The organism is Rhizobium sp. RU20A (genome assembly GCF_900155885.1).
In the GTDB taxonomy this organism is placed as follows: Bacteria; Pseudomonadota; Alphaproteobacteria; order Rhizobiales; family Rhizobiaceae; genus RU20A.
Genome location: NZ_FTMB01000009.1, coordinates 1 through 56,934 on the forward strand (window position 1 = coordinate 1; position 56,934 = coordinate 56,934).

At 65.1% G+C, this 56,934-nt stretch carries 52 protein-coding genes (1 of these 52 only partly in view); 24 read left to right on the forward strand and 28 right to left on the reverse strand.

Annotation, left to right across the window (positions count from 1 at the left end):
• Positions 1-192: 192 nt before the first annotated feature.
• On the forward strand, positions 193-1,389 hold the full coding sequence (gene repA / locus F3H41_RS17595; protein ID WP_149739994.1) for a plasmid partitioning protein RepA: 1,197 nt from the start codon (positions 193-195) through the stop codon (positions 1,387-1,389).
• Between the two features lie 80 nt (positions 1,390-1,469).
• Positions 1,470-2,447, forward strand: a complete 978-nt coding sequence (gene repB, locus F3H41_RS17600) for a plasmid partitioning protein RepB (RefSeq protein WP_149739995.1) — start codon at positions 1,470-1,472, stop codon at positions 2,445-2,447.
• Between the two features lie 359 nt (positions 2,448-2,806).
• On the opposite strand, the gene F3H41_RS17605 is transcribed toward repB (F3H41_RS17600), so the two are convergent.
• The 4 genes from F3H41_RS17605 to F3H41_RS17620 form a co-directional block, all read right to left on the reverse strand.
• Positions 2,807-3,313: a MarR family transcriptional regulator gene (locus F3H41_RS17605; protein WP_244616258.1), complete on the reverse strand. Its 507-nt coding sequence runs from the start codon at positions 3,311-3,313 to the stop codon at positions 2,807-2,809.
• A gap of 231 nt (positions 3,314-3,544) precedes the next feature.
• Positions 3,545-5,047 (reverse strand): NAD(P)(+) transhydrogenase (Re/Si-specific) subunit beta, encoded by a 1,503-nt coding sequence (locus F3H41_RS17610; RefSeq protein WP_149739997.1) that lies wholly within the window; start codon positions 5,045-5,047, stop codon positions 3,545-3,547.
• 17 nt (positions 5,048-5,064) lie between these two features.
• Positions 5,065-6,639, reverse strand: coding sequence for a Re/Si-specific NAD(P)(+) transhydrogenase subunit alpha (locus F3H41_RS17615; protein WP_149739998.1), 1,575 nt, complete (start codon positions 6,637-6,639; stop codon positions 5,065-5,067).
• Between the two features lie 458 nt (positions 6,640-7,097).
• Positions 7,098-8,135, reverse strand: coding sequence for a LacI family DNA-binding transcriptional regulator (locus F3H41_RS17620; protein WP_149740109.1), 1,038 nt, complete (start codon positions 8,133-8,135; stop codon positions 7,098-7,100).
• A gap of 170 nt (positions 8,136-8,305) precedes the next feature.
• On the opposite strand from F3H41_RS17620, the gene F3H41_RS17625 reads away from it, so the two are divergent.
• Positions 8,306-9,253: a dihydrodipicolinate synthase family protein gene (locus tag F3H41_RS17625; protein ID WP_188129518.1), complete on the forward strand. Its 948-nt coding sequence runs from the start codon at positions 8,306-8,308 to the stop codon at positions 9,251-9,253.
• Positions 9,254-9,412: 159 nt separating this feature from the next.
• Positions 9,413-10,696, forward strand: coding sequence for an Nramp family divalent metal transporter (locus tag F3H41_RS17630; protein WP_210246673.1), 1,284 nt, complete (start codon positions 9,413-9,415; stop codon positions 10,694-10,696).
• A gap of 665 nt (positions 10,697-11,361) precedes the next feature.
• Here the strand turns inward: F3H41_RS17630 and F3H41_RS17635 are convergent.
• From F3H41_RS17635 to F3H41_RS17670, 8 genes are all read right to left on the reverse strand, one after another.
• Positions 11,362-12,867 carry a tripartite tricarboxylate transporter permease gene (locus F3H41_RS17635; protein WP_149739999.1) on the reverse strand — a complete coding sequence of 502 codons (1,506 nt, stop codon included), beginning with the start codon at positions 12,865-12,867 and terminating at the stop codon, positions 11,362-11,364.
• Positions 12,868-12,877: 10 nt separating this feature from the next.
• The gene (locus F3H41_RS17640) at positions 12,878-13,339 is read right to left on the reverse strand and encodes a tripartite tricarboxylate transporter TctB family protein (RefSeq protein ID WP_149740000.1); all 462 of its coding nucleotides are present in this window, start codon (positions 13,337-13,339) and stop codon (positions 12,878-12,880) included.
• Positions 13,340-13,584: 245 nt separating this feature from the next.
• A complete protein-coding gene (locus F3H41_RS17645; protein WP_149740001.1) occupies positions 13,585-14,562 on the reverse strand; it encodes a tripartite tricarboxylate transporter substrate-binding protein in 978 nt (325 codons plus the stop codon).
• A gap of 201 nt (positions 14,563-14,763) precedes the next feature.
• The gene (locus F3H41_RS17650; protein WP_149740002.1) at positions 14,764-16,116 is read right to left on the reverse strand and encodes a sigma-54 dependent transcriptional regulator; all 1,353 of its coding nucleotides are present in this window, start codon (positions 16,114-16,116) and stop codon (positions 14,764-14,766) included.
• Positions 16,113-17,849, reverse strand: a complete 1,737-nt coding sequence (locus tag F3H41_RS17655; RefSeq protein WP_244616267.1) for an ATP-binding protein — start codon at positions 17,847-17,849, stop codon at positions 16,113-16,115. Before F3H41_RS17655 ends, F3H41_RS17650 begins: the two co-directional genes overlap by 4 nt.
• A 193-nt stretch (positions 17,850-18,042) precedes the next feature.
• The gene (locus tag F3H41_RS17660; protein WP_149740004.1) at positions 18,043-19,446 is read right to left on the reverse strand and encodes a PepSY domain-containing protein; all 1,404 of its coding nucleotides are present in this window, start codon (positions 19,444-19,446) and stop codon (positions 18,043-18,045) included.
• A gap of 94 nt (positions 19,447-19,540) precedes the next feature.
• Positions 19,541-19,948 (reverse strand): DUF2946 domain-containing protein, encoded by a 408-nt coding sequence (locus tag F3H41_RS17665; RefSeq protein ID WP_149740005.1) that lies wholly within the window; start codon positions 19,946-19,948, stop codon positions 19,541-19,543.
• A 102-nt stretch (positions 19,949-20,050) separates the two neighbouring features.
• Positions 20,051-20,680, reverse strand: a complete 630-nt coding sequence (locus F3H41_RS17670) for an exopolysaccharide biosynthesis protein (protein WP_244616259.1) — start codon at positions 20,678-20,680, stop codon at positions 20,051-20,053.
• Positions 20,681-20,957: 277 nt separating this feature from the next.
• On the opposite strand from F3H41_RS17670, the gene F3H41_RS17675 reads away from it, so the two are divergent.
• Entirely contained in the window at positions 20,958-23,483 is a 2,526-nt protein-coding gene (locus tag F3H41_RS17675) for a HAMP domain-containing methyl-accepting chemotaxis protein (RefSeq protein WP_149740007.1), read from the forward strand.
• 28 nt (positions 23,484-23,511) lie between these two features.
• On the opposite strand, the gene F3H41_RS17680 is transcribed toward F3H41_RS17675, so the two are convergent.
• Positions 23,512-24,054 carry a GNAT family N-acetyltransferase gene (locus F3H41_RS17680; protein ID WP_280177051.1) on the reverse strand — a complete coding sequence of 181 codons (543 nt, stop codon included), beginning with the start codon at positions 24,052-24,054 and terminating at the stop codon, positions 23,512-23,514.
• Positions 24,055-24,193: 139 nt separating this feature from the next.
• Here F3H41_RS17680 and F3H41_RS17685 point away from each other — a divergent pair, with 139 nt between their 5' ends.
• The 5 genes from F3H41_RS17685 (at position 24,194) to repC (ending at position 29,083) form a co-directional block, all read left to right on the forward strand.
• Positions 24,194-24,829 (forward strand): DUF922 domain-containing protein, encoded by a 636-nt coding sequence (locus F3H41_RS17685; protein WP_348532498.1) that lies wholly within the window; start codon positions 24,194-24,196, stop codon positions 24,827-24,829.
• A 52-nt stretch (positions 24,830-24,881) separates the two neighbouring features.
• The gene (locus F3H41_RS17690; protein ID WP_149740010.1) at positions 24,882-25,409 is read left to right on the forward strand and encodes an MgtC/SapB family protein; all 528 of its coding nucleotides are present in this window, start codon (positions 24,882-24,884) and stop codon (positions 25,407-25,409) included.
• Positions 25,410-25,531: 122 nt separating this feature from the next.
• Positions 25,532-26,725 (forward strand): plasmid partitioning protein RepA, encoded by a 1,194-nt coding sequence (gene repA, locus F3H41_RS17695; RefSeq protein ID WP_188129528.1) that lies wholly within the window; start codon positions 25,532-25,534, stop codon positions 26,723-26,725.
• A 3-nt stretch (positions 26,726-26,728) separates the two neighbouring features.
• The gene (repB, locus tag F3H41_RS17700) at positions 26,729-27,715 is read left to right on the forward strand and encodes a plasmid partitioning protein RepB (RefSeq protein ID WP_149740012.1); all 987 of its coding nucleotides are present in this window, start codon (positions 26,729-26,731) and stop codon (positions 27,713-27,715) included.
• 153 nt (positions 27,716-27,868) lie between these two features.
• The gene (repC, locus tag F3H41_RS17705; protein WP_149740013.1) at positions 27,869-29,083 is read left to right on the forward strand and encodes a plasmid replication protein RepC; all 1,215 of its coding nucleotides are present in this window, start codon (positions 27,869-27,871) and stop codon (positions 29,081-29,083) included.
• Positions 29,084-29,091: 8 nt separating this feature from the next.
• Here the strand turns inward: repC and F3H41_RS17710 are convergent, their stop codons facing one another.
• Positions 29,092-30,324, reverse strand: coding sequence for a diguanylate cyclase (locus F3H41_RS17710; RefSeq protein WP_188129519.1), 1,233 nt, complete (start codon positions 30,322-30,324; stop codon positions 29,092-29,094).
• Positions 30,325-30,662: 338 nt separating this feature from the next.
• On the opposite strand from F3H41_RS17710, the gene pncB reads away from it, so the two are divergent.
• The 3 genes from pncB (at position 30,663) to F3H41_RS17725 (ending at position 33,818) form a co-directional block, all read left to right on the forward strand.
• Positions 30,663-31,967, forward strand: coding sequence for a nicotinate phosphoribosyltransferase (pncB, locus tag F3H41_RS17715; RefSeq protein WP_149740015.1), 1,305 nt, complete (start codon positions 30,663-30,665; stop codon positions 31,965-31,967).
• 79 nt (positions 31,968-32,046) lie between these two features.
• Entirely contained in the window at positions 32,047-32,751 is a 705-nt protein-coding gene (locus tag F3H41_RS17720; protein WP_149740016.1) for a GntR family transcriptional regulator, read from the forward strand.
• Between the two features lie 104 nt (positions 32,752-32,855).
• Positions 32,856-33,818 (forward strand): dihydrodipicolinate synthase family protein, encoded by a 963-nt coding sequence (locus F3H41_RS17725; protein WP_149740017.1) that lies wholly within the window; start codon positions 32,856-32,858, stop codon positions 33,816-33,818.
• 129 nt (positions 33,819-33,947) lie between these two features.
• Here F3H41_RS17725 and F3H41_RS17730 read toward each other — a convergent pair whose 3' ends face one another.
• The 7 genes from F3H41_RS17730 to F3H41_RS17760 all read right to left on the reverse strand — a co-directional run bounded on the left by F3H41_RS17730 (position 33,948) and on the right by F3H41_RS17760 (position 37,984).
• Entirely contained in the window at positions 33,948-34,328 is a 381-nt protein-coding gene (locus tag F3H41_RS17730; protein WP_149740018.1) for a DUF6481 family protein, read from the reverse strand.
• Between the two features lie 170 nt (positions 34,329-34,498).
• The gene (locus F3H41_RS17735; RefSeq protein ID WP_097140769.1) at positions 34,499-34,708 is read right to left on the reverse strand and encodes a cold-shock protein; all 210 of its coding nucleotides are present in this window, start codon (positions 34,706-34,708) and stop codon (positions 34,499-34,501) included.
• A gap of 172 nt (positions 34,709-34,880) precedes the next feature.
• The gene (locus F3H41_RS21625; protein ID WP_244616270.1) at positions 34,881-35,147 is read right to left on the reverse strand and encodes a hypothetical protein; all 267 of its coding nucleotides are present in this window, start codon (positions 35,145-35,147) and stop codon (positions 34,881-34,883) included.
• A gap of 155 nt (positions 35,148-35,302) precedes the next feature.
• Positions 35,303-35,575, reverse strand: coding sequence for a CopG family transcriptional regulator (locus tag F3H41_RS17745; protein ID WP_149740019.1), 273 nt, complete (start codon positions 35,573-35,575; stop codon positions 35,303-35,305).
• 101 nt (positions 35,576-35,676) lie between these two features.
• A complete protein-coding gene (locus F3H41_RS17750) occupies positions 35,677-36,396 on the reverse strand; it encodes a D-lyxose/D-mannose family sugar isomerase (protein WP_244616261.1) in 720 nt (239 codons plus the stop codon).
• Positions 36,397-36,447: 51 nt separating this feature from the next.
• Positions 36,448-37,257: an SDR family oxidoreductase gene (locus F3H41_RS17755; RefSeq protein WP_149740021.1), complete on the reverse strand. Its 810-nt coding sequence runs from the start codon at positions 37,255-37,257 to the stop codon at positions 36,448-36,450.
• A gap of 28 nt (positions 37,258-37,285) precedes the next feature.
• The gene (locus F3H41_RS17760; RefSeq protein ID WP_149740022.1) at positions 37,286-37,984 is read right to left on the reverse strand and encodes an FCD domain-containing protein; all 699 of its coding nucleotides are present in this window, start codon (positions 37,982-37,984) and stop codon (positions 37,286-37,288) included.
• 123 nt (positions 37,985-38,107) lie between these two features.
• Between F3H41_RS17760 and uxuA the strand changes: the two genes are divergently transcribed.
• Positions 38,108-39,286 carry a mannonate dehydratase gene (gene uxuA / locus F3H41_RS17765; protein WP_149740023.1) on the forward strand — a complete coding sequence of 393 codons (1,179 nt, stop codon included), beginning with the start codon at positions 38,108-38,110 and terminating at the stop codon, positions 39,284-39,286.
• 235 nt (positions 39,287-39,521) lie between these two features.
• On the opposite strand, the gene F3H41_RS17770 is transcribed toward uxuA, so the two are convergent.
• Complete coding sequence (locus tag F3H41_RS17770) at positions 39,522-40,409, reverse strand: LysR substrate-binding domain-containing protein (protein WP_188129520.1); 888 nt, start codon at positions 40,407-40,409, stop codon at positions 39,522-39,524.
• Between the two features lie 159 nt (positions 40,410-40,568).
• Between F3H41_RS17770 and F3H41_RS17775 the strand changes: the two genes are divergently transcribed.
• From F3H41_RS17775 to F3H41_RS17790, 4 genes are all read left to right on the forward strand, one after another.
• Entirely contained in the window at positions 40,569-41,708 is a 1,140-nt protein-coding gene (locus F3H41_RS17775) for a TauD/TfdA family dioxygenase (RefSeq protein ID WP_149740025.1), read from the forward strand.
• Positions 41,705-42,469, forward strand: a complete 765-nt coding sequence (locus F3H41_RS17780) for a class II aldolase and adducin N-terminal domain-containing protein (protein ID WP_149740026.1) — start codon at positions 41,705-41,707, stop codon at positions 42,467-42,469. The genes F3H41_RS17775 and F3H41_RS17780 overlap by 4 nt, the downstream gene beginning before the upstream one ends.
• A 727-nt stretch (positions 42,470-43,196) precedes the next feature.
• A complete protein-coding gene (locus F3H41_RS17785) occupies positions 43,197-43,532 on the forward strand; it encodes a hypothetical protein (RefSeq protein WP_149740027.1) in 336 nt (111 codons plus the stop codon).
• 248 nt (positions 43,533-43,780) lie between these two features.
• Positions 43,781-44,857 (forward strand): DUF475 domain-containing protein, encoded by a 1,077-nt coding sequence (locus tag F3H41_RS17790; protein ID WP_149740028.1) that lies wholly within the window; start codon positions 43,781-43,783, stop codon positions 44,855-44,857.
• 402 nt (positions 44,858-45,259) lie between these two features.
• Here the strand turns inward: F3H41_RS17790 and F3H41_RS21355 are convergent, their stop codons facing one another.
• Positions 45,260-45,421: a hypothetical protein gene (locus tag F3H41_RS21355; RefSeq protein WP_188129521.1), complete on the reverse strand. Its 162-nt coding sequence runs from the start codon at positions 45,419-45,421 to the stop codon at positions 45,260-45,262.
• A 366-nt stretch (positions 45,422-45,787) separates the two neighbouring features.
• Between F3H41_RS21355 and F3H41_RS17795 the strand changes: the two genes are divergently transcribed.
• The gene (locus F3H41_RS17795) at positions 45,788-47,713 is read left to right on the forward strand and encodes a methyl-accepting chemotaxis protein (RefSeq protein ID WP_244616262.1); all 1,926 of its coding nucleotides are present in this window, start codon (positions 45,788-45,790) and stop codon (positions 47,711-47,713) included.
• Between the two features lie 88 nt (positions 47,714-47,801).
• Here F3H41_RS17795 and F3H41_RS17800 read toward each other — a convergent pair whose 3' ends face one another.
• The 4 genes from F3H41_RS17800 to F3H41_RS17815 all read right to left on the reverse strand — a co-directional run bounded on the left by F3H41_RS17800 (position 47,802) and on the right by F3H41_RS17815 (position 52,434).
• Positions 47,802-49,319 carry a tripartite tricarboxylate transporter permease gene (locus tag F3H41_RS17800; RefSeq protein WP_149740029.1) on the reverse strand — a complete coding sequence of 506 codons (1,518 nt, stop codon included), beginning with the start codon at positions 49,317-49,319 and terminating at the stop codon, positions 47,802-47,804.
• Positions 49,320-49,425: 106 nt separating this feature from the next.
• A complete protein-coding gene (locus tag F3H41_RS17805) occupies positions 49,426-49,917 on the reverse strand; it encodes a tripartite tricarboxylate transporter TctB family protein (protein WP_149740030.1) in 492 nt (163 codons plus the stop codon).
• Positions 49,914-50,858, reverse strand: coding sequence for a tripartite tricarboxylate transporter substrate binding protein (locus F3H41_RS17810; protein ID WP_149740031.1), 945 nt, complete (start codon positions 50,856-50,858; stop codon positions 49,914-49,916). Before F3H41_RS17810 ends, F3H41_RS17805 begins: the two co-directional genes overlap by 4 nt.
• Positions 50,859-51,393: 535 nt before the next feature.
• Positions 51,394-52,434, reverse strand: a complete 1,041-nt coding sequence (locus F3H41_RS17815; protein WP_188129530.1) for an ABC transporter substrate-binding protein — start codon at positions 52,432-52,434, stop codon at positions 51,394-51,396.
• 288 nt (positions 52,435-52,722) lie between these two features.
• Between F3H41_RS17815 and F3H41_RS17820 the strand changes: the two genes are divergently transcribed.
• From F3H41_RS17820 to F3H41_RS17835, 4 genes are all read left to right on the forward strand, one after another.
• Positions 52,723-52,986, forward strand: coding sequence for a PbsX family transcriptional regulator (locus F3H41_RS17820; protein ID WP_149740033.1), 264 nt, complete (start codon positions 52,723-52,725; stop codon positions 52,984-52,986).
• A complete protein-coding gene (locus tag F3H41_RS17825; RefSeq protein ID WP_149740034.1) occupies positions 52,986-53,345 on the forward strand; it encodes a type II toxin-antitoxin system PemK/MazF family toxin in 360 nt (119 codons plus the stop codon). The genes F3H41_RS17820 and F3H41_RS17825 overlap by 1 nt, the downstream gene beginning before the upstream one ends.
• Before the next feature lie 106 nt (positions 53,346-53,451).
• Positions 53,452-54,150 carry a response regulator transcription factor gene (locus tag F3H41_RS17830; RefSeq protein ID WP_149740035.1) on the forward strand — a complete coding sequence of 233 codons (699 nt, stop codon included), beginning with the start codon at positions 53,452-53,454 and terminating at the stop codon, positions 54,148-54,150.
• Complete coding sequence (locus F3H41_RS17835) at positions 54,147-55,601, forward strand: sensor histidine kinase (RefSeq protein WP_149740036.1); 1,455 nt, start codon at positions 54,147-54,149, stop codon at positions 55,599-55,601. The genes F3H41_RS17830 and F3H41_RS17835 overlap by 4 nt, the downstream gene beginning before the upstream one ends.
• On the opposite strand, the gene F3H41_RS21725 is transcribed toward F3H41_RS17835, so the two are convergent.
• Positions 55,582-55,704, reverse strand: a complete 123-nt coding sequence (locus F3H41_RS21725) for a hypothetical protein (RefSeq protein WP_280177052.1) — start codon at positions 55,702-55,704, stop codon at positions 55,582-55,584. The two genes, F3H41_RS17835 and F3H41_RS21725, sit on opposite strands and share 20 nt — an antisense overlap.
• A gap of 350 nt (positions 55,705-56,054) precedes the next feature.
• On the opposite strand from F3H41_RS21725, the gene F3H41_RS17840 reads away from it, so the two are divergent.
• Positions 56,055-56,934, forward strand: partial view of an MDR family oxidoreductase gene (locus F3H41_RS17840; protein ID WP_149740037.1) — the 5' portion only. Its footprint extends 116 nt past the window's final position; the window shows 880 of its 996 coding nt (coding positions 1-880); it begins with the start codon at positions 56,055-56,057; its stop codon lies off the right edge, out of view.

A 56,934-nucleotide genomic window follows, 5' to 3' on the forward strand; every position in this document is an offset into this window, starting at 1 on the left:
ACGTCGGAAAGGTTTGAAAATGATGCGCATTTCCTGCACCTTCCCTCCTACCCAGACGCAAAATTGACCTTGCAGAACACCTATCCTGATCGGGTTTTGACCCTAAGACTTGTGCGATTCCCGCAAATCACACCATAATAGCGGCAGATCGGCCCCGTGGCCGAAATTGCCGCCAGAACCCGGTGAGACACCATGCAGCACTTTCCCGCCCTGCCCGCCTTCGAATTCGACGACAAGATCCTGAACCAGGGTGCGGAGATTTCCCGCAAGCTCGACCAGTTGCGTCTTGAAAAGTTTCCGCCGAATGCGCGCAAGACGCTCAGGCAGTTTTCCATGGCGGAAGTCGCCCATTACCTCGGCGTCAGCCCCAACAATCTCAAGCGCCTGCATCTGGAGGGCAAGGGCCCGGTGCCGACGACGGCGTCGGGCGGGCGGCGCTTCTACACGGCCGAGCAGATGCAGGAACTGCGCCTCTTCCTCGATCGCACCGGCAAGGCGGAGGCGAAGAAATACGTGCCGCACCGCAAGCCCGGCGACAAGCTGCAGGTGATCGCCGTCGTCAATTTCAAGGGCGGCAGCGGCAAGACGACGACCACGGCCCACCTCGCCCAGCATCTGGCGCTGACCGGCCACCGCGTGCTCGCCGTCGATCTCGACCCGCAGGCCTCGCTCTCGGCCCTGCACGGTTTCCAGCCGGAGCTCGATCGAAATCCCTCGCTCTACGATGCGATCCGCTACGACGAGCAGCGCAAGGCGATCGCCGATATCGTCATGCCCACCAATTTTCCAGGCCTCGACATTATCCCGGCCAATCTCGAGCTGCAGGAATACGAGTATGACACGCCGCTCGCCATGCAGGGCGGCGGCGAGGGGCGGCGCTTCTTCACCCGCTTCGGCAAGGCGCTGGCGGAGCTGGACGAGCGCTACGATGTGGTGGTGGTCGATTGCCCGCCGCAGCTCGGCTACCTCACCCTGACGGCGCTGACGGCGGCGACCTCGGTTCTCATCACCGTGCATCCGCAGATGCTCGACCTCATGTCCATGTCGCAATTCCTGCTGATGCTCGGCAACATCACCCGCACCATCAAGCAGGCCGGCGCCGATGTGCGCATGGACTGGCTGCGCTATCTCATCACCCGCTACGAGCCGCAGGATGTGCCGCAGGTGCAGATGCTCGGTTTCATGCAGTCGATGTTCGCCGAAGAGATCCTGAAAAGCCCGATGCTGAAGACCACGGCGATTTCCGATGCGGGCCTCACCAAGCAGACGCTCTACGAGGTTGACCGCGCCGCCTTCACGCGCGAAACCTATGACCGCGCCATCGAATGCATGGATGCGGTGAATTTCGAGATTCAGGGGCTCATTCACCGGGTCTGGGGACGGCTTTGACGGACGTGCGGTGTTGACGGCCGTAAAAACGGGTTATTTCGGAAGAGATTTCAAGGAATTAGACGGAGAGGAAACGCGGCATGGCGCGCAAGAACCCCTTTGCCAACGTGATGGACGACAAGCCGGCCGAGGAGGGCCGCGTGGCGCTCGACTATACGATCAAGGGCGCCTCGAAGTCGATCCTCAGTTCCATCAACGAGATGGCCTCCCAGGCCGACAAGCTGCTGGAAGGCGAGACGGTGGTGGAGATCGCCCCCGCCGACATCGACGTCTCCTTCGTGCGCGACCGCATGGCGGATGACGATGCCGAGTTCGAGGCGCTGGTGGAGGCGATCCGCGAGCGCGGCCAGGACAGTCCCGTGCTGCTGCGCCCGCATCCGTCGAAGCCCGGCCGCTACATGGTGGTCTTCGGCCATCGCCGTGTGCGCGCCGCCGCGCGGCTGGAGCGCAAGGTGCGTGCCGTCATCAAGCAGATGGATGACCGCGCCCATGTGATCGCCCAGGGGCAGGAAAATTCGGCCCGCGCCAATCTCTCCTTCATCGAGCGCGCCGTCTTTGCCGAGCGGGTCGCGCGCCTTGCCTATGACAATGACAACCGCGTGGTGATGACGGCGCTGGCGGTGGATCGCAGCACGCTCTCCAAGATGCTCTCCGTCACCGCCATTCCCGGCGACGTGCTGGAGGCGATCGGCGCTGCCAAGGGCATCGGCCGTGACCGCTGGTACGAGATGAAACAGTTGCTCGAAAAGCCGGCGCGGCTGGAGGAGGCGAGGGCGGTGCTTTCAGGCGCCGAGATGACGGCGCTTTCGAGCGACGAGCGCTTCAACCGGCTGATGACGGTTCTGAAGGCCTCCAGCAAGCCGTCGAGGGTAAAACCCGCCGTCAAAAGCCGCAGCTGGGCCGCCGACGACAAGGGCGTTGCCGCCGACATCACCTCCGACGGCCGCCGCTTCACCCTGGCGCTCAAGGCCCGCGACGCCACCGATTTCGGCGATTTCCTCGCCGACCGCCTGCCGGAGCTGTACACGGCGTTTCGCAAGGAGAAGGGCGGGGCGTGACGGGGGCGGTCGATCGTGGATGCCGCACAGTTTCGGCGTCGCCGTTGCAGCCCTCACCTTCTCCGTCATCCTCGGGCTTGACCCGAGGATCCATGCCGCCCCCTGCGCCCTTGGCTGTGGATCCTCGGCTCGGTGGCCGAGGATGACGGCGTGTGGGGTGGCGGGGCTCCCCGATCGCGGACGCTGCGAGGATCTCGTGGCCCGTCTATGACAGCCGGCTCTCCCTTTGTCCCGTCATCTTGGGCCTCGAACCGACGACCGAGGCGGCCGTTCCAAAGCCCCCCGTTAACCCCCGGTTAACCATAAGCCTCCGCGCAGGCCGTGCCACGCGGCAGGGGAGGGCCCCCGCCTGCCTGCCGTTAGTCCTCGTCGCTCTCGTCGCCCGAGAGGTGGTTGCGGGTGGATTGCTTGACGAGTCCGACATGGGTCAGAAGGCCGGCGATGACGATGGGGTCGACATCAACCATCATCTCCTTCAGCCAGTTCTCGTGCGCCTCGGCCATGGCCTCGAAGGTGGTGCGTCCCTTTTCCGTCAGCCAGGCGACGATAACGCGGCGATCCTCCGGCAGGCGCTCGCGCCTCACCAGCCCGTCCGCCTCCAGGCGCTCGACAAGGCCGGTGACGTTGCCATTGGTGACCATGGTGCGCTTGGAGAGTTCGCCGAGCCTCAGGCCATCCTTTTCGCGGTAGAGCTGCGAGAGCAGGTCGAATTGCGGAAGCGTCGCGCCGAATTCGCGGCGCAGGCGCCGGCGGATTTCCTGGGACATGAGCTTGGTGGTGGACAGCAGCCGCAGCCACAGCCGAAGCTCGGGCTTCTTGCCTTCCTGCGTATCGTGGACGACGGCCTCGAGGTCGAATCCCGGCACTTCATTTCCCTTCATCTGGCCCGGCCCGTGCTCGTTCCGGCGGGCCGCAGCCACCGATCCAAAGCCCGGCTGGTCACCGCATGGCGATCTCTTACCCAAGCAAACTTGAACGTTCAAGGATCGACCGGGGCGGGGAGGGCGAAAGGGTAAGTGGTCGTCAACAAAAAGCCCCGGGGATCTCTTGGGATCGCCGGGGCCCTGTTCGGTCTGCGCGGTCCGGATGCGGCCGTATCAGTCGATCAGCGGCAGCAGCTCGCTGACGGACTTCTTGGCATCGCCATAGAACATGCGGGTGTTCTCCTTGAAGAACAGCGGGTTCTCGATGCCGGAATAGCCGGTGCCCTGGCCGCGCTTGGAGACGATGACGAGCTTGGCCTTCCACACCTCAAGCACCGGCATGCCGGCGATGGGCGAGTTCGGGTCGTCCTGGGCGGCCGGGTTGACGATGTCGTTGGAGCCGATGACGATGACGACATCCGTTTCCGGGAAGTCCTCGTTGATCTCGTCCATTTCCAGCACGATGTCGTAGGGCACCTTGGCTTCGGCGAGCAGCACGTTCATGTGGCCGGGCAGGCGCCCCGCGACGGGGTGGATGGCGAAGCGGACGGTCTTGCCGGCGGCGCGCAGCTTGCGCGTCAGTTCGGACACCGCAGCTTGAGCCTGCGCCACCGCCATGCCGTAGCCGGGCACGATGATCACGCTGTCGGCTTCCTTCAGGGCCGATGCCACGCCGTCGGTATCGATCGCCACCTGCTCGCCGGTGATTTCCATCGCCGGACCCGTGGTGCCGCCGAAACCGCCGAGAATGACGGAGACGAAGGAGCGGTTCATCGCCTTGCACATGATGTAGGAGAGGATGGCGCCGGAGGAGCCGACCAGCGCGCCGGTGACGATCAGGAGATCGTTCGACAGCGAGAAACCGATGGCCGCCGCCGCCCAGCCGGAATAGCTGTTCAGCATGGAGACCACGACCGGCATGTCGGCACCACCGATGCCCATGATCAGGTGATAGCCGATGAAGAGCGCCAGCAGCGTCATCAGGATCAGCGTCCAGCTGCCGGCGCCATTGAAATAAAGCACGAGCAGCAGCAGCGAGCCGATGGCGGCGCCGGCGTTCAAGAGGTGGCCGCCGGGCAGCTTCGTCGCCTTGCCGTCGATCTTGCCGGCCAGCTTGCCATAGGCGACGACCGAGCCGGTGAAGGTGACGGCGCCGATGAAGACGCCGAGGAAGACCTCGATCTTCAGCACCGAGAGTTCCGGCAGGGTCTTCTGCGCGACCTTCAGCGCAAAGCCGTGGAAGTCGGCGAAGAGGTTCGGCTGGCCGAGGGTGGCCGCGCAGTCAATGGCGCTCATCAGGGGATCGCAGCCCGCGATGCCCGCACCCGACAGCGTCGAGGCGATGCGCCACATCTCGATTTCGGCATTGAAGCCGATGAAGACGGCGGCAAGGCCGACGAGGGAATGCATGGCGGCAACGAGCTGAGGCATTTCCGTCATCTGCACGCGCTGGGCGACGACCCAGCCGATCGCGCCGCCGATGACGATCATGGCGAGCGAGACGCCCCAGTTGCCGGCACCGGGCCCGTAGAGGGTCGCGGCTACGGCGAGCGCCATGCCGACGATGCCGTACCAGACGGCGCGCTTGGCGCTTTCCTGGCCGGAGAGGCCGCCGAGCGAGAGGATGAAGAGAACGGCCGAGACCACATAGGCCGCTGTGGTGAATCCGTATTCCATAGGTCTACTCCCCCGGCTCAGGACTTCTGGAACATGGCGAGCATGCGCCGCGTCACCATGAAACCGCCGACGATGTTGATGCCTGCCATCAGCACGGAGAGGGCGGCAAGGATGATCACCAGCCAGTTGCCGGAGCCGATCTGCATCAGGGCCCCGAGGATGATGATGGAGGAGATGGCATTGGTGATGGCCATCAGCGGCGTGTGCAGCGAATGGCTGACATTCCAGATGACCTGGAAGCCGATGAAGCAGGAGAGCACGAAGACGATGAAATGGCTCATGAAGCTGGCCGGCGCATAGAGGCCGGCGAGGAGGATCAGCGCGCCGCCGCCGGCGAGCATCATCACCTGGCTGCGGGTCTGCGCCTTGAAGGCGGCGATCTCGCGGGCCCGCTTTTCCTCCGGCGTCAGTTCCTTCACCTTCTCCTTCGGCTTGGCGGCCGCGATCGCCTGGATCTTCGGCGGCGGCGGCGGGAAGGTGATGGCGCCCTCATGCGTCACGGTCGCGCCGCGGATCACGTCGTCTTCCATGTTGTGGACGACAGCGCCGTCCTTGGCCGGCGTGAGGTCGCTCATCATGTGGCGGATGTTGGTGGAATAGAGCGTCGAGGCCTGCGCGGCCATGCGGCTCGGGAAATCGGTATAGCCGATGACGATGACGCCGCTGTCGGACACGACGCGCTGGTCGGGAACCGTCAGGTCGCAATTGCCGCCGCGCTCGGCGGCGAGGTCGATGATGACGGAGCCGGGCTTCATCATCGCCACCATGTCGGCGAGCCAGAGCTTCGGCGCATCGCGGCCGGGAATGAGGGCGGTGGTGATGACGATATCGATCTGAGGCGCCAGCTCACGGAACTTGGCGAGCTGCTTTTCCCGGAATTCGGGGGAGGAGGGGGCGGCATAGCCGCCGGTCGCTGCGCCGTCCTGGGCCGGGCCGTCGAAATCGAGGAAGACGAATTCGGCGCCCATGCTCTCGATCTGTTCGGCGACTTCCGGGCGCACGTCGAAGGCATAGGTGATGGCGCCGAGCGAGGTGGCGGTGCCGATCGCGGCAAGACCCGCAACGCCCGCGCCGATGACCAGCACCTTGGCCGGCGGCACCTTGCCGGCGGCGGTCACCTGCCCGGTGAAGAAGCGGCCGAAATTGTTGCCGGCCTCGATGACGGCGCGGTAGCCGGCGATATTGGCCATGGAGGAGAGCGCGTCCATCTTCTGGGCGCGGGAGATGCGCGGCACCATGTCCATGGCGATCACGCTGGCGCCGGTCTCCTTCGCCTGCTCCAGAAGCCCCTTGTTCTGGGCGGGGTAGAAGAAGGAAATCAGCGTCTTGCCAGCTGCAAGGCGGGCGACCTCGGCCGTCTCCGGCGGGCGCACCTTGGCGATGATGTCGGAGCCCGCATAGAGCGCCTCGGCGGTTTCGACCACGCTGACACCGGCGGCGCGATAGGCATCGTCGGAAAACCCGGCTGCCTTGCCTGCGCCCGCCTCGATCAGGCAGCTGTGGCCGAGCTTTTGCAGTTGCAGCGCGCTGTCCGGCGTCATGGCGACGCGCGCCTCACCCGGATAGAGCTCCTTCGGTGTTCCGATCTTCATATGAAACCTCCATTCCTGCGATGATGTTCTGGCGATCCGTTTCCGGAGCGGCTGTGCATGGTGCTGTGCGCGCGGGAAAGCCTCTGCCGCTCGGGACAGCGCACCGGACACAGGCGCGGGTCAGCAGGCGAAAGCCCTGCACCGATGCAAGCCATCCGGAACATCCTCCCCGTGCCGGCTCCCCCCGGCATCTTTTCCTGCGGTCTGCGAGCCATCCCCCTGGCAGTTCCAGCCCCGACAATCCCCCGTTATCGCATCGTCCACAAATGGCAAGGCCGCCGGCAGCCCAATATGACCACTATTTCAAACTTAAACGATTTAATCCCTCGTCAGGGACGATAGAGGAGAACAGCAGGCCTGAACAGCCAGCCGCGCCGCGTCCGGGATAGAAAATGGCGCATCGGCGCAACAAAACAGGTTTGACTTTCCTGCGGAAGCGCCAGCCTCGGCCGATTGGCTCACGACTTGTCCGCTGCGCGCGCCGTCGATTGCCGGGGGATGAGGGTCGGGGCGCTCATGCGGATGCGGTCCTCGCCCGACGTCGCCCCATGGGTCAGGAGATCCAGTGCCTGGGAGGCGATCTGCTCGAAAGGCACGCGCACGCTCGTCAGGGGCGTCGGCAGGTGGCTGACGATCGGGATGTCATTGTAGCCGACCACGGAGACGGCTTCGGGAACGGAAAGCCCCAGACGCGACAGGCAGGAGAGGGCGCCGATGGCCGTGTTGTCGTTCACCGCAAAGATGGCGGTCGGCGGTTCGTCGCGGCGCATCAGCTGTTCGGCAGCATGCGCGCCGGCATCGATACCGAAACTCGACGGGATGACCATGGCCGGGTCAAGCCCAAGGCCGGCTTCCGCCAGCGCTTGCCGACAGCCTTCGACACGCCGGCGGCTGCTGGAGGCGTAGGCAGGGCCGGCAATGACGCCAATCCGGCGGTGGCCAAGATCCAGCAGGTGCCGTGCGGCAAGGTATCCCCCCAGCCGGTCGTCGCCGATGGCCGACAGGTTGCGTCCGTCGGTGCGCAGGGCCAGCACGAAGGGAATGCCGCGGGCCACGAGTTCATCGGGAAAATCGTCCCCGTCGCGCGCCGTCGACAGCACCAGACCATCGACGCCGCGCTTCAGAAGCGATTCGGCCGCCAGCCGGTCCGCTTCCGGCCGGTCGTCCGTGGTGGCGACGATCGCAAAGCGCCCGTTGCGGCTGCAGGCCGTGGCGAGCGCCTCGTAGAGCATCGCCATGACCGTATCGGTCAAGCGGGGCACGATGACGCCGATGGTCAGCGTATTGCCGCGCCGCAGGCTGGCGGCCGAGACATCGCGCACATAGCCCATCCTTTCGGCGATCTGACGGACCCGGCGGGCCGTCTCATTGTCCGAGCGCGGCAGGCGCTCGTCGAGAATGCGCGAAACGGTGGATTTCGAGACGCCCGCTGCCAGTGCAACGTCGATGATGGTGACTCGGCCCTGCCGGCCGACGTCATCCGGTTTGCTGTCGATATCGCTCATGTCATGCGGTCCTTCATGTCGTGCGGACCATGCAACAAATCGTGACGATCAAAAAGGGGGTTGAATCCCAGGATCTCCGAAACGATAGTGGGAACGTTCCCGCTACCGATCCCAAAGCTGATCCCACAGGGAATCAGCCGCAGCCATGGAGGAGATATCCGATGCAACCGATGGATCTGAGAGGTCTGAGCCCCGCCCCCGTCACCGCCTTTACCCGCGACGGCGAAGTCGACTATGCCGCCAATGCCCGCCTCGCGAAGTGGCTGGCCGGCATGGAGGGCGTAAAGAGCCTTGTCATTCTGGGACATGCCGGGGAGGGCACGTTCCTGACGGAAGAAGAGCGCCTCAAGCTCATCCACACCTATGTCGAGGCCGTCGACGGCGCGATCCCGATCATTGCCGGCATCACGGGCGAAGGCACCAAGGTTGCCGCCGAGGAAGCTCGCAAGTGCAAGGCTGCCGGTGCCACCGGCGCGCTGGTCTATCCGAACCACGGCTGGCTGCGCTTCGGCTACCAGAAGGGCGCACCGCAGGATCGCTACAAGGCGATCTGGCAGGAATCCGGCCTGCAGTGCATTCTCTTCCAGTACCCCGACGCCACCAAGGCGAGCTACGATCTCGACACGCAGCTGGCTATCGCCACCCAGGACGGTGTCGTCGCCACCAAGAACGGCGTGCGCAACATGAAGCGCTGGTATGTCGAGATCCCGGAACTCAAGAAGGCCAACCCGAACCTTCAGGTTCTGAGCTGCCATGACGAGTGGCTGCTGCCGACCATGTTCGACGTCGATGGCCTCCTGGTGGGCTACGGCAACATTGCCCCCGAGCTTCTTCTCGATCTCATCGCCGCCGGCAAGGCGCAGGATTATCCCCGTGCCCGTGAGGTCTTCGAGCGGCTGCTGCCAATTACCCGCGCCGTCTACCACCGCGGCTCGCACATGGAAGGCACGGTTGCCCTCAAGCTCGGCCTCGTGCATCGCGGCCTCCTGGATCACGCCACGATCCGTGAGCCGCTGAAGAACCTCGGCGAAAAGGCGGAAGCCGAAATCTTCGCCGCCTTCGAAGCGGCCGGCATCAGCCGGGCCAGCGCGCTGCTCGCCGCAGAATGATAGGGTGGCCCCGCAGCCGTGAGGAGGCTCGGGGCTACTCGGCTCGCTTCTGACAGGGGATCGGCGCGAGACGCGGCAATCCCCTGCCAGGCTAACGTGACGCCGCCGTACCATTCCGGAGGACGAAGGGTGCGCGCGCAAGAGGAGGAGGACACGCCCGTGCGTGAGCAACATGAATCGGTATTGCAACCCATAAGCCCCGTCGCCATGGATGCGGGCCAGCGCGTGCCCGCCATCGGCTGGGCCCAGCGATTTGCCCTGATCGGCCCTGCCTTTGTGGCGGGCGCCTGGCAGTTCGGCCCCGGCAATCTGACATCCGCCGTCGAAGCGGGCAGCGCCTATGGCTACGCCTTGATCTGGGTGATCGTCCTGTCGACCGTCCTGATGATCACCTTCACCGACATGAGCGTCCGGGTGGGCATTATCGCGCCCGGCTCGATGATCGAGACGATCAAGGCGTCGCTCGGCAAGCCCGTGGGCATTCTCGCCGGCGTCAGCGTTTTCTTCATCACCCTGTGCTTCTCGGTCGGCAATGCCGCGGGATCCGGTCTTGCACTCTCCATGCTGTTTGGCGGTTCAGCCCTCCTGTGGACGCTGGCCTGCAGCCTCGCGGTCGGCTTCATCCTGCTGATGCGCAATCTATACAGCGTGGTCGAACGCATCCTGATCGTGCTCGTCGCCATGATGGCCATCGGCTTCATCTGCAGCGCGTTCCTTGCCCGTCCGGATTGGGCAGCGAGCGCGGCCGGCCTCGTGCCGACGTTTCCGCCGAATGCGCAGCTGCTGATCATCGCGCTCGTCGGCACCAATTTCTCCATCAACGCCGCCTTCTTCACGAGCTATGCCACCCGCGCCAAGGGCATCAAGCCCTCTCAGTACCGGGATGCGACGATCACCGACACGCTGCCGGGCATCATCGCGCCGGGTATCATGACCTGCCTCGTCATCATGGTCGCCGCTGCCGTTCTCGGCCATACCGGCGAGCGGGTGCAGACGCTGGTGCAGCTTGCCAACGTGTTCGAGCCGCTGGCCGGGTCCGTCGGCACGAAGCTCTTTGTCCTCGGCTTCTTCGGTGCGGCCTTCTCTTCCATGCTCGCCAATGCGACGGCCGGCGGCACGCTTCTGTCGGATGGCCTTGGCTGGGGCGGCGCCTTCGATTCGCTGAAGACCAAGCTTCTTGTCGGCTGCGTTCTGGCCTTCGGCGCCTTCATCGTCGCCGTGGCGCCCGGCTCGCGTGTCCAACTGATCATCTTCGCCCAGGCGATGACGGTCCTCGTCGCTCCGTTCCTCGCCGCCCTCATGCTGGCCATGGCCAATCGCCGCGAGATGGGCGCCCTGCGCAATGGGTTGTGGCAGAACGTGCTGGGGGCTTGCGGCTTCCTCTCGATCCTCGCGGCGAGCGGGCTGCTGATCGTCAAGCTCACCGGCATGGCGGCGGGCTGAGGCTTTCCGGCCAACCATCGATCGACCGCCGGCGGATCAGGGTCCGCCGGTGGTTTGCGGTGCGCAACAATTGTCCGGCCCGTTTACACATTCTTGGCAGTTTGTGGGCTAGCCATAGGGCACGGGCGCTTCTGGTAGTGCGTACGCCCGATTTGGTGCCGCGCCGACTTTTCGCGGCAAAGAACGTCCCATTTTTCCAATCCTGTCAGAGTGTTGCAGTCAGGCGCGCACGCATTGCCTGCGCGTCATCGCGTCCTGTGCTGCCGGGGTTGTCGCCCTGCATGCCCACGCATTGCTGCTTTGCACAATAGACATTGGTCGAGCGGGCAAATGGCGGCTATAACCATCATCAGAAACCGGGTCTCCTCCTCCTCCCAATGACCCGGTTCTCTCGACTACGGACCTCCTCCTCCTCCCAGTCCGTGGTCACAATCGGGAAGCCCGGCACTCCTCCTCCCAGCCGGGCTTCCTCTTCTCTCCCCGAGCTTGTCACTGATACCCGAACCGTCCGCCGTGCCGTCCAAGGTGCTGTCGGACGCTTTTGCATGTCCGGCGTTTGGCGCCGTTCTCCTCTCTCCCGCGCCTCTGGCGTTGCGAGACAAAAAGGGCCCCGAAGCGTGGGCTTCGGGGCCTTGAGGAGGAGAAGGGAGGAGACGGGCTGTTGATCAGCCTTCTTCCTGGAAGACCGTCTCGCGCTTTGCCTTCACGCTTGGCAGGAAAACCACGATCAGGACTCCAAGCGCGATGAGCAGCAGGGTGGCGCTGATCGGCCGGGTGACGAAGGTGCTCGGATCGCCACGCGACAGGATCATGGCGCGCCGCAGATTTTCCTCCAGCAGCGGCCCCAGTACGAAGCCGAGCAGGAGAGGGGCCGGCTCGCAGCGCAGCTTGGAGAGCAGGTAACCTGCAAGGCCGAAGCCGGCGACCGCATAGAGGTCGTAGGGGTTGCCGTTCACGCTGTAGACGCCGATGGCGCAGAAGGCCATGATCGTCGGGAACAGCACGTAATAAGGCACCGTCAGAAGCTTCACCCACATGCCGATCAGCGGCAGGTTCAGCACGACCAGCATCAGGTTGCCGATCCACATGGAGGCGATAATGCCCCAGAAGAGAGCCGGCTGCTCGGTGGCGACATTCGGGCCGGGCACGATGCCCTGGATGATCATCGCGCCGATCATCAGCGCCATCACCGGGTTGGCCGGAATGCCGAGGGTCAGAAGCGGGATGAACGAGGTCTGGGCACCGGCATTGTTGGCCGATTCCGGGCCGGCAACGCCAGCAATCGCGCCCTTGCCGAATTCCTCGGGCGTCTTGGAGATCTTCTTCTCCACCGTATAGGAGGCGAAGGAGGCGAGGATGGCGCCGCCGCCGGGCAGGATGCCGAGCGCCGAGCCGATGCCGGTGCCGCGCAGGACCGGTCCCACCATCTGGCGGAAATCGTCCTTCGTCGGCAGGAGGCCGGTGACCTTCTTCATGAGGACGGTGCGGTTGAAGTCGCCTTCGAGGTTGCGCAGGATCTCGGCGATACCAAAGACACCGACGGCGAGCGCCACGAAGTTGAGACCATCGGCATATTCCGTGATGCCCATCGTGAAGCGCGGCGTGCCGGTATAGATGTCGGTGCCGACGAGGCCGAGCAGCAGGCCGAGCGAGACCATGGCCAGTGCCTTGATCACCGAGCCGTGGGCCAGGGCGATGGACGAGACGAGGCCGACCACCATCAGCGAGAAATATTCGGCCGCGCCGAATTGCAGCGCGACGGCCGTCAGCGGCGGTGCGAAGATGGCGACGAGCAGCGTCGAGACCGAACCGGCGAAGAAGGAACCGATGGCGGCAATGGCGAGCGCCGCGCCGGCCCGGCCCTTGCGGGCCATCTGGTATCCGTCGATGGCGGTGACGGCGGAGGAGGATTCGCCGGGCATGTTGATGAGGATGGCGGTGGTCGAGCCGCCATACTGCGCGCCATAATAGATGCCGGCGAGCATGATCAGCGAGGAGACCGGCTCCAGCTGGAAGGTGATCGGCAGCAGCATGGCGATGGTCGCGGTGGCGCCGATGCCGGGCAAAACGCCGATCAGCGTGCCGAGCAGCGCGCCGATCAGACAGAACATCAGGTTGGCCGGCGAGCCGGCTGTCATGAAGCCGAGGGCGAGATTGTTGAAAAGTTCCATGGCGGCCTCCTTAGAACCGGACCCAGGGGCCGAAACGCTCGAAGGGAAGCCCGAGCGCATAGCTGAAGACGGCCACCGAGAAGACGGTGATGGCCGCGGCAAGACCGAGCGCGCCGAGCGGCTTCATCTTTCCGGAGGCGAAGGCGGCGATGAAGGCGGTGATGAAGAGCGATGGCACGAAGCCGAGACCGCGCACCGTCAGGCCGAAGAAGATCGGTGCCGGCAGGATGAAGAAGATGCCGCGCCAGGCGAGCATGCCCATCGGCTGTTCTTCCTTGCCGAAGGAGCCGACGAGGATGATGAGGCCGAAGATCATCAGCAGGATGGCGAGCACGAACGGAAAATAGCCCGGGCCCATGCGGAAGGCGGTGCCGAGGTCCAGCGCGAGTGACTGGACGGCGAAGAACAGGCCGAGACCGATGAAGAGGGCTCCACAGAGCAGGTCGGTCCGGTCATAACGAGATGGTGACATGGTTTCCCCCGGAGGTCAGGCCGTCCGGCGCATCGGCTGCGGCGGCGGCGGGCCACGACCCGGCTCTTGCCGCCGGCGATCGGAACCGGAGACGACAGGCACGGGCATGAATGGTCTTGAGGTTCGTCAAAGGTGCCGGGCAATGGCGTCCGGCACCATCCCCGACGAGCGAGGAAGTCGGCGGGCGCTGCGTCCTCGTTGCACAGCGCCCGCCTTTCGCCTTTCAGGGAAAAGCGAAAGCGCGATCAGTCGGCGTAGGTGCCGGCTGCGTCGATGATCGGCTTCCAGCGGGCGATTTCGCCTTCGAGCTTGGCCTTCAGCGCCGCCGGTGTTGCGTCGGCTTCCGACGATGGCGCGGTGCCGAGTTCGGCAAAGCGGGCCATCACGTTCGGGTCCTTCAGGGCCTTCTGTAGCGAGGCGGAGAGCTTGGTGTTGACCGCTTCCGGCGTGCCCTTCGGCGTGTAGACGCCATGCCAGATCCCGACTTCGAAGCCCGGCAGACCACCTTCGACGGCCGTCGGGATGTCCGGGAAGATCTCCAGGCGCGCGGGCGAGGTCACGGCGTAGGCCTTGATGGTGCCGCCCTGGATCTGCTTGGTCGTGTTGGTGGTCTGGTCGCACATGATGTCGACCTGGCCGCCGAGAAGGTCGGTCATGGCCGGACCCGTGCCCTTGTAGGGAACGGTGACGAGCGGGGTCTCGATGGCGCTCATGAACAGCATGCCGCACAGGTGCGAGGCAGCGCCGATGCCGGCATTGGCGACGGTGATCGTGTCCTTGTTGGCCTTGACGTAGTCGATCAGGCCCTTGAGGTCGGTCGGCTCGAGATCCTTGCGGGCAACGATCGTCATCGGCACCTCGGTGACGAGGCCGACATAGTCGAAGGCGTTCAACGGATCGTAGGCGAGCTTGCGGTAGAGCGTGGCGCTGGTGGCCATGCCGATATGGTGCAGCAGGACGGTGTAGCCGTCCGGATCGGAACTGGCGACGCGGCCTGCGCCCAGCGTGCCGCCGGCGCCGCCGACGTTTTCGACGATGATCTGCTGGCCGAGGTCCTTCGACATGGATTCAGCCACGAGACGCGCCACGGTATCCGTCGGGCCGCCGGCCGAGAAGGGCACGACCATCGTGATGTTGCGCTCCGGATATTCGGCATAGGCCGCGCCGGAAAAAAGGGTAGCAGCCATCGCGCCCGCGACAGCGAGCGTCTTGAAAAATGACATGGGGTTCCTCCACCAGTTGAGAGCGGATCCGGCGCACTCCTCAGTGCCGATCGCTGGAGATGGATTGTCGTCAGGCTGGTTCGCGATACAACGGTCAACCTGCCGCTCGTCTCAATTTTCTCTGAACGCCGGGTCCCCGATGGGTGGAGAGGGTAACAAAGCCGCCGGCGCATGGGTGGATTTCCACCCATCTGGGCCCCGTCAGTCGGCCAGACGGGCGTCCTGCTTGTCGAGACCGTATTTCTGCATCTTCTCGTAAAGGGTCTTGCGGGAGATGCCGAGGCTTTCGTAGACCGGTTTCAGCGCCCCGCCATGGGCGGCGATCGTGCTGGCGATGATGCGCCGTTCATAGGCTGCGACACGGTCGGCGAGCGGTGTCTCGGCGGCCTCGTCAGCTCCGCCGGCGCGGGCCGGCTCTGCCTGGCCGATGCCGAGCACGAAGCGGTCGGCGGCGTTGCGCAGCTCGCGCACATTGCCCGGCCAGTCGGCTTCGCCCGTCTGCGCCAGCACCGCCGGCGGCACATCGGGGTCTTCCCGCCCGTAGCGGGCCGCTGCCTCGCGCACCAGATGCAGGAAGAGGAGGGGAATGTCGGCCCGTCGCTCGGCAAGGGACGGCACGCGCAGGGTCGCGACGTTCAGCCGGTAGAAGAGGTCGGCGCGGAAGCGGCCGGCGGCGACTTCCCCTTCGAGATCCACCTTGCTGGTCGCCACGAAGCGCACGTCGAGCGGCATGGTTTCGTTGGAGCCGAGCCGCGTGATGGTGCGCTCCTGCAGCACGCGCAGGAACTTGGCTTGCAGGTCGAGCGGCATGGAGCCGATCTCGTCGAGCAGGATCGTGCCGCCGCGGCCGTGCTCGAACTTGCCGTGCCGGGCCCTCAGCGCGCCGGGAAAGGCGCCGACCTCATGGCCGAAAAGCTCGCTCTCGATGAGGGATTCCGGCAGGGCCGCGCAGTTGATGGCCAAAAACGGCTTGCCGGCGCGGCTGGACAGATCATGCAGCGCCCGCGCCGCCACTTCCTTGCCGACCCCGGTCTCGCCGATCACGAGCGTATCGGCCTCCGTCGCGCCGATGGCCCGCAGACGATAGCGCAGGTCCACCATCACGGGCGTGCGGCCCGGCATGCGCGTTTCCAGATCGTCAGCCTTGCCGGCGACGGCTCTCAGGCGCCGGTTTTCCACCACCAGCGCGCGCCGGTCCAGCGCCCGGCCGACGACGCCGGCCAGCGTTTGCAGCGAGAAGGGCTTTTCGATGAAGTCGTAGGCGCCCTCGCGCATGGCCTTCACCGCCAGCTGCACGTCGCCATGGCCGGTGACGAGAATGACGGGGATCTCGTGGTCGATCTCGCGAATGCGCTGCATCAGCGTCATGCCGTCCATGCCCTGCATGCGGATGTCGCTGATGACGACGCCGTTGAAGCCGAAGGTGACGCGGGTCAGCGCATCCTCGGCGCTTGCCAGGGCCTCGACCGTGAAATCGGCAAGTTCCAGCGCCTGGGCGGTCGACCGGCGCAGCTCTTCCTCGTCGTCGATGAGCAGAACGCGCGGGCTGTTCACTGGGCGGCTTCCATTCGTTGCTGGGCGGCGGCCAGCGTGATCTGGAACATCGCGCCGCCCTCCTCATGGTTGGAGACGGACAGCTCCCCGCCGAAATCCTTGACGATATTGTAGGAGATGGAGAGGCCGAGGCCCAGCCCCTTGCCGACACCCTTGGTGGTGAAGAAGGGGTCGAAGATGCGGGCCGCGATTGCCGGCGGCACGCCCTCGCCATGGTCGCGCAGGGTGATGATCACGCTGTCCCCCGTCTCGCGCGCCGCAAGCTCGATCACCCTGACCTCGCGTCCCTCCACCGCATCGGCGGCATTGGTGATGATGTTGACGAGCACCTGCTGGAGGCGCACGGGACCGGCCAGCACCACGGGTGCGGGATCGCCAAGATCGATTTCGAGGCGCGCGCCGGCGGCATTGAGGCGCGGCGCGACGATCTCGAGCGTATCGGTGAGAACGTTTGCCAGCGGCACGGCCCCGAGCCTTTCGTTCGGCTTGCGGGCGAAATTGCGCAGGTGCTGGCCGAGCGACGCCATGCGATCGACAAGCTTGGTGATGCGCGAGACATTGTCGGAGGCCTCGGCCGTCCGGCCCCGCGCCATCAGCAAGGCGGCGCTTTCGGCATAATTGCGCACTGCCGCCAGCGGCTGGTTGAACTCGTGGGAGAGTGCCGCCGACATCTGGCCAAGGCCCGCGAGCTTGGCGGCCTGGATGAGATCGGCCTGGGTCTCCCGGAGCTTCTGGTTGACATCGGCAAGGTCTGAGGTGCGCTCCTCGACGCGTCGTTCGAGCTCGGCCTTGGCACGGATTTCCATCTGCAGCTGCTCGTCGCGGCGAACCTTTCGCTGGATCAGCACGAGGAGGCCGAAGCCGGCCAGCAGCAGCGAGAGCACGATGACGATCATCGCAGTGCGGGTCTGGCTGTTGACGGACGTCGTGTCCATCAGCACATGCACCGTCCAGCCGGCATCGGGCACATGTTCTTCCAGCGCCAGATATTCCCGCGCCGCCCCATCCTTGCCGCTGAGGGTGACGAGGACGTGGTCGCGGAACCGCGTTTCCGTCATCGGCAACTCGCGCAGCACCGCATCCGAATAGCGCCGCGAGGCGCGCGTGCGGGCGAGGCGCTCCTCCGTCAGCGGCTTCAGGCTCGCATAGAGCCAGTCGCGATTGCCGCTCATGAAGATGATGCCTTCGGGATCTGTCACGATGATGCGCGATTCCGCCTCCGGCCAGCTCGCCTCGATCTGGTCCACATCCACCTTGACGACGATGACGCCACGGATCGTGCCGAAGATGCGCACCGGCGCGGAGAAGTAATAGCCGCGTTTGCCCGAGGTGGTGCCGAGCGCATAAAAACGCGCTTCACGCCCGGCGATCGCCTCGTGGAAATAGGGCCGGTAGCTGAAATTCTCCCCGACGAAACTGGCCGTTTGATCGAAATTGCTGGCGGCGATCGTCGCGCCCGTGTCGTCCAGGAGGTAGATGTCCGAGGACTTCACGAGCGTGTTGATCGCCCTCAGATAGTGATTGGCATTGGCCGTGAACGACTTCTGGTCCGGGCGGGTCAGCAGGTCCTGGATGTCGTCCTTGTCGGCGATCAGCGCCGGCAGCGCTTCGTAGCGCCGCAAATGGCCGTTCAGCGCCGCGACGGCAAGGCTGAGCGTGCTTGCCGCCTGCGACGAGGCCTCGTCGAGAAAGCTGCGGCGCAGAAAGGGGCTGCTGATGCCGGCCGCCAGCACGGCGAAGGCAATCGTTACCGCAAACACGGTCAGGCCCCGTCGCGTCTTTTGCTGCACCCTTGTCCTCCTGCCGGCCTCGGGGACCAGCATAATCATGCCGCGACGGCTTGACCATGGGGTGCGTCCTGACCGCATGCATCTTCCGCGCCGCCAGGAATGACGGCGCGGAAGATGGGGGAGGCGGCTTTCCTGATCAGCCGAAGGCGTGGCGCAGCGCCGGGACGCGGGCCAGCACCAGCGTGTCGAGTGCCAGCACCGCCATCAGCGTCAGGCCCGTCAGCGGGAAAGCCATGGAGACGACGAGCATCAGCAGCATGGCGCCCTTCCACATCGGCACGTTTTCCGGCATGGGCGGCGGGGCAAGGCGCAGCGCTCCGGCCGGCCGGCGCTTCCACCACATGACGAGGCCGCTCACCGACAGGAACAGGATGGCGACACAGAAGACGGTCACCAGTATGAGGTTCCACGTTCCCATCTCGCCCTCGTGGAAGGCGATGCCGACGGCCATGGCCTTGGCGACGGGCGAATAGTCCTTATAGCCGATATCGGCGAGGATCTTGCCCGTGTAGCGGTCGATATGGACGATGCGGTCGGTGGTCGGGTTGCTGGAATCATAGCTCATCGTGTCGCGGGAAATCGACCAGACATCGGTCTCCTTGACGGGAATGTTGAGCTGGAAGCGCTGGTCGAAGCCGATGCTGCGCGCATAGGCAACCACCGATGCAAGATCCGGGGCAACGCCCTCGGCAAGGCCCGGCGTGCCGGCATCCGAACCGGAGACCGGCATCGGCGTCTGCTCCAGTGTCCAGGGCACGTTCTTCGCGCCGCCGTCATTGAGGGCCTCAGCATGGGTCACGTCGGACAGCGGCGTGTCGTACCACTTGCCGATCGGAAAGGTGTTCCAGGCCTGCGTGAACTTTTCGCCCCACACCCCTGCCCAGGACAGGCCCGTGAGCAGGAAGACCAGCAGCAGCCCGGCGCTCCAGAAGCCGACGACCTGATGGAAGGACTTCCACAAAAGCCGGCCCTTGAGGCTGACATTCGGCAGCACCACGCTGCCGGCCGCCTTCTTCTCGCGCGGCCACCACAGATAAAGGCCGGTGATGATCAGCACGATGCCGAAGCCGCAGGCGATCTCGATCAACCGGTCGCCGATCGTGCCGATCATCAGCGAGCCATGGATGGTCTCGGCAAAGTCATACCAGCCATCCCGGCGCGGCCAGGCACCGAGCGCCTCGCCGGAATAGGGATTGACGGCGACCATGATGGCCTTGTCGTCGACATTGACGCGAAAGAGCGCCGCCGTTTCGGGCGTGCGGGGGGCGATGTACTGCTTGAGAACGCCGCCGGGGACGAAGCTCAAGGCGGCGGCGGCCTGCTCCGTCACGCTGCGCTCCATGCCGGCGGGGGTGATCGGAAAGGTCTTTTCCCCGTCTCGGCCATAGAGCACGCTCGCCCAGACCATGATGAGGCCGGTGATGGCGAGCATGGCGAGGAAGGGAGCGACATAAAGGCCGGCATAGAAATGCCAGCGCCAGGCGGCGAAGTAGAAGGTGCGCGACGGCGTGCGCGCGGGTGCGGTCTGAGCAAGGCTCATGGAAAACTCCTGAAGAGACGGATTGAGCGACCGCCACGCCGTCAGAACACGCTGAAATCGCGCATGGCTGCCGGTCGGTCGGTCGATGGACGTGTCAGATCAGGAGGCCAGGGGGCGCCCGCGAGAGGGCGTTTTCTCCGCGCACGGGGCGCGTTTCGGGGCTCTCATAGGGCGGAATGAGCCGTTCGATGAGACGACCGGCGGAAATGCCAGGCGTTTGCGTCGGCAGGGGCAGCAGCACCGAACCGGTGATGCGGCAGGCTTCGCAGCCCGCCATGCCCGAGACCGGCCCCTTGCCCTCGCCGGCCTTTTCGCCCGAGGGCGCGCACAGGCTGGCGATCGAGCCGTCCGGCAACACGTAGTCGGTCAGGTCGCGGAGCAGCGAGGCAGGGGAGGGGGCGGCGGAGGCGACGGGAACGCGGTGGGCAAAGCCGACGCACAGCAGCGCCAGCGCGCACAGCATGCGCACCCCAAACTGCCATCTCGCCACGTGCTTGCGCACCGCCGTCGTCCCCGATTTCCCCTGGGAGCGTGCATGCCTCAGCTTCGGCGCGCTTTCAAGAGCGCAAGATGGCGCAGGTGCGGAAATTCGTCGCGTCGGCCGTCAGGCGCCGATCGCCCAGCCGGCGGCGAACACCGTGCCATAGACAAGGCCGACCGAAACGGCCAGCGCGACCCCCGTCAGGGCAAGGCCGACAATCGTGGCAAGGCCGTCACGCTCCATCAGCGAAATGGCGATGACGGTCAGCGCCAGCACGGGCAGGAAATTGCCGAAGGGGATCGGCAGCGCCACGGCAACGGCCAGCAGGAAGACGGGAATGCCGAGCAGTGCGTGGGCGCACCGGCCCGTCAGGCTGCGCAGCCGGTTCGGTTTCAGCAGGGCTTCGACACGCCGCACCATCGGCGCGGTGTGGGTGACGACAAGCGCGGTGGTGCCGGCCGAAACGCGCCGGCGGCGAATGATGTCGGGCAGCCAGATCCGCTCGCAACCGACGATCATCTGCAGGGAGACGAGCGCAAGGCAGGTGCCGAACACCATGCCGAACGGACCTGGAATCGGACACAGGGCCGGCAGCGCCAGCGCGAGGATCACAAAGGCGACGCCCTCGCGCCCCATGACGTGGATCATCTCTCCCACATCGATGGAGCCGGCGGCATGGGCGTGGTCGGCAAGCGCTGCCAGCCGTCCGGAGGCAACGCCGCATTCGATCTCCGGGGATGTGGTCGCAGACACGGCCGTGCCAACCTTCCGTCTCGATTGATAAGATGCAGCCAATTTAGGCATGGCCAGTGCCGATACAAGGGCGCTGCCCGCCAGCCGCACGGCGCGGTGCGTTGTCCGCGGACAACTCTGCTTGATCATCAGGGCGTCATATGTGGCGGTTCTGACAAGTTGCAGTTCAATTTAAGTTTTAATTAAACGGGTCATCTTAGCTTGTGGGCTATGTTGGGGATGTGCGGGCGCCATCTCGTTTGCAAAGACCGTCGGCTGCCTGACAGGGGGAACAAGCATGATCGATCGCTTCATGTCGCGGGTGCGAATTCAGACGAAGGTCCTCGTCCTCGTAACGCCTTTCGTGATTTCCATCACTGCCGTTGGCCTGACCGGGCTCTATGCGTCCGGACTTTTGCAGGGCCGCATGGAGATTTCCAACAGCGTCATGCAATCGCTGCGCGGGTTCAAGGACGTGTATTCGGCCATGACGCGCTTCCTGCTCGATCCCTCCGCAGAGACGCATACGGCCGCCCAGGACGCGCTGACGACGCGTGTCGGCGAGCTCAAGACCATGACCGACACGCTGCGCGCGGAAGCCGATGTTTCCCAGCTCGAGGAAGCGCTGAAGGAAGCGTCCACGATCGACGACAATATCGCAGCCCTCTGGACCTTGCACACCGACCAGAACAAGCTGTCGGCATCGGTGGTGGAACGCGCCCTGTCGCTTGACGATGTCCAGGCCGAAGCCGCCAAGCAGGTGTTCTTCCTGCTGGCCGGCGCCAAGAAGGCCGAGAAGGCCGCAAAGACCAGCCTGCGGGGCGCCGTGCAGATCGGCGGTCTTGCCACGGCGGCCGATACGCTGATCGACAAGGTCTCGGCCTCGCTGATGATCACGGACAAGGCCTCTGTCGCCCGCGAAAACCTGCCCGCCCTTCTGGAGACGGCAACCGCCAAGGACAAGGCGCTGGCCTCCGCCAAGATTCCCGCCGTCATCGAGATGAAGGAGGCTGTCACGGCAGCCGCCGCGCTGGCGGAGAAGACCAGAACCGATCCCGGTGCCTTGCCGGATTTCGTCAATGCCCTCGGCCGGATTGGCAGCGCAACGGCTGCCCTCAAGGTGGCCGGCGACGACCTGATGCGCAAGGGCGTGACCGATCTGACCGCCTCGGAAAGCAAGGTCGAGCTCGCCGACAAGGTGGGCAACAAGCTGCGCGCCATCATCAATTACGGCAACCAGATCCGCGTCGCCTTCGCCGACCTGCAGGCGAATCCGTCGCAAAACCTTGTCGAGCAGGCCCAGAAGAGCGTGTTCCTCTACGGGCAGGAAATCGGTGCCCTGGCCGCGATCGTGCCGGATAATGAAGGGTTCGCGGCCCTGCCGTCGCAGGCCAAGGATGCCCTGAAGGCGATGGATGCGAGCGCCGTCGCGCTGCTCGACATCAGCAAGCGCCGCCATACCGAATTCGAAGCCGCCGCGGCCGTGATCGACCGGGCCTGGACGCATCTGTCCGACTTTGCCGAAAGCCAGAAGCAGAGCGCCGGCGTCGAGCGAAGCCAGGCGAACTCCATCTCCGTCGGCGCGATGGTGCTCGGCGTTCTCATCGCCATGGCCGCCGGTGCCGCCCTCGTCATCACGCTGAAGGGCCCGATCAGCCAGATCACCAGCGCCATGCGCCGCCTGGCCGAAGGCGCGCTCGACACGACGATCTCCGGCGAGAGCCGTCCGGACGAGATTGGCGACATGGCCCGCGCCCTCTCCGTCTTCAAGGGCAATGCGCTCGCCAAGCTCACCATGGAGGAGCAGGCCGCCCTTGAGCGCCGACAGGCCGAAGCCGAGCGCGAGCGCAACGAACGCGAGCGCCAGCAGAACCTTTCCGAGGTGGAATTTGCCGTGGAAACGCTGGCCATGGGCCTGTCGCGCCTGTCGCGCGGTGATCTCACCTTCAGCATCGACACGCGCTTTGCCGACCATCTGGACCGGCTGCGCCACGACTTCAACCAGTCCGTCGCCGGCCTGCGCGAGACGCTTTCGGAGGTGCGCGACATCTCCGGCGCCATCCATCACAATGGCGAGCAGATGGCCGATGCCGTGGCCGATCTCGCCCGACGCACCGAGCAGCAGGCCGCCGCGCTCGAAGAGACCGCCGCCGCCGTCGACGAGATCTCGGCGACCGTCAAGACCGCATCCGGCCGCGCCAGCGAGGTCCGTCGTATCGTGCAGGACGCCAAGCGTCGCGCCGATACGTCCTCCGGCGTCGTGCAGAATGCCGTTTCGGCCATGGCCCGCATCCGCGAAGCCTCCGACAAGATCGCCAGCATCGTCGGCGTCATCGATTCCATCGCCTTCCAGACGAACCTTCTGGCGCTGAACGCCGGCGTCGAGGCGGCCCGTGCGGGCGAGGCCGGCAAGGGCTTTGCGGTCGTCGCCCAGGAAGTGCGTGAGCTCGCCCAGCGCTCGGCCCAGGCGGCCAAGGAAATCGGCGGCCTCATCACCAATTCCTCCTCGGAGGTCGCAACGGGCACCCATTATGTCTCGCAGACCGGCGACGCGCTGATGGATATCGCCACGCAGATCGTCGATATCGCCGGTCATGTCGATCTGATCGCCACCTCCAGCCAGGAGCAGACGGTTTCGCTCGACTCGGTGAACGGCTCGGTCAACGAACTCGACCACATGACGCAGCAGAACGCCGCCATGGTGGAAGAGACGAACGCCGCCACCCGCCAGCTCGCCGAGGAAATCCGTCAGCTGAGTTCGCTCATCCAGCGCTTCGAACTGAGCGGTGGCGAAACGGGCATGCACACGGCGCGGGCCGCCTGATCGCGGCGAAGAGCAGGGGATCGACGGCTCAGGTCGTCGGTTTTCGTTCACGCCAGTCCGAGCGTTTCACGGCGTACCAGACTTCGCCGTGCTCGCTGCCGGGAATGGAGCCGTCCTCAAGGACCACGCTATGCGTATGGCGCATCCCGACCATTTCCATCACCCGGCGTGATCCGTGGTTGATCGCCATGGTGCAGGCGACGATCTCACAGTAACCGGCCGTCTCGAAGCCCCATTCGACGAGCGCTGCGGCACCCTCGGATGCGAGCCCTTGGCCCCAGTGCCGGCGGGCAAGACGGTAGCCGAGTTCGGCGCGGCTTTCGCTTTCGGCATGAAGGCAGAACCAGCCGACGAATTCCCCGCTGTCTTCGCGCCGGGCGGTCCAGACGTCCGTTTCCGTCCCTCGCGGCATCAGGAACGTCACGGCGTCGGGATCGGTGGTCGCGTGATCGACGGGGCCGCCGTTGAGGAAGTGCATCACTTCCGCATCGCGCTCGAGAGCCATGAAATCAGCCCTGTCTTCCGGCCGGCAGAGCCTGAGAAGGAGGTTTCGTGTGCGGAACGCTGCCAATTGCGTGGCCTTACAGAGACGATCGAGATCCGACCCTAACAGATATCCCGACATCTTTCACACCGCCTATGCCTTGAACCGCCCGGCCCGCCGGCCTATTGCCCCTGTGCATCACTTGCAAATGACGAGGCACGACCCCGTGACGGCCCTTTTTGAGACCCTTTGCCCGCCGACCGAAAGGCTTTTGCGCCGGTGCGCCCTTGCCCTCCTGCTTCTGGGACTCGCGCCCGTCGGCGGCAATGCGGCCAGCTGGACGGCGAAGGAGGTCGTCTCCACCTATGCCATCGATGGCGCGACGGGCATCGATCTCTACCGTTCGATCGGTGAAAAGGGACCTGCCATCGGCCCGACCCGGGCGATCGCCCACACGACCTTCAAGCTCACCTGGCGGCGGGACTACCAGCGGCGCGGGCGCGACTGCGTGCTCGCCTCGGCGGTGCCGAAGCTGATCATCACCTACACGCTGCCGAAGCCGCGCCGGGCCTTGACCGGTGCGGTTGCGGCGCGCTGGAAGACCTTCATCGACGGCATCGCGGCCCATGAGCGCGTGCATGGGGCCGACATTGTCGCCATGGTCGAGGCAATCGAGCGCGAAAGCGTGGGGCTGACCGCAACAAACGATCCGGATTGCAAGAAGATCCGCACGGATCTGACCGAGCGGCTTGGCCGCCTGTCGAACGAACAGCGCGCCAAGAGCCGTGCCTTCGATGCGGTGGAAATGAGCGCCGGCGGCAATGTGCAGCGGCTCATTCTCGCGCTCGTCGATCCCTCCTGACACGGCGGCGCAAAAGCCGGGAACCTGAAGCCGGCAAACGAGTTTGGTGCCCATGCCCTCATCTGCGCTCGATATCTTCGCCGATCACCACCTGCCGCTCGCCGTCGTTCTGGCGCGCCTCGTTCTTGCGCTGGCCTGCGGCGCCGCCATCGGCATCGAGCGCGAATGGCGCCAGAGGCCGGCGGGGCTGCGCACCCATATTCTCGTGTGCCTCGCCGCGTCGCTCGCCTCGATCGTTTCGATCGAGATCACCCATCTGCCGGCCTTTGCCGGGCAGGAGATCCGGATCGATCCCTTGCGCATCATCGAGGCGGTCACGGCGGGTGTTGCCTTCCTTGCGGCAGGCACCATCGTCTTTTCGCGCGGCACCGTGCAGGGCCTGACGACTGGAGCCGGCATGTGGCTCGCCGGCGTGACCGGCCTTGCTGCCGGCCTCGGGCTCTGGCAGATCGCGCTGGTGACGACGCTGCTCGCCGTCGCCGTTCTCAGCCTCATCCGCCTTGCAGAAAGTGGCACATCCAAAAAATCCCTTGCGGACAAGAGCGCTGAGAAATCCGCGGAAACATCGTTAACGGATTGATAAGAAACATCCTTTCCGTTTTGTGACCAAAGTTTGTCTTCTCCGCCCGAATCGGCGCATAGTCGATCTGCGCAATTTTCGCCGGATTGGCGATTTTTGCGCAGATTTTGGGGAAGACGATGTTGCAGCAATCCATCGAGCGCGCGGACGAACGGGAACACCTCCCGTCGCTTCTGGCTGCCGATGCGGATGAGCTGGTCCGCCGCCTGCAGCACCACCAGAAACTGACATTCCCGCCCGCCGCCCGCAAGACGCTTCGCCTCTTCTCGCCGGCCGAAGCGGCTGGCTTCATTGGCATTGGCGAAGGCTATCTGCGCCAGATCGCCGCCGACGGCCATGGCCCGGCGCCGCAGCCAAACGGGCGCCGGCTCTATTCGATCAGCGATATCGAGGCGATCAGGCGTGTGCTCGACGATGGCGGAAGGGCCGGAAAATACGTGCCGCATCGCCGCCTCGGCGAGAAGCTGCAGGTCATCTCCGTCATGAATTTCAAGGGTGGCTCGGGCAAGACGACGACCTCGGCCCATCTCGCCCAGTATCTGGCGCTGCGCGGTTACCGCGTGCTGGCCGTCGATCTCGACCCGCAGGCCTCGCTCACCGCCCTTTTCGGCCATCAGCCGGAGCTGGACGTGGGGGAGGGCGAGACGCTCTACGGCGCCATCCGCTATGCCGATCCTCGACCGGTCCGCGATGTCGTGCGCGCCACCTACATGGCCAATCTTGCGCTCATTCCCGGCAATCTCGAGCTGATGGAATTCGAGCACGAAACGCCGAAGGCGATGATGGGCGCGCGCACCGAGACGATCTTCTTTGCCCGCCTCGGCGAAGTCCTGGCCGAGATCGAGGCCGATTACGATGTGGTGGTGATCGATTGCCCGCCGCAGCTCGGCTATCTCACCATGTCGGCGCTGTGCGCGGCCACCTCCGTCCTCATCACCGTTCACCCGCAGATGCTCGACGTCATGTCCATGGCGCAGTTCCTGTCGATGACGAGCGAGTTGATGGCCGTGGTCGAGACGGCGGGCGGGCGCACCGACTACGACTGGATGCGCTATCTCGTCACCCGCCTTGAGCCGAATGACGGGCCGCAGAGCCAGATGACCGGCTTCATGCGCGCCATTTTCGGGAATCGCATGCTGACCAATGCCATGCTGAAATCGACGGCAATTTCCGATGCCGGCGTCACCAAGCAGACGCTCTACGAGATCGACCGCAGCCAGTTCATTCGCGGCACCTATGACCGCGCCATGGAATCGCTCGGCCTCGTCAACCGCGAGGTCGAGGATCTCCTTCGCGGCGTGTGGGGGAGACGCTAAGCCATGGCGCGCCGCACCTTCCTTACCGATTTTGCCGAGACGGGGGGCGTTGCCGCCAACGACGGCGCGACCACGCCGCGCCGCGTTGCCGTCGGCGGCATTTCCAAGACGCTCGCCTCCATCACAGCCCGCGTCGAGCGCGCCGATGCCATCGAGCGGCAGCTTTCCGAGGGGCAGACGGTCGTCCTGCTCGATCCCGACCTGATCGACGCCTCCTTCGTGAGTGATCGGCTGGAGCGGCTCGATCTCGATCCGGTCTTCGTCGAGCAGATCCGCGTGCATGGCCAGCAGGTTCCGATCCTGGTGCGCCCGCATCCGGATGTGCCGGAGCGCTACCAGGTCGCCTATGGCCACCGCCGCCTCGCCGCCGCACGGCGGCTGCGCCTGCCGGTCAGCGCGCTCGTGCGCGCCCTGTCGGACGATGAGCTGGTGGTGGCGCAGGGCCAGGAAAATTCGGCGCGGACGGATCTCACCTATATCGAACGGGCGCTGTTTGCCGCCCGCCTCGAGCGGCTCGGTTTCGCCCGGGCGGTAATCATGGACGCGCTGTCGATCGACAAGGCGGCGCTTTCCCACATGCTCGGCGTCACCACCCGCATTCCCGACGCGCTGATCGAGGCAATCGGCCCGGCACCGGGTTTTGGCCGCCGCCGCTGGCTGGAACTGGCCGATTTGCTGGCCGCGCCCGGGTCTCTCGACCGCGCAAACGCCTGTGCGGGGGCGGCCGGCTTTGCCGACCTGACCTCCGACCGGCGCATGCAGGCCGTGCTCGACGCCATCATCGAGGCAGCCCCGCCGGCGCGCCCGGCAGGCGCCGCGCAAGAGATCGGCCCGCAGGCTATTTCGAAGGATATTCCCGTGCAGATGCGGGTGGAGAAGGGGAAAACGACCTTTGTTTTCGCCCGTGCCGCCGCGCCGGGTTTCGATGTGTTCGTCCGGGACAGGCTGGAAGGCCTCTACCGTGACTTCATGAAGCAGTCAGGAGATTAGACCCGCAAAAGAAAAAAGCCTCCGAACGTTGCCGCTGCGGAAGCCTTTCTCGATGTTTAGCAGCTAGAGAATCCCACTTTCGCGAATCACTGTCAAGTCGTTTTGGCGCCTTTCGGCGGACGGATTTCTTTTGCCTTTTTGAAAGTGAGGCAAATGGAAAGCGGTATGATAACGACGCCCTTCGGGCGGCGGCCGATGACGCTTGGGATGTTGAAGGCCCAGGCGCAGGCGGCGCGCGTGCCGGAGGGCGCGCGGGCTGACAAGTGGAAGCTGTTTCGCGCGCTCTGCGTGGCGCGAACGCGCTTTTCGATTTCCGACCGCGCCCTTGGTGTGCTCGATGCACTCCTGACCTTCCACCCGAAGCCGGACCTGGTCGAGGGAGAAGGACTGGTGGTCTTCCCGTCCAATGCGCAGCTCGCCGTGCGCGCCCATGGCGTGGCGCCTGCCACCCTTCGCCGCCATCTTGCCGCGCTGGTTGATGCCGGGCTCATCACCCGCAAGGACAGCCCGAACGGCAAGCGCTATGCCCGCAAGGGCGAAGGCGGCGCCATCAGCGAAGCCTTCGGCTTCAGCCTTGCCCCGCTGCTCGCCCGTGCCGAGGAGATCGAGGCCGCCGCGAGCGAGGTGGAAGCCGAGCGTCTGCGTCTGCGGTCCTTGCGCGAGCGCATCACCATTGTCCGGCGCGACATTGCCAAACTCCTGGAAACGGCGATCGAGAACGGCATCGGCATCGATACAGACTCGGTGCAACGGACCCTCGCCGATGCGAGCCGCCGCCTTCGCCTTCGTCTTCAGCCCTTTGACCTCGAAAACATGGCGGACGATCTCGCCGCGCTGCGCGACACCATCGCTAACCGCCTCCTCTCCTTCACGAATTCAGAAAATCCGGGCGGCAATGAGTCTCGGAACGAGCGGCACATACAGAATTCAAACCCAAACCCCATTTCTGAACTTGAACCTCTCTTCGAAAAGGGAGAGGGCGGGAGCGTTCCGGCTGGAGTCGTGGATGTTGCGGGTCGTATCAGGGCCTTCCCGCTGTCTCTGGTTCTTTCGGCCTGCCCGTCGATGGCCGATTACGGGCCGGGGGGCGCGATCGGCAGTTGGCGCGACATGATGTCGGCCGCGGTCGTGGTGCGCAGCATGCTGGGCGTCAGTCCGAGCGCCTATCAGGAGGCCTGCGATGTGCTCGGGCCTGAAAATGCGGCGAGCGCGATGGCCTGCATTCTCGAACGCGGCGGCCACATCAATGCGCCCGGCGGTTATCTGAGGGATCTGACGCGACGGGCGGCGCGCGGGGAATTCTCGCTCGGGCCAATGCTGATGGCGCAGCTGAGGGCCAATGCGCCGGGCGCACGATGCACGGGATGATCGCAGGCTCAGTACAGGCCGAGCATGACGCCTTCGCAATAGACGCGGTTTCGCCCCTTGTTCTTGGCCATATAGAGAAACTGGTCGGCGGCGTTGAGGTAGTTTTCGAAGGTCTCGCCATGTTCGATGTCGGCAACGCCGATCGATGCGGTCACCGAGAGGGTGTGGGCATTTACGGGGATCTGCGTCGCAGAAATCGCCGCCAGGATCGCGTTGCAGAATTCAAACGCGCTCTTGCCCTTCACGCCCTGGAGATAGAGGACGAATTCCTCGCCGCCGAGACGGGCGGCGACGTGCGGCCCTTTCTCGGCGAAGCGGGACAGAAGGCCGGCCACGGCCTTCAAGACGGTGTCGCCAGCCTCGTGGCCATAGGTGTCGTTGACCTTCTTGAAGTGGTCTATGTCGAGAATCGCAATGGCGCTCTCCAGGTTGTGGCGTTGGGCCTCGCGGGCCCGCTGCCGTCCGATCTCGAAGAAATGGCGGCGGTTCGACAGGGACGTCAACGAGTCGCGCTCGGCGAAATACTTCAGCCGTTTCAGTTGCTTGAGCGTCTCGATATTGTTGTCGATACGGCACTGCAACTCTTCGAGGACAAAGGGCCGGTAGAGAAAATCGGAGGCACCGGCCTTCAGGAACTGTGCGCTCAAGGTGCGGTCGGACGAGGCCGAGATACCGATGATGCGCAACTCCTCGGAACTGCGCAGGGCGCGAATGCGCTGCGTCAGTTCATGGCCGTCCATGTCGGGCATATGGTAGTCGGTGATGACGAGATCGATCTCGTTCTGGTGGGCGGCCATGATCTTGAGCGCCGCCTGACCAGAGCGCGCCTCGAACACCTGAAACTGGCGCATCGTCAGCAGGGAACTCAGCATCGAGCGCGCCGAGGTCGTGTCATCGACCACGAGGATCTTGAAGACGCTGTTTTCCACCATGCGCGTCACGATCGCGAGGAGCCGGTCCAGCGCATCTGGCTCCGTTCTGGCGACATGGCCGATCAGCAGCGGCCGAAAGACCGCAAAGGCGTCGTCAAGAGGGTGGTCGCAGTAGACGAGAACGGGGATCTTCAGATCGTTGAAACGCTTCAGCATGGTCATGCTGTCGATATCAGCTGACGCAACACCGGCGATCACGAAGGCGACGCCGCCTCTTCCAATCTCCGCTTCGGCCTCCGCAAGGCTCGCACACGGCCAGACGGTGGTTTCCGTCGCGTCCTCGATCGCGTCCTTCAAGGCGCTGGCCAAGGGGTCGCCCAACTTGAGGAACAGGATTCGCGTCGCCCGCATGGCAACGCGACAAGAAGACGCGCACTGCGCCCGTTCGGCCACGATCATGTTTCAAGGCTCCCTGTCCGTACAAGCGGTCGGAAGGCCCGTCCCCAGAGCGTCGACCTTGTCGTATCTGTGCGCGAACACTAGACGCCAGATGTTACCAAAGGCTGACATACGGCTCGGGGGTTCGACAATCCGCCGGAATGTTGCGGCCTTCCAGCCCCATCGCCGCCGGATGCCCGCCAGCGCCTAAATCGGTTTTACTTCGTTCCTTCAGGACGATAGGGTGCCGCAAACTCATGGGGATCTTCATGGCGAAGACCGATATTGCCCGCCGCGTCTACAATCACTCCTGGAAGCTCGATCCGATCGTGCGCTCGCTGCTCGACACGGATTTCTACAAGCTTCTCATGCTGCAGATGATCTGGACGCTGCATCCGGACGTCGATGTCAGCTTCTCGCTGATCAACCGCACGCGGCGGGTGCGGCTGGCCGAGGAGATCGACATCGAGGCCCTGCGCGAGCAGCTTGATTATGCGCGCGGCCTGCGCTTCTCCAAGAAGGAGATGATCTGGCTCGCCGGTAACACCTTCTATGGCCGCAAGCAGATCTTTTCGCCGGAGTTCCTCGCCTGGCTAGCCGATTTCCGCCTGCCGGAATACCGGCTTTCGGTGGTGGACGGACAGTACGAGCTGACCTTCCATGGCAAATGGACCCACACGACCATGTGGGAAATCCCGGTGCTCGCCATTATCAACGAATTGCGCTCGCGCACGGCGATGAAGCAGATGGGACCCTTCACGCTCGATGTGCTCTATGCGCGCGCCAAGGCACGCATGTGGTCGAAGGTCGAGATGCTGAAACAGTATCCGGGCCTGCGCATCTCCGATTTCGGCACGCGCCGGCGCCACTCGTTCCTGTGGCAGCGCTGGTGCGTGGAAGCGCTGAAGGAGGGCATCGGCCCGGCCTTTACCGGCACCAGCAATGTGTTGCTGGCGATGGACACGGATCTCGAAGCCGTCGGCACCAACGCACACGAACTGCCGATGGTGAAGGCGGCGCTCGCCGAAACGGATGCGGAGCTGGCCGCTGCCCCTTACGCCGTCCTGCAGGACTGGAACCGTCTCTATGGCGGCAATCTGCTGATCGTGCTTCCGGATGCTTACGGGACCGCGTCTTTCCTGCGCCATGCGCCCGAATGGGTGGCGGACTGGACCGGCTTTCGCCCCGATAGCGCCCCGCCGATCGAGGGCGGCGAAAAGATCATCGCCTGGTGGAAGAAAATGGGCCGCGACCCGCGCGAAAAGCTGCTGATCTTTTCAGACGGTCTCGATGCCGAGACCATCGTCGAAACCTACCGGCATTTCGAGGGGCGGGTGCGCATGAGCTTCGGTTGGGGCACCAACCTCACCAATGATTTTGCCGGCTGCGCGCCCGTGCCGACGCCGGGCCTGGAGCCGATCTCGCTGGTCTGCAAGGTCAACGAGGCCAACGGCCACCCGGCCGTCAAGCTCTCCGACAACCCGCAAAAGGCCGTCGGCAGCCCTGCGGATGTGGAGCGCTACCTGCGCTTCTTCGGTTCGGAGGATTTTGTCGAGCAGGCCGTGCGGGTCTAGAGCATTTCCAGCCGAAGCGGGATCGCTTCGGCGTCCGGCGCCCATGCCGAACAAGCAACGAAACCAGCAGGAACCCACCATGACGCCATCCGAACCGGGTGAGACCACCGAACGCAAGCGTGGCTCCGGCGCGCGCCTCGTCTATGATCTCCTGCGCGACGAAATCCTCGATCTCGTGCTGGCGCCCGGCAGCGCCGTCGACGAGGTGGAGCTTGCCGAGCGTTTCGGCATGTCGCGCACGCCGATCCGCGAGGCATTGGTCCGGCTGGCGGGTGAGGGGCTGGTGGTGACGCTGCCGAACCGCTCGACCCTCGTCGCCCCTATCGATTTTCTCAACATGCACGCCTTCTTCGAAGCGATGGTGCTGATGTACCGCGTGACGACCCAGCTTGCTGCACGCGACCACCGCCCGGAAGACCTCGAACCGATCCGCGCCCACCAGGCCGCCTTTTCCACGGCGGTGGAGGCGCAGGATGCACTGGCCATGATCGCCACCAACGCGGCCTTTCACCTTGCCATCGCCGAGGCCGGGCGGAACGCCTATTTCACCAGCTTTTTCAAAAGGCTGCTGGATGAGGGCCGGCGCATTTTGCGGCTCTACTACCAGTCCTACAGCGACCGCCTGCCCCGCCGCTTCGTCGAGGAGCACGACGAGATCATCGCGACGATCGCCGCGCGCGACGAGGTCCGCGCCGAGGCGCTTGCGCGCGAGCATGCCGAGCAGATCGTCCGGCAGGTGACGAAGCTCCTGGTGCGCGCGGAGCGGCTGGAGATCCGTCTCTAGGCCCTGCATAATTCTTGTCGACAAATTGAATGCAGGTCGCTATAAGACCCTATCGGATGCGGCGCACCGCCCATCGCCAGACATCGTCCACGAAAGGAACGACCATGACGGCCAGCATTTTCTCCGGTGTCATTCCGGCCCTGATGACGCCTTGCAAGGCAGACCGCACGCCGGATTTCGATGCGCTGGTGAAGAAGGCGAAGGAGTTGATTGCGGCCGGCATGTCCGCCGTCGTCTATTGCGGCTCGATGGGCGACTGGCCGCTTTTGACCGATGCGCAGCGCATGGAGGGCGTGGCACGCCTGACGGCCGCGGGCATTCCTGTCATCGTCGGCACGGGTGCGGTCAACACCGCAACGGCGGCCGCGCACGCCGCCCATGCCCAGAAGGTCGGCGCCAAGGGCCTGATGGTCATCCCGCGCGTTCTGTCCCGCGGCACGGTGGTCGCCGCCCAGAAGGCGCATTTCAAGGCCGTTCTCTCGGCCGCGCCGGAGCTGCCGGCCGTCATCTACAACAGCCCCTATTACGGCTATGCGACGCGCGCCGACCTCTTCTTCGCGCTGCGCGCCGAACATCCCAACCTCGTCGGCTTCAAGGAATTCGGTGGCCCGGACGACCTGCGCTACGCCGCCGAAAACATCACGAGCCGCGACGATGACGTCTCCCTGATGATCGGCGTCGATACGGCCGTCTTCCACGGCTACGTCAATTGCGGCGCCACCGGCGCCATCACCGGCATCGGCAACGTGCTGCCGAAGGAAGTGCTGCACCTTGCCAATCTCTCGCAGGCCGCCGCCCGCGGCGAAGCCGACGCCCGCACCCGCGCGCTGGAACTCGAAGCCGCGCTCGGCGTCCTCTCCTCCTTCGACGAAGGCCCGGATCTCGTGCTCTTCTTCAAGCACATGATGGTGCTGAAGGGCGACGCCGAATACACGCTGCACTTCAACGAGACCGACACCCTCTCGGCCAGCCAGCGCGGCTATGTCGAAGCCCAGTTCAAGCTCTTCAACAGCTGGTACGCCGACTGGAGCCAGCTGCCGGGGGCGGTTCAGACCTACAAGGCGTAAACTGCCAGATCAGACGTTTGGTCGGAAACAGAAAAGCCGCAATCTCCCTGGTATCGGGAGGGTTGCGGCTTTTTTCTTGTCGGCATGGTTGCTGGCGTCTGCCCGCGAGCGGCGAGGCCTTGCCACGTGTCACCCCTTGCGGGCCTTGCGGGCGGCGTAGCGGCGGTCGCGTTCGGCCTTGCGGGCGGCTTCGTCTTCGAGAACGCGGGCGATGCGGTTGCGGTCGGCAGCTTCCCGGGCGTCGGCCTCGGCGCGCGCTTCGGCGGCGGCGGCGGCTTCGCGTTCGGCGGCTTCCGCGGCGAGCCGGGCTTCCTCGGCCTGCTTGGCTTCGGCGCGCTCGGCGCGTCGCGCGTCGCGGGCCTTGGCAAGTTCCAGCCGTTCGGCCTGGCGGGCTTGCCGGGTCGGTTCGGCAGCGGCGAGCGCGGCGCGGTGCGCGGCAAGAAGCGCGGCTTTGGCGGTCTGGGCCGCGGTGCGGCGGTCGGTAAGGTCGGTGTTGCGGCTGGTTTTCAAATCTGGCTCCATCGGTGGGGGGAGGGTGAGGCGATCAGGCCCGACGGGCGCGTTTCGCCCTGCTGCAATCAACAAAAAAGGCCAGGCAAACCTGCCTGACCTCACTCGGGTTCATGCTTTCGACCGTGCCAGTCCATCCGTGGTCAGGGGAAAGCAGATCCCTTTTTGGATCAGGCAGCCTGAAGGTTGCAGGCCGACATCTTGCCGGACTTGTTGTCGCGTTCGAGATCGTAGCCGATCTTCTGGCCCTCGACGATTTCGCGCATGCCGGCGCGTTCAACGGCCGAGATGTGAACAAAGGCGTCCGGGCCGCCATTGTCAGGCTGAATGAAGCCGAAGCCCTTGGTGGAATTGAACCATTTTACTGTGCCAGTGGTCATGATGAACCCTTTCATAGCATAGAGGAGGGATCTGCGAAGCGAGTGCCGCGCAGCCGGTGATAACGATGCTTTAAAGGGAGGGTTCGCTCAGAACGCGGTGCTAATCGCGTGGTAACAAAAGCTCAGCAAGAAAATATCGATGGGACACAGATAGACGCTCGGCAGCGCTTTGTCAAATTATAAATCGCCCTGCATTTTTATTCGATGAAAATACGTGCAGGCGAAGCAGAAATATTCTCAGATATGACTGTTTTATTTTTGATGCTTTTGGAAGCCGCTCCTGCAAGCGATGGCCACGGGAAAGCCTGTCGAGTTCCTTTTCAATAACCGGCTTCCCGCTGATGCCGAAAGGCCAGGATGTAAAGGGCGTCTCTTGCCGGGTCGTGGTGATAAAGAGCGACATAGCCGCTGTCCCAAAGGGAATCACCAGTTCGCGCAAGACTGGCGTCCCGTCCTGTGGGCGGCCAATATCAGGGTTTGTTTCAAGCGCGTGAAAATGTCGTGCGATGGCCTGCGCTGCCCGGTGCGCGGCCACCCTTCCCGCCAGGAAGGTCCTGCACCTCTCGATGCCCCGGATGGCGGCGTCGGTAACGATTACGTATGGCACGCCGGGGCTGGCCCATCGTTGTCCGTTCCCCAGCGTTCCAGCCACTCGGTCGTCTCACGGCCAGTCAGATGCAGGCCGTTTTCCCTATAGGCGGCAAGGGAGGCCAGGGCTTCCGCACGGAAACTCTCTTTCGCCTCTTCCCGCTCGACATATTGTTCAAGGGCTTCGAGCATAATACCCTGCGGGGACCGCTGACGCTGGCTTGCGATCTGGTCGATGCGCCCCTTGAGGGCGTCACCAATTTTAAGGGAGGTTGCCATTCGGTGACCATGTCGAACGATGAAACCGTCCGACAAGATAGCGTTTCACAAAGAGTTCGTCCATTCTGCGAAACGGTCGCCCGGCGCTTCGAACCTCTTCCTCAATACCCCCCGCCACCGGCCACACCGAGCCAGGCCGGATAATCCGAGACCAGCAGGCGATACGGCGGCTCGTCTTCCTCGATGCCGGAGAAGCGGGCGACCCTGATATCGTCGAAGATGTTGTCGGTGTTGTCGTCGTTGACGGTGGAGACTTCGCCGATGAAGACGTCGCCGCCCTCGGCCCAGAAGGCGTGCCAGTCGCCGGGCATCAGGGTCACGCTCTCGCCCGGGGCAAGGCGCAGCTTGTGGCCGGCCGGAAAGCTGTGGGTGATGCCGTCGCAGGCGACCGTGACGCCCTTTTCGCGGTCGCATTTTCCGTCCGTGTCGCCGAAGAGTTCGATGACCAGCGTGCCGCCGCCGCGGTTGATGATGTCCTCTGTCTTGGTGATGTGCCGGTGCATCGGCGTCATCTGGCCCTCGCGGGCGATCATCGCCTTTTCGGCATAGACCATGCCGAAGCCCTTTTTCAGGTCCTCGGCCTTGCCGTTGCGCACGGTGAAGAGGAAGAGGCCGTAGCCCTTGAAGTCGCCGAAGCCGAAGTCGGTGATATCGAAGCCGAGGCCCGGGCCGGTGATCGCGGTCAACTCGTCCTTGCGCGCCTTGAACTCGTCCGGGCTGAGGCGGGCGAAGGGTGGCAGCGTGTACCCATGCGAGGCGAGGAAGGCCTCGCCGTCGCGGATGATCCGGTTGACTTCGCTACGCTTGAATTTCTGGCTCATGTTGTCTCCTCCCATGGCGACCTTTGGGCCGCCTGTCCTGTCTGTTGGTTGTTACTTCACGCCGATGCCGGCAATCAGTGCCCCGTCGATCACATGGTCGGAACCTGTGATGAAGGCGCCCTTGTCGGAGGCGAGGAAGGCGATGAGTTCGGCCACTTCCTCCGGCTCGCCGATGCGGCCGATCGGATGGGCCTCGCCGAAGCGGCGGAACACGGCCTCGATGTCGGCATCCGGCCCCTCGAAGGTGCGGGCGGCAAGCTCCAGGATCGGCGTGCGCACCGAGCCGGGGCTGACGGAGGTGACGCGGATGCGGTCGGGCGCAAAATCGAGCGCCATGGCCCGCGTCATCGCATGGATCGCGCCCTTGGAGGCGACATAGGCCGAAACGCCGCGCTGGCAGGCATGGCCCTGAACGCTCGAGACATTGACGATGGCGCCGCCGCCGCGGGCCCGCATCAGCGGCACGGCTGCACCCGCCGTCAGGTGGATCGAGCCGACATTGACGGCCATGCAGCGCAGGAACGTATCGAAATCCGTGGTCGTCGCATCGCCATAGGGGTGCACGGCGGCGGAATTGACGACGACATCGACGCCGCCGAAGGTCTCGGCAATGCGCGCGAAGGCGGCGGCGACCGCCTCCGGCTTCGACACATCCGTCTCGATGACGGTGAGCGTCAGGCCGCGCTCGCGCGCGATGGCGTCGAGCTCTGCATTCGCCTTCGGGTCGATGCCGAGGCTCGCCACTTTCGCGCCGCCGCTCGCCAGCCGCAGCGCGGCGGCGCGGCCGATGCCGCTCGTTCCCGTGACAACGGCGACCTTGCCGTCGAAGTCGGCGCTCGCCGTTCCCGTTGACGCAGCCATTTTACTCCTCCCCTTCACGGCCGCGGCGTCAGGCGCCGGGCACGAATTCCAGCCCGGCGTCCAGATGCCGGTTCATGTGGTAGACGAAGGCGATCCGGTCGCGGGCAGCCAGCGCCGCAAGGATCGCGTCGTGATCGTCGGCCGCCCCTTCCAGCGCCCGGCGCTGCGATTTGCCCGCCAGCATCAGCCGGCGGATCACCGGCTCCAGCATGCCGTAGGTCTCCGACAGCGTCCGGTTGCCGGCGGCATCCACCAGCCGGCGGTGAAAGCGAAAGTCCTCGGCCGACGCCGTTTCGGCGTTCGGGGCGTCGCGCAGCCGGCGGTTTGTCTCCGCCATCTCGGCCATGTCGGCCTCCGTCAGGCGGTCGATCACGAGGTCGAAGAGGTTCATCTCCGTCAGCCGACGATAGCCCTGGATGTCGCGAAACGCATCTTCCGAAATATCCATGGCGAAGGCGAAGAGATCGCGCATGGCATTGCCGTGCTGGGCCGTCAGCACCGCGCCGACCTTCTGGCGCGATTCCGCCACGCCATAGGCCTTCAGCGTGCGAAACGCCTCGCGCACCGTGCCGCGGCTTGCCGCAAACATGTCCGCCAGTTCCGCCTCGCTCGGCAGCACATCGCCCACCTTCAGGCCCCGCTCGCGGATGAGGCCACGGATCTGCCCCACCACCGTATCGACGGCGGAGGTGCGCGGGCTCTCCATCAGGTCGGGGGCAGTGGTCATGGCGGTCGGGTGCTGAGGTCTCAAGGTGGCTTAAATGTCGGACATATGTTTTGCATTTCTGTCTGTCTCATGCAATATCCGCCCAAACAATCTTCTATTGTCGGACGAAACGGGAGAACATGCATGCTTGAGAGTTGGCGCTGGTTTGGACCGGAGGATCCCGTCACGCTGGCCCATGCGCGTCAGGCCGGCGCCACCGGCGTCGTCACCGCTCTTCACCACATCTATGACGGCCGCATCTGGACGCCGGCGGATATCGCTGAGCGCATGGAACTCGTGAAGAAGGCCGGCATGGTCTGGTCGGTCTGCGAATCCATCCCGGTCAACTCGGCCATCAAGCTGCGCAATGGCGACAGCCGCCGCTACATCGACGCATGGAAACAGTGCCTCGCCAATCTCGGCAAGGCCGGCGTTCCCGTCGTCTGCTACAATTTCATGCCGGTGGTGGACTGGACGCGCACCGACCTGATGTATGCAACGCAAGCCGGCGGCTTCGCGCTGCGTTTCGACATGGAGGAATTCGCGGCCTACGACCTCTTCGTGCTGAAGCGGAAGAACGCCGAAGCAAGCTATGCACCCGAGCTGATCGCCAAGGCCGAGGCGCGACTGGCCGGCATGAGCGAAGACGCCATCCTCACCCTCGAACACAATATCATTGCCGGCCTGCCGGGCGGAGAGGATACCCACACCCGCGAGACGATCCGCGAACGCATCGCCGCCTATGATGGGCTGTCGTCCGCCGACATGCAGGCGAACCTCATCGAGTTCCTGCGCGAAGTCGTGCCCGTGGCGGAGGAAAACGGCACCAAGCTCGCCATCCACCCGGATGATCCGCCCTTCTCGCTCTTCGGCCTGCCGCGCGTCGTCTCGACGGCCCAGGACGTGCGCACCACTCTCTCTGCCGTGCCGAGCGCTGCGAACGGCATCACGCTCTGCGCCGGCTCCTACGGCTCGCGCCCGGAAAACGATGTGGTCGCCATGGCCACGGAATTTGCCGACCACATTCACTTCGTCCACCTGCGCAACGTGACGAAGGAGGCCGACGGCTCCTTCATCGAATCCGAGCATCTCGGCGGCGATGTGGATATGGTGAAGCTGATCACGGCGCTGCGCGCCGAAGAAAAGCGCCGCCTCGAAATGGGCCGCCCCGACCACGTCATCCCCATGCGCCCGGACCACGGCCACCTGCTGGTCGACGACATCGGCAAGAAGGTCAATCCCGGCTACTCCTGCATCGGCCGCCTCAAGGGCCTTGCCGAACTGCGCGGCGTGACGGCGGCGGTGGATAGTCTGGTGGCGTGAGGGCGGGGAGGGGCTGTTCAAGCGCCCACGCCCCCTCATCCGACCCTTCGGGCCACCTTCTCCCCGAGGGGAGAAGGGACGGGCCGCACCGCCTCTGGCTCTCGTTAAAGCTCGGAAGTTTGGCGCTGCGCTTTCGTCCTGGTCTCTTCTCCCCAGCGGGGAGAAGGTGCCGGCAGGCGGATGAGGGGGTGCGAAGCCACATCATTTGGTCCTGATCCGCACTGACGACCCACCCTCACGCCCCCGCCACGCCCCGCACCCAATCCGCAAACACCCCGCACGCCCCCTTGACCCGGCTGCGCGCCGGAAAGACGAGGTAGAACGCCTCGCGCGGCAGAAGTTCGGCGTCCGGCAGCGCGATCAGCCGGCCCTCGCGCACGAGGTCGGCCGTGTTGGATTGCCAGCCGAGCATCACGCCCTGTCCGGCAAGCGCGGCTTGCGTTGCCTGCACGTAGTTGGTGAAGCTGCGGCCGGGCAGGCGGTTCGGGGGCAGGCCCATGCGCGCCAGATAGTCGCTCCATTCCAGCCAGGTCCGGTCGCTCTGCACCACATGCAGCAGCGGCACGGCGGCGAGGTCGGCGGGCGTGCGCACGCGATGGCCAAGGGCAGGCGCAAAGACCGGCACGACCTTTTCGTCAAAGAGTTTCATTGTCTCGCCGTCGCTCCACTCGCCCGTCCCGTAGCGGATGACGAGATCGACGCCGGGCAGGACTTCGGGGCTTGCGACCGTCGTCAGCACGTTGACGCCGATCTCGGGATGGTCGGTGTAAAAGCCCGCCAGCCGCGGCATCAGCCAGTAGGTTGCGGTGCCCACCGTGCAGGCCACGGTCACGGAGGTCTCGTCGCCGGCGCGAAGGCTGCGCACCTCCTCGATCGCCGCGCCGATGCGCGAAAGCCCCTCGGCAATGCCGGATCGCAGGATCTCGCCCGCCGGCGTCAGCGTCGCGGGCCGCGTCGTCCGGTCGAACAGCAACACGCCCACCTGCGCCTCCAGCGCCTTGACCGCCTGGCTGACCGCCGGCTGCGTCACGTTCAGCGCCGTCGCCGCGCGCTGCGTGGTGCCGAGCCGGGTCAGCGTCTCGAAGACGGTCAGCAGTCGAAGCGGGGGCAGGGGGGCAGACAAATATAATTCCTGACTTATCTTATTCGTAGTTTTTTCTGTATTTTGCAACAGCGGGTTTCGCCGTATTTTTCGCCCTGGCCCGCCGGATTGCAACGGGTTTCAGCGATCCCGGCGCCAAAGCTCCGCAGATGGAACAATATAACAGAGGCGTCGATCGCAATGAACGCACATGTCATGCCCAACGGCACGGTCAATCTGAAGGAAAAGGGCCTGAGCCTCGCGCTCGGCGAGGGCCGCGAGGCCTATTTCAATTACTACTGGCTGCGCGACAACTGCCCCACCTCCTTCGACAGCAAGACGCGCGAGCGCAGCTTCGACATCTTCCACCTTGCCGCCGCGCCGCGCGCCGAAAGCGCCGCCATCGAGGGCGATCACCTCGTCATCACCTGGGCCGGCGAGGGGCACGTCTCCCGCTACCCGACATCGCTGCTTGCGCTCTATACCGAGGGCAGGCAGCGGCCCGACCCGGCCGACCTGCCGCGCAAGGCCTGGTTCAGCGATCATTACCCTGAGATCCCGCGCTTCTCGCAGCCCGAGCTGCTGGCCAACCCGGCCAAGGTGACGGAATGGCTGCGCGCCATGATCGTCGAGGGACTGACCATCGTCACCGACATGCCCGACAGCAATGAGGGCCTGACGGAAACGGTGAAGCTGATGGGGCATGTGCGCCCCACCTTCTTCGGCGAATATTTCGACGTGAAGACCCACATCAACCCGACCAACACGGCCTATACGGCGAAAGCGCTCGAACTGCACACGGACACGCCGGCGGAAGAACATGCGCCGGGCATCCAGTTCCTGCATTGCCGGGCCAATACGGTCGAGGGCGGGCTCAGCATCTATTCGGACGGCGTCGCCGTCGCCAACGAATTCAAGCGCATCGATCCGGAAGGTTTCCGCCTGCTGTCGGAGATCGACATTCCCTTCTATTGCGAGCACGACACCTATGACATGCGCTCGCGCCAGCGCGTCATCGAGCTCGACAAGCACGGCGAAGTCGCGGGCCTGACGATCAGCCAGCACATGGCCGACCTCTTCGACCTCGACCAGACCCTGCTCGACGACTACTATCCGGCCTTCTGCCGCTTCGGCAAAATGCTGCAGGATGACCGCTTCATGATGCGCTTCCTGATGAAGGGCGGCGAGTGCATGGTGTTCGACAATCACCGCATCGTGCACGGGCGCATGGCCTATTCCGCCTCCAGCGGCGACCGCTACCTGCGCGGTTGCTATGCGGACCGGGAGGAAATGCGCTCCACCTATCGTGCGCTCGTCAGCGAAGGACGGTTCAAGGCATGAACGTGATGACCCCCACGCCCGCAATCTCCGAGCCGGAGGCGCTCGTCGCGCTCCGGCAGGATCTCGCCGCCGCCTTCCGCATCTGCCACCGTTTCGGCTGGAGCGAGTCGGTCGGCAACCATTTCAGCGCCGCCGTCTCGCCCGATGGCCGGCAGTTCCTGCTCAATCCGCGCTGGCAGCATTTCGCCACGATCAAGGCGAGCGATCTGCTGCTGCTCGATGCCGACAATCCGGATGTGATGAACGGGCCGAATGCGCCCGACCCCTCGGCTTGGACGATCCACGGCACGGTGCATCGCCTGCTGCCGGAGGCGCGCGTGGTGCTGCACTGCCATTCGCCCTATGCCGTGGCGCTCGCCTGCCTGAAAGACCCGACCATGCTGCCGCTGGACAACAACACGGCGCGTTTCTTCGGCCGCATCGGCTACGATCTCGATTTCGGTGGCATTGCCGATGCCGCCGAGGAGGGCGAGCGCATTGCCGGCATGATGGAGGGCAAGTCCGTGCTCGTCATGGGCAATCACGGCGTCTCTGTCGCTGGCGAAACGGTGGCCGATGCCTTCGAAGACCTCTATTTCTTTGAAAAGGCCGCCCAGACGATGATCCTGACGCTGTCGACCGGAAAGCCGCTCGCCGTGCTCTCCGACGCGATCGCCAAGGCGACGTCGGAAGGCTGGGGCCCCTATCGCGGCATGGCGGAGCGCCATTTCGCCTATCTCAAATCCTGCCTCGACCGCGAGGACCCGTCCTACAGGGATTGAGGGGGCGGACACGGCGCGCCGCCCGGCCGCCAGTCGGCGAGGCGGCGCGCAAAACATCTCGTCATGCCGGACTTGATCCGGCATCCAGCCAGCCCAAACCCTTGGGCTGAAAAACATCTCTCGACGCGCAGACGCGCGCCGGCTGGATCCCGGCTCGGGGTCCGGGATGACGGCGGATGAAGGGGGAGCGTCCAAAAACGCATGTCCACAACACCGTCCATCGTCCTGAACGCTGCCGTTCCCCCCGCTCCCGATTCTCGCCCATTGAAATCGCCATCCGATAAGTCTACTGCAATTCTCATCTATTGATGGGCGCGGGGCATGCCTGCGCAACAGGCGAGGGGCGGGCATGGCGGGCGGCGTTTCGGCCGAAAGGGAATACGCGGAGACGACGCTCGGCTGGCGTGCGCCGGCCTGTGGTGCGACGGCCGAAGCCGGCCAGCGTTTCGGCGCTGCGCGCAGCCCGGCTCGGATGTCCTGCCGCGCCGTCGCCCCTCATCCGCCTGCCGGCACCTTCTCCCCGTCGGGGAGAAGAGAGATGCGGCGCCCGCCGATCTCCACTTCACCCTTTTCTCAACGACGCTGTCCTGGCAGGCAGCCTCGTCCTGGTCTCTTCTCCCCCCGGGGAGAAGATGCCGGCAGGCAGATGAGGGGTGTTGCGGCGGAAAGCACCAGCCGCGACGTCAGCCGCCCCCACCGCCACGCCTTTCTCCGGGAGCGCTGAGCCATGGGCGCCTGCATGCTCGGCCGTTTCGTCGCCCTTGCCACCGCCATCCAGAAGGCGGCGGATGCGCCCGACAGCAAGCTTGCGGCGGGGCTGGTGGCGGCCGCCCATCTCGACATGGCCCAGTCGGCGCGCAGCTTCGCGCTGACCTTCGGCGTGCCGGAAGAGACGGTGCGCGCCGAGCTGCTGCGCATTGCCGGGCCGCACGCGCATCTCGTGCTGGAGGGCACAGGCTCCGCCGATGCCGAGGCGCGGTTTGTGCTGACAGCGCGCGGCGAGGCGCTCATTGCCGCTGCGGCCGGGGCCGCCGCGATCACGGCGCCGCTCACACGCTCTTGACGTAAGCGTGAAGCTGCGTAATTAAACGCATGTTCCCGCGCATCGAGACATCGTAAGACGGCGCGGACGGAACCCGGTGCCGGGCCCCTCTGGCGAGAGTTTTACGGCGCTCTCGTGATGTCGGTACCGCCTGCATTTTCGGCCGGCGGAAAAAAGCCAATGACCATTCCTTCCATGCGTCCCGCGCGTGCCCTTTCGGCCGCGCGCACCTTCGCCCGTTTCCCCCTCGCATCCGGGGAGCGCGCACGATGAACACGCCCGCAGCAACGCCCTCCACGCTCAGCTATTTCACCTGGGCTTTCATCGTCACCGCGCTTGGCCTCGTCCTCGGCGCCTGGCTCGGCTGGCAGACCACCGGCACGCTGTCCGGCATGCTCACCGTCTTCTTCATCTGCTCGGTGCTCGCCGTTCTCGAAATCTCGCTCTCCTTCGATAACGCCATCGTCAATGCCAACAAGCTCAAGGACATGACGCCGGTCTGGCAGCGGCGGTTCCTCACCTGGGGTATCCTGATCGCCGTCTTCGGCATGCGCATCGTCTTCCCGCTCCTCATCGTCGTCGTCGCCGCCCATGTCGGCCCGATCGATGCGATCATCATGGCGGCCGCGCGGCCGGAGGAATATGCCCGCATCATGAACGAGGCGCATCTGCCGATCGCGGCCTTTGGCGGCACCTTCCTGATGATGGTCGGCCTGACCTACTTCTTCGACCATGAGAAGGACGTGCACTGGATCGCCTTCCTCGAAGCCCGCATGGCGCGCTATGCGACGATCAAGGGCGTCGAGATTGCCTTCGTGCTGGTGCTCATCCTCGTCTTCTCGCGCTTCCTCGATGAGGTCGAATCCACCGCCTTCGTGCATGCGGCCATCTACGGTCTGCTGACCTTCCTGCTCGTGGAAGTGCTGGGCGGCCTGCTCGATGCGCAGCAGGAAACCATGAGCGCGGCGGCCAAGGGCGGCCTCGGCGCCTTCATCTACCTCGAAGTGCTGGATGCCAGCTTCTCCTTCGACGGCGTGATCGGTGCTTTCGCGCTGACGCAGAACCTCTTCGTCATCGCCATCGGTCTCGGCATCGGCGCCATGTATGTGCGCTCCATGACGATCATGCTGGTCGACAAGGGCACGCTCGCCGAATACCGCTATTTGGAACACGGCGCCTTCTACGCCATCCTGATCCTTTCGGTGATCATGTACTGCCAGACGCTCGTGCATATCCCGGAAGTCATCACCGGCCTCGGCGGCGCCGCCCTCATCGGCGTCTCGCTCTGGTCCTCGATCCGCTACAACAGACGCGAAGCCCTGGAGGGCGCCCACGGCCACGGCTAAAGGCCGTGCAGTCACACCTCTCGTCATCACCTCTGCTGCGAAGACGGGAGGCGGTTGCTGTTTGCACGGCCGCCACCCCACCCGCCGTCATCCCCGGGCTTGACCCGAGGATCCATTTCTTTAAGGCCATCAGCGGCTTATGGATGGTCGGGTCAAGCCCGACCATGACGGTGGAGAGGTGATGCCGCGCTAGCAACCCAGAGACCGGCCGTGGAAACGGTGGCGCGTCTCTCGCATCCAAGGCCCGCGATGCAGATCGCGGGTTTTTTGTGCCGGCACGTCCGTTTGCGGTGTCGCCGCTCTCACGCCGTCCGCATTACCGCCCCCCAAAACGCATAAAGCCGGCCCAACGGACCGGCTCATCAGCAGTCTTTTCTGTCAGCCCTTGCGGACTGCCGCGGCTCAGACGCCCGGGAACTTGGTCGGGTCGATGCCGAGCGTGCGCAGGTCGCGGGCGGTCGGCTGGCGGTGGCCTTCGACAGCGGCAGCAGCGGCGCGGGCCGCACCGAACACGGCGAAAGCGCGGGTCAGAACGTTGCCGCGGGTGGTGTTGGTCTTGCTCATATCCGTCTTCCTCTTCATCTCTCTTGACAGTCTCAAGATGGGGTCGACCAACCTTTTTCACAACGCACAAGTGAGCAGCCCAGCCATGCAGCGCGGACAAGGCGGCTTAACGCGGATTATCAAATGCCAGGTTTTTCGGTTCCGGGCTTGCGATATGGCAATCTTCGCAATGCTTTTTTCAACGATAGGTAGATCGGTCATTCAAATTTAAGTGAAACTTTACGTCTGTCATAAAAGCTTCACATTGCAGCGAGGCACACCCGCCCCGGTGCCCGTCTCACCTCCTTGAGCCGCGCATGACTGCGGCGCATCACAGCCTCGTTTGCGAGGCATGTCCCTTTGGCCGTTGACGAGGATCATCGCTCCATGTCTTCCCGCACCGTATCGATCAGTACAAAGCTTGCCGCCATGTCGGCAGTCGGCATTCTTCTCATGCTGGTGGTCGCCGTCTCCGGCTTCATACTCAACAGGTCAGTTGCGCAGGCGGTGGCGCGCAGCCGTATCCAGGCAGACATCGCGCGCAACATGATCGACATGAAGGCGTCCGTTCGCGGTCTGGAAATGGGCGTCGGCTCGCTGCGGCTGGCGGCCTCGCCGGCCGAGCGTCAGGCGGCGATCAACTTCATCGACAAACGTCATCATTCGGCGCTGAAATATCTCGACCTTGCCCGGGCGGACATGACACTCGATGTCAACAAGGCGCGCGCCGCGACCGTTGAAGCGACGCTCGAGGCCTATGAGGGGATGGTCAAGCAACTGGTTGCCGCCGACCTTGCCAATGCGGCGCAGACAGCGCCCATCCTCGCCGATCTTGCACGGACCTCCGGCAAGATTGCCGGCTTGATCGACGAAGCCGTCACTGCAGCGAAGGTTGCAAACCAGGAGGCCGACGATCACCGGCGTTCCCTGCAGTCGTTCTCCGCCACGCTGAGCCTCGTCATGTCCGGACTGATGGTCGCGCTGCTGATCGGCTCCGCCGTCTTCGGTCGCAAGGTCATCGCCAATCCCATCCGCCGGATCACGCAGAGCATGAATCGGCTGGCCGGTGGCGATCTCGACAGCGAGATTCCTTTCGCGGGCCGTGGCGACGAAGTCGGCGACATGGCGCAGGCCGTGCAGGTCTTCCGCCAGAATGCGCTGAAGGTGCGCGACATGAATGCACAGGAAGCGGCCCTCCAGGCGCAGAACGCCGATCTCCAGACCAGCATCGCCGCCGTCGTCGCCTCCGCCGTCGATGGAAACTTCAAGACGCGCATCGAAAAGCAGTATGAAAACCCGCATCTCAACACCTTCGCGGCCAGCGTCAACGCGCTGCTCGTCTCCGTGGACACCGGTATTGGCGAAACGCAGCGCGTCGTGGCGGCGCTTGCCGATGGCGACCTGACGGAAACCATGCGTGGCAGTTTCCGCGGCTCCTTCGAGGAGTTGCAGTCGAATGTCGATGCGGCCATGAAAACCCTGCGCACCGTCATGGGCGAGGTGCTCGCAACCATCGACATGATCAATGGCGGCACCGGCGAATTGCGCTCGGCCGCCAACGATCTTTCAAAGCGCACCGAGCAGCAGGCTGCTTCCCTCGAAGAGACGGCTGCGGCGCTGGAGCAGATCACCTCGGCCGTCGCCAATTCCACCGACCGCTCGCTGCAGGCGGCCACGATGGTCACGGAAGCGCGCCGCAACACCGAACAGTCGAGCACCGTCGTGCGTCAGGCCATCGAGGCCATGGAGCGGATCGAGCAGGCCTCCAGCGGCATCAGCCAGATCATCAACGTCATCGACGAGATCGCCTTCCAGACCAACCTTCTGGCGCTGAATGCGGGTGTCGAGGCGGCGCGAGCGGGCGAGGCGGGCAAGGGCTTTGCCGTGGTCGCGCAGGAAGTGCGCGAGCTCGCCCAGCGCTCAGCCACGGCCGCCAAGGATATCAAGGCGCTCATCCACCGCTCCAGCGCGGAGGTGACATCGGGTGTGGCCCTCGTCACCCAGACGGGGAGCGTGCTCGATACGATCCAGGGCAATGTTGCCGCGATCGACGAGCAGGTCCGCTCCATTGCCGGCACGTCGCGCGAACAGTCGACCGGACTGCAGGAAGTCAACACCGCCGTCAACCATATGGATCAGGCCACGCAGCAGAATGCCGCCATGGTCGAGGAGCAGACGGCCGCGACCGCCCGGCTGGCGGAGGAGACTGGCAGGCTGCGCACGCTCGTCGGCCGCTTCCGCATCGAAAAGGGCGGCGAGACCAGCCGCGTCGCGCCGGTGCGCTACGTCCCGCCGCAGCGTCTTGCGAGCTGATCACGCTTTTTGCCTGTTCAAGAAAAAGCCCGCGTGTTCGGCCGAACACGCGGGCTTTTCCATGTCGAGCGGGCGATGACGGCGCGGCTCAGTCCTCGTTGGCGGCAAGCTGCGAGAGCACCTGTCCGCGTCCGCGTGCCCGCATGATCAGCGGCACGATCAGGGCAAGGGCGGCGATGGCGAGCAGCACGGCGGCGATCGGCGAGGTGAAGAGCACGCTCCAGTCGCCCTGGCTGATGGCCAGCGCCCGGCGCAGCTGCTGTTCGGCGAGCGGCCCGAGAATGAGGCCGACGACGACGGGGGCGATCGGGTAGCCGAGCACCCGCATCACGTAGCCCATCAGGCCGAAGGCGAGCAGCATGCCGAGCTCGAAGACCGACGGATTGGCGCCGATGGTTCCAAGCGTCGCAAACAGCAGGATGCCGGCATAGAGCCAGGGCTTGGGGATCGTCAGCAGCCGCACCCACAGGCCGATCAGCGGCAGGTTCAGCACCAGCAGCATGAAGTTGGCGATGAGCAGGCTGGCGATCAGGCCCCAGACGAGCTGCGGATTGGTCGCGAAGAGAAGCGGGCCGGGCTGCAGGCCATATTGCTGGAAGCCGGCCAGCATGATCGCCGCGGTTGCGGTGGTCGGCAGGCCCAGCGTCAGCAGCGGCACCAGCGTGCCGGCGGCAGAGGCATTGTTCGCCGCTTCCGGGCCGGCGACGCCTTCGATGGCGCCGTTGCCGAATTCTTCCGGATGCTTGGTCAGGCGCTTTTCGGAGGCATAGGAAAGGAAGGTGCCGATCTCGGCGCCGCCGGCCGGCATGGCGCCGATCGGAAAGCCGATCGCGGTGCCGCGCAGCCAGGGCTTCCAGGAGCGCGCCCAGTCGGCTTTGGTCATCCACAGAGATCCTTTGACCGCCTCGACGGTCTCCGGGCCGCGATTGCCCTGCGCGGCGATGAACAGCGTCTCGCCGATGGCGAACATCGCAACCGCCAGCGTCGTCACCTCCACGCCGTCGAGCAGGTCCGGAACGCCGAAACTGAGGCGCGTCTGGCCGGTCAGTTGGTCGATGCCGATCATGGCGAGCGCGAAGCCGATGAAGAGCGAGGTAAGGCCGCGCAGCGTCGAATCCCCGAAGGCAGAGGAGACGGTGACGAAGGCGAGCACCATCAGCGCGAAATATTCACGCGGCCCGAAGACCAGCGCCAGCTTGACGATGTAGGGCGCAATGAAGGCGAGGCCGATCGTGGCAATGAGGCCCGCGACGAAGGAGCCGATGGCGGCGGTGGCGAGCGCCGGTCCGCCGCGCCCGGCCCGGGCCATCTTGTTGCCCTCCAGCGCGGTGACGATCGAGGCGCTTTCGCCGGGCGTGTTGAGCAGGATCGAGGTCGTCGATCCCCCATACATGCCGCCGTAATAGATGCCGGCGAACATGATCAGCGATCCCGCCGGATCGAGCTGGAAGGTGATGGGGAGCAGAAGTGCGACCGTCAGCGCCGGGCCGATGCCGGGCAGCACGCCGACGGCGGTGCCGAGCGTCACGCCGATCAGCGCATAGAGCAGGTTCATCGGCTGCATGGCGACGCCGACCCCCTGCAGGAGGAAATCGAAGGTATTCATGATGCATGACCCTCAAGCCTGCCACGCGCGCGGTCTGCGGCGCATGGCGGCGTCTGAACAAGGACGGGAAAGGCGTCAGCCGCGCCGGACGCGGCCCTGACGCCTCTCAGGGCAGCAGGCGCTCCAGCGGGCCGGCCGGCAGCGACAGTTGCAGCAGGCGAGCGAAGATGAACCAGATCACCAGCGACAGCAGGATGCCGACCGGCACGGAGATCCAGAGCTTGCGCCGGCCGAAGGCGGCGGCGGTTGCGGCAAACAGCACGCCGGTGGCGATCGAAAAACCCGCCGTCTTCAACAGCAGCATCTGCGCGGCGAGACCGCCGACGATCCAGACGACCGGACCGAATTCCTGGAGCTCGCGCTCCGGAAACTCACCGCGAAAGGCCGCGATTACCGTCCAGATGGCCAGGCCGATGAGGCCGAACGCGACCACGTAGGGCACCGTCGTCGGTCCGACGGGGGAGTAGGCGACGAGCGCGGCGAGGTGGGACGTATCCCACAGGATCACGCCGGCGATGGCCGCCAGCACGATGGCGGCCCCGAGCGCCGCCCAATCCGGGCGGCGCGGCGTTGCGTGAGCGTGGTCGTTGCCGCTCATTTCACCAGTCCGATGTCCTTGAGGGTCACTTCGGTGGAGGCGATGTCCTTGGACAGCTGCTCGTCGAAGGCGGGGCCTGCAAGGTAGGTGTCCTGCCAGCCCTTGGTCTTCAGCGTCTCCTGCCAGCCGGCCGATTTGACCAGCTTTTCGATGTCGGCGGAAACGGCGGCCTTCTGCTCGTCCGAAAGGCCGGGCGCGGCGGCGATCATGCGCCAGTTCTGCACGACCACGTCGAGGCCGGATTCCTTCAGCGTCGGGGCATCGACGCCTTCAAGGCGCTCTTCGCTGGTGACGGCGAGCAGGCGCAGCGTGCCCGACTTCACCTGGCTTTCGAACTCGCCATAGCCGGAAATGCCGGCCGAGACCTGGGAGCCGAGGATGGCCGCCAGCGCTTCGCCGCCGCCCGAGAACGCGATGTAGTTGATCTTGGTCGGATCGACGCCGGCCGCCTTGGCGATCTGGCCGACCGCGATGTGGTCGGTGCCGCCGGCCGAGCCGCCGCCCCAGGAGACCGCGCCCGGATCCTTCTTCAGCGCCTCGATGAGGTCGCCGATCGTCTGGAAGGGCGAGGAGGCGGGAACGACGATGGCTTCGTATTCGCCGGTCAGACGTGCGATCGGCGTCACGTCCTTCAGCGTCACCGGCGCCTTGTTGGTGAGGATGGCGCCGACCATGACGTAGCCGCCGACGATCAGGGCATTGGGATTGCCGGCCGACTGGCTGGCGAACTGGGCAAGGCCGATCGTGCCGCCGGCGCCCGGAACGTTCTGCACCTGCACATTGCCGGCGATGCCTTCCTGCTGCATCACCTGTTGGATGGAGCGGGCCGTCTGGTCCCAGCCGCCGCCCGGATTGGCAGGCGCGATGATGGTGTAGTCGGCTGCAAAGGCCGGCAGCGACAGCGCGCCGGCGATCAGCGATGCGAGAAAGATGTGCTTCAAGGTCGTGTCCTCCGTTGGCCGCACGGCGTGCGGCGTCATGAACCATTCTGCGGGAGAACAGGCGCGGACCCGCCCCATGCGAAGCGGTCAATCCGGCAATCTATGGCAGTCCTCCCGGCCCCGACGCCCGCCTCCACGGCGCGTCCGGTCACCCCCAAGGCACCACAGCAAGCTGACATTTAACTGACATTTAACGATTGAAAAGTTTGTGCGCTGCGGGAAGGGGCGTTGGCAGGCTCGCGTTTGGCATTCTCATTCTTCAGGAAAAGACGCCTGCCCTGTCATGGCTTTTCCCGAGAATGTGCCCTGTGGGGGAGCCATCACCCCAAAGGCCGTCATCAGTTCTGTTTTGAATGTGCATGTCGCTTGGATTTGGGTGCGGCCGCTCCCCCACCCACCGTCATCCTCGGGCTTGACCCGAGGATCCATGCGGCACCCTCTGTTCGCGCGGCCGTGGATCCTCGGGTCAAGCCCGAGGATGACGGAGCAGCGGGGGAGTGCCAATGAACCGCGCCCTTGCACGCCCCTCCGCCCCCTACTGCAACCGCAGCGCCTCGTTCCAGCGGGCGATCAGCCGGGCGCGCTTGACCTGATCGAGATAGACCATCAGGCCGGGGCTGACGGGCACGGGTTTCAGCTGCGCGCCGAGCAGGGCCTGCATCGTGACCGCCGTATTGTCCCCGGCGACATCCGGGCTGACGGCGGGGATCTGCAATTGCGTCGCCAGCGTCTGCTGCCCCTCGCGCGACATGAAGAATTCGAGGTAGCGGCGCCCGAGATCCGGCCGTGCGGCGGCCTGCGGCACCAGCCCGATGCGCGACATGACGACGGTGTAGTCCTTGGGCAGCACGATCCCGACATCCGGGTGGCGCGCCGCCCAGTCGGCGGCGTAGGAGCCGAGGATGTTGTAGCCGATGGTGAAGCGCCCGTCCGCGACGCGCTCGAGGATCGCCTGGCTGGTGGAATAGAGCTTCACGCCCGCCCGGCCCATGGCCTGAATGACGGTCCAGATATCGCCGAACTGTTCCTGGTCGCGCGCCATGAACAGGAAGCCGACGCCGGACCGCTCGATGTCGTAGGTGCCGATCCGCCCGAAGACACCATCGCCCATCTCCTTGAGATAGCTGACGAACTCGGCCCGCGTCTCCGGCGGCTTGCGCCCCGTGAAGCTCGGCTTGTGATAGACGAAGACGGCCGGCTCGAAGGTCAGCGCATAGGCGGTGTTGCGCCAGTTGGCCCAGGCCGGCCAGCGCGGGCTCATGGCAAGGTCGGAACGCTGTGCGTAGACGTCATTGCTGAGCTTCACCTGGAGGTCCATGGCCGAGGAGAAGGCGAAATCGGCGGTCTTTTCGCCCGCATCCGTCTCCTTGACGATCCGGTCGTAGATCTCCCCCGTCAGCATGTCCTCGTAATCGACCGCCACATCCGGATTGGCCCGCTGGAACCCCTCGATCATCGGCCGCGCCAGATGTTCGTCGAGCGAGGAATAGACCTTCAGGATCGGCGCATGCTCGTCGCCGGAGACGGCGGGGAAGAAGACCGGGGTTGCCAGCGCCGCCGTAGGCGCTGCCCCCATCACGACAGGACAGAGGAGAAGCAGGGTGCGAAGGAGGGGAAGGACAGGCATGGTGCATCATGCCGGAGCGGAGAGAGGGCGGCAAGGGCGTGGCCCCTGTGGTTGATCGTCCGTGCCCTGAAGGCCTATCTCGCCGCCGAGGAAGAGGCGCTGATAGCGTTCGCGGAGGGCGGCCGCCATATCGATGCGGGCCATGGCACGGATCTCGATACGCTCATCCGGGAGATAGGTCCTTCCCCTTTGTCAGAGGAATGTGCTACATAGGTAGCACAAACCGGAGGTGTTCCCATGAGCAACACGGCACGGATCCGCCGTCAGGGCGGCGCGACCGTTTTCAGCATTCCGCCGGCCCTTCTCAAGATGCTCGGCGTCGAGGTCGGTGCGGAACTCACGCTTTCCGTCAGCGACGGGTCTCTTGTGGCAACGCCGAAGCAGGCGAAGAAGCGATACACGCTGGCCGAGTTGCTTGAAGGCGCCGATGAGATGGCTGCGCTCAACAAGGAAGCGTCGTCCTTCAATACCGGTCCGTCTGTCGGCAATGAAGTGCCCTGATGGTTCGCAGCAACGTTCCGCAGCGGGGTGACGTCTATCTCGTCGATCTCAATCCCGTCGTGGGCAATGAGATGCGGGATGACCATCGCTGCGTCGTGATCACGCCGCGCGAGATCAATTCGGTGGGCATGTGCCTGACGGTGCCGATCACCACCGGTGGCGTCTTCACGCGTAAGGCGGGCCTTGCCGTGAACATTTCCGGTCACAAGACGACCGGCGTGGCGCTCTGCAACCAGGTTCGGGCGCTCGACATCGTGGCGCGGGTCAAGCAGAAGAGCGCGAGGCACATCGACACGCTGGATGCCGCCACCATCGACGAGATCGTCGCGAGGGTGGTCAGCATGATCGATCCGGCGTAGTCATGTGAACGTCACGAAGATCGATGGTCAGGCTGGATTCAACTCAACGTGCGGGACGCCTTTAAAAAAGGGCGCGTGGCACCTGCTCGAACGGCGGAAAAGACGCGTGCGGCTTTTGCTGGTGGAGGACAATGAGGCGCTGGCGGAAGGGTTGATGGTCCTTCTGCGGGGCAGCGGCTATGCGCTCGACCGGGTGGCCGATGGCGCTTCGGCGCTTGCCGCCATTTCCACCGAGAGCTTCGATCTCGTCGTGCTCGATCTCAACCTGCCGGAGGTGGACGGGCTCGATGTTCTCAAGGCCATCCGCGCCCGCCAGAACCGCACGGCGGTGCTGATCCTCACCGCCCGCGGCGCGCCGGAAGAGCGCATTCGCGGGCTCGATCTCGGCGCCGACGATTATCTCACCAAACCCTTCGATGTCGGCGAGCTGGAAGCGCGCATCCGCGTGCTGCTGCGCCGGCAGGCGGGCCACCGCACCTCCACGGTCTCCTTCGGCAAGGTCACGTTCGACCTCACCTCCCGCACCTTCTCGGTTGGCGGCCAGCCGGTCGATATTCCCGCCCGCGAGGTGGCGCTGCTCGAAACGCTGTTCCTGCGGGCCGGCAAGGTCGTGGCGAAGGAGGCGATCATGCAGTCGCTGACCGGCTTTGACGAGGATCTGAGCGCCAACGCCATCGAGCAATATGTCAGCCGCCTGCGCCGCCGCCTTGCGCCGCACGGGCTGACGGTGAAGACCGCGCGCGGCATCGGCTATTATCTCGACAAGGTGCCGGAGGGTGATGGCGAGGGTGTCGCGCCCGCATGACCCTTGCCCTCTTCTCGCTTCGCCGCTCGCTGCGCCGCCGCCTGCTCGGCTGGCTCCTCATCGCTACCGCCATCATCGGCATGGTGGCGCTTGTCGATACCTGGCAGGAGGCCGTCAACACGGCCAACACCGTCTCCGACCGCGTTCTGGCGGGCTCCGCGCTGGCAATTGCCGAGCGCGTCGTGGTGGCGGAGGATGGCTCGCTCGAGGTCGACATCCCCTATGTCGCGCTGGAAATGCTGACATCGGCGGCGCAGGACCGCGTCTTCTATCGCGTCGATGGCCCGCCGGGCACCTTCATCACCGGCTACCAGTCGCTGCCCGTCGTGACACAGCGGCCGGGTGAGGCCGCCGCCTTCGAGGATGCGACGTTCCGGGGCGAGCCGATCCGCGTCGGCGCCCTGCAGCGCTCGGCCTCCACGGGTATTTCCTCCGTTCCCTTCGTGGTCACGGTCGCCGAAACCACTATTGCCCGGCGCCAGCTGGCGCAGGCAATTCTCTTGCGCTCCGCCGCCCGTCTTCTCGTGATGATCGCCGGGGCCGCCGTCATCGTCTGGATCGCCGTCACCATTTCGCTGCGCCCGCTGAACAGGCTCGGCGCGGCCATTGCCGAGCGCAATCCGGACGATCTCCAGCCGATCCGCGAGGAGGTGCCGCGCGAGGTGGAGGGGCTGGTCGAGACGGTGAACTCCTTCATGGTGCGCCTCTCGAGCGCGCTGGAGGCGCTGCGCCATTTCACCGGCAATGCCAGCCATCAGCTACGCACGCCGCTCGCCGTCATCCGCACCCAGCTCGCGCTCGTCTCCCGCGCCGGCACGCTGGAGGAGGCCCGCGAGGCCGCCGCCAAGAGCGATGCCGCCGTGGCACGGGCCGAGCGGGTTCTCGCGCAGTTCCTGACGCTGGCGCGGCTGAATGCGGCCGCCTCGGGGGAAGCTGGCGCGCTGGCGCCCGTCGATCTTCTGCGTCTTTCCCAGGATGTGACGGCCGACCACGTGCCGGCCGCCGCTGCCGCCGGCATCGATCTCGGTTTCGAGGGGGAGGGGAGCGCGCGGGTCGCCGGCGAGCCGCTGCTTCTCGGCGAACTCGTCAAGAACCTCATTGACAACGCCATCGCCTATGCCGGCCACGGCGCGGAAGTGACGGTCAAGGTGGAGGAAAAGGCGGGCGCCGTGCTGCTCTCGGTCACCGATGACGGGCCGGGTATCGCGCCGGAAAGGCGCGCGGAGGTCATGCGCCGCTTCGTGCGCGGCGCGCGCGAAAAGGCTTTCGGCTCAGGCCTTGGCCTGCCGATCGTCGAGGAGATCGCCATGCTGCACGGCGCCGCCGTCACGCTGGACGACGGCGCCGTGAATCGAAAGACGAACCGTTATGGTTTGAAGGTCAGTGTGCGCTTCCCGCCTGTCGGGGCCGTTGCCCCCGGCGAAACGCCGCTCAGCGGGGCTGGCGGGTGAGGTCGGATCCGGTGTTGCGGGTCTGAACCATCAGGAAGGCATCCACGATACGGCTGATGAACGAGCCTTCGCGGGAGTTCGCAGATTCGCGCTGCGTCGACATGAGAGATTGCTCCAGTTTGCTTTGCCCGGCGGTATGGCGGGGCATTGTTCACGGGCGGCGAGGCCTTACCTTGAGCGCGCGGGACTGGATGTCCCGGCGCATGCCGCAATAAGCCGTGATGCGGCTCTCCTTTGACCGATCTTGCGGCGCGGCGCCAGAGGGATGCACGCATATCTGGTCTGCATGGTTGACACGCCATGAAAAAGTGCGTGCCCAAGATTCAGGCAGTCCATCGGTCAAGGGCTCCTGCCAGCAATCTAAGCCAGAACCGCATTCGCCTTCCGCAGGGGTGGCCATCGCGTGCGGGCAGTGGCATGGTCCGCCCCAAAGACGGCAAAGGGGAGTGACCGATGGGTGAGACATTCAAGGCGGTGGTGATCGACGAGGTGGACGGCAAGCCGCGCGGTGCGCTGAAGGACATCACGCTCGCCGACCTGCCGGACCATGAGGTTCTGGTTCAGGTCGCCTATTCCACGCTGAACTACAAGGACGGGCTGAACGTGTCGGGTCGGGGGCGCATTGCCCGGCGCCTGCCGATGATCGCCGGGGCCGATCTCGCCGGCACGGTGCTGGAATCGAAGGATCCCGCCTTCAAGCCGGGCGATGCCGTCATCGTCAACGGATGGGGCATGTCGGAGACGACGGGCGGCGGCTACAGCCGCTACCAGCGCGTCAAGGCCGAGTGGCTGACGCGCCTGCCCGCCGCCTTTTCCCTCAAGCAGGCCATGGCGATCGGCACGGCCGGTTATACCGCCGCCCTTTCGGTCGCGGCGCTGGAGCGCTGGGGCCGCATCGCGCCCGGCGCCGGCGAGGTGCTGGTCACCGGCGCTGCCGGCGGTGTCGGCTCGGTCTCGATCGCGCTTCTGGCAAAACGCGGCTACACGGTCACCGCCGCCACCGGCCGGCCGGAGACGCATGACTATCTGAAAAGCCTTGGCGCCACCGGTTTCGTGGAGCGCGCCGCGCTTTCCGAAAAAGCAGGGCCGCTGCAGAAGGAGCGCTGGCTGGGCGCCGTCGACAGTGTCGGCTCCACCACGCTCGCCAACGTGCTGGCCCAGACCGTGCGCGATGGCGCGGTGGCGGCCTGCGGCCTTGCGGGCGGCGCTGATCTGCCGGCGACGGTCATGCCGCATATCCTGCGCGGCGTCGCCCTGCTCGGCATCGATTCGGTCATGGCGAGCCATGACAAGCGCGAGGCCGCCTGGGCGCTCCTGGCCGAAAGCCTCGATC

What these genes read in the sequence shown, in the direction of transcription:
- repA (WP_149739994.1), top strand. Translation starts at nt 193, where the DNA reads ATGCAGCACTTTCCCGCCCTGCCCGCCTTCGAATTCGACGACAAGATC.
- repB (WP_149739995.1), top strand. Translation starts at nt 1,470, where the DNA reads ATGGCGCGCAAGAACCCCTTTGCCAACGTGATGGACGACAAGCCGGCC.
- F3H41_RS17610 (WP_149739997.1), bottom strand. Translation starts at nt 5,047, where the DNA reads ATGGAATACGGATTCACCACAGCGGCCTATGTGGTCTCGGCCGTTCTC.
- F3H41_RS17615 (WP_149739998.1), bottom strand. Translation starts at nt 6,639, where the DNA reads ATGAAGATCGGAACACCGAAGGAGCTCTATCCGGGTGAGGCGCGCGTC.
- F3H41_RS17625 (WP_188129518.1), top strand. Translation starts at nt 8,306, where the DNA reads ATGCAACCGATGGATCTGAGAGGTCTGAGCCCCGCCCCCGTCACCGCC.
- F3H41_RS17635 (WP_149739999.1), bottom strand. Translation starts at nt 12,867, where the DNA reads ATGGAACTTTTCAACAATCTCGCCCTCGGCTTCATGACAGCCGGCTCG.
- F3H41_RS17640 (WP_149740000.1), bottom strand. Translation starts at nt 13,339, where the DNA reads ATGTCACCATCTCGTTATGACCGGACCGACCTGCTCTGTGGAGCCCTC.
- F3H41_RS17645 (WP_149740001.1), bottom strand. Translation starts at nt 14,562, where the DNA reads ATGTCATTTTTCAAGACGCTCGCTGTCGCGGGCGCGATGGCTGCTACC.
- F3H41_RS17660 (WP_149740004.1), bottom strand. Translation starts at nt 19,446, where the DNA reads ATGAGCCTTGCTCAGACCGCACCCGCGCGCACGCCGTCGCGCACCTTC.
- F3H41_RS17675 (WP_149740007.1), top strand. Translation starts at nt 20,958, where the DNA reads ATGATCGATCGCTTCATGTCGCGGGTGCGAATTCAGACGAAGGTCCTC.
- F3H41_RS17690 (WP_149740010.1), top strand. Translation starts at nt 24,882, where the DNA reads ATGCCCTCATCTGCGCTCGATATCTTCGCCGATCACCACCTGCCGCTC.
- repB (WP_149740012.1), top strand. Translation starts at nt 26,729, where the DNA reads ATGGCGCGCCGCACCTTCCTTACCGATTTTGCCGAGACGGGGGGCGTT.
- repC (WP_149740013.1), top strand. Translation starts at nt 27,869, where the DNA reads ATGGAAAGCGGTATGATAACGACGCCCTTCGGGCGGCGGCCGATGACG.
- pncB (WP_149740015.1), top strand. Translation starts at nt 30,663, where the DNA reads ATGGCGAAGACCGATATTGCCCGCCGCGTCTACAATCACTCCTGGAAG.
- F3H41_RS17720 (WP_149740016.1), top strand. Translation starts at nt 32,047, where the DNA reads ATGACGCCATCCGAACCGGGTGAGACCACCGAACGCAAGCGTGGCTCC.
- F3H41_RS17725 (WP_149740017.1), top strand. Translation starts at nt 32,856, where the DNA reads ATGACGGCCAGCATTTTCTCCGGTGTCATTCCGGCCCTGATGACGCCT.
- F3H41_RS17735 (WP_097140769.1), bottom strand. Translation starts at nt 34,708, where the DNA reads ATGACCACTGGCACAGTAAAATGGTTCAATTCCACCAAGGGCTTCGGC.
- F3H41_RS17745 (WP_149740019.1), bottom strand. Translation starts at nt 35,575, where the DNA reads ATGGCAACCTCCCTTAAAATTGGTGACGCCCTCAAGGGGCGCATCGAC.
- F3H41_RS17750 (WP_244616261.1), bottom strand. Translation starts at nt 36,396, where the DNA reads ATGAGCCAGAAATTCAAGCGTAGCGAAGTCAACCGGATCATCCGCGAC.
- F3H41_RS17755 (WP_149740021.1), bottom strand. Translation starts at nt 37,257, where the DNA reads ATGGCTGCGTCAACGGGAACGGCGAGCGCCGACTTCGACGGCAAGGTC.
- F3H41_RS17760 (WP_149740022.1), bottom strand. Translation starts at nt 37,984, where the DNA reads ATGACCACTGCCCCCGACCTGATGGAGAGCCCGCGCACCTCCGCCGTC.
- uxuA (WP_149740023.1), top strand. Translation starts at nt 38,108, where the DNA reads ATGCTTGAGAGTTGGCGCTGGTTTGGACCGGAGGATCCCGTCACGCTG.
- F3H41_RS17775 (WP_149740025.1), top strand. Translation starts at nt 40,569, where the DNA reads ATGAACGCACATGTCATGCCCAACGGCACGGTCAATCTGAAGGAAAAG.
- F3H41_RS17780 (WP_149740026.1), top strand. Translation starts at nt 41,705, where the DNA reads ATGAACGTGATGACCCCCACGCCCGCAATCTCCGAGCCGGAGGCGCTC.
- F3H41_RS17785 (WP_149740027.1), top strand. Translation starts at nt 43,197, where the DNA reads ATGGGCGCCTGCATGCTCGGCCGTTTCGTCGCCCTTGCCACCGCCATC.
- F3H41_RS17790 (WP_149740028.1), top strand. Translation starts at nt 43,781, where the DNA reads ATGAACACGCCCGCAGCAACGCCCTCCACGCTCAGCTATTTCACCTGG.
- F3H41_RS21355 (WP_188129521.1), bottom strand. Translation starts at nt 45,421, where the DNA reads ATGAGCAAGACCAACACCACCCGCGGCAACGTTCTGACCCGCGCTTTC.
- F3H41_RS17795 (WP_244616262.1), top strand. Translation starts at nt 45,788, where the DNA reads ATGTCTTCCCGCACCGTATCGATCAGTACAAAGCTTGCCGCCATGTCG.
- F3H41_RS17800 (WP_149740029.1), bottom strand. Translation starts at nt 49,319, where the DNA reads ATGAATACCTTCGATTTCCTCCTGCAGGGGGTCGGCGTCGCCATGCAG.
- F3H41_RS17805 (WP_149740030.1), bottom strand. Translation starts at nt 49,917, where the DNA reads ATGAGCGGCAACGACCACGCTCACGCAACGCCGCGCCGCCCGGATTGG.
- F3H41_RS17815 (WP_188129530.1), bottom strand. Translation starts at nt 52,434, where the DNA reads ATGGGGGCAGCGCCTACGGCGGCGCTGGCAACCCCGGTCTTCTTCCCC.
- F3H41_RS17820 (WP_149740033.1), top strand. Translation starts at nt 52,723, where the DNA reads ATGAGCAACACGGCACGGATCCGCCGTCAGGGCGGCGCGACCGTTTTC.
- F3H41_RS17825 (WP_149740034.1), top strand. Translation starts at nt 52,986, where the DNA reads ATGGTTCGCAGCAACGTTCCGCAGCGGGGTGACGTCTATCTCGTCGAT.
- F3H41_RS17835 (WP_149740036.1), top strand. Translation starts at nt 54,147, where the DNA reads ATGACCCTTGCCCTCTTCTCGCTTCGCCGCTCGCTGCGCCGCCGCCTG.
- F3H41_RS21725 (WP_280177052.1), bottom strand. Translation starts at nt 55,704, where the DNA reads ATGTCGACGCAGCGCGAATCTGCGAACTCCCGCGAAGGCTCGTTCATC.